At 61.6% G+C, this 51,195-nt stretch carries 48 protein-coding genes and 3 pseudogenes (1 of these 51 running past the window's edge); 23 read left to right on the top strand and 28 right to left on the bottom strand.

Going from position 1 to position 51,195, the window contains the following annotated elements:
- A protein-coding gene (locus tag CO666_RS04755; RefSeq protein WP_097610967.1) for a tetratricopeptide repeat protein crosses the window boundary here: on the bottom strand, nucleotides 1-297 show its 5' end (the start). 387 nt of this gene lie to the left of the window's left edge; only the first 297 of its 684 coding nucleotides appear in the window; its start codon is at nucleotides 295-297; its stop codon lies beyond the left edge, outside the window.
- Between the two features lie 193 nt (nucleotides 298-490).
- Complete coding sequence (locus tag CO666_RS04760; RefSeq protein WP_097610968.1) at nucleotides 491-1,084, bottom strand: NnrU family protein; 594 nt, start codon at nucleotides 1,082-1,084, stop codon at nucleotides 491-493.
- Between the two features lie 121 nt (nucleotides 1,085-1,205).
- On the opposite strand from CO666_RS04760, the gene CO666_RS04765 reads away from it, so the two are divergent.
- Entirely contained in the window at nucleotides 1,206-2,195 is a 990-nt protein-coding gene (locus CO666_RS04765) for a polysaccharide deacetylase family protein (RefSeq protein WP_097610969.1), read from the top strand.
- Between the two features lie 195 nt (nucleotides 2,196-2,390).
- On the opposite strand, the gene sbmA is transcribed toward CO666_RS04765, so the two are convergent.
- Nucleotides 2,391-3,656 (bottom strand): peptide antibiotic transporter SbmA, encoded by a 1,266-nt coding sequence (sbmA, locus tag CO666_RS04770; protein ID WP_097610970.1) that lies wholly within the window; start codon nucleotides 3,654-3,656, stop codon nucleotides 2,391-2,393.
- A 123-nt stretch (nucleotides 3,657-3,779) separates the two neighbouring features.
- Nucleotides 3,780-4,964 carry an MFS transporter gene (locus tag CO666_RS04775; protein ID WP_097611037.1) on the bottom strand — a complete coding sequence of 395 codons (1,185 nt, stop codon included), beginning with the start codon at nucleotides 4,962-4,964 and terminating at the stop codon, nucleotides 3,780-3,782.
- A gap of 75 nt (nucleotides 4,965-5,039) precedes the next feature.
- Between CO666_RS04775 and CO666_RS34455 the strand changes: the two are divergent.
- Nucleotides 5,040-5,183, top strand: a pseudogene (locus CO666_RS34455) (PadR family transcriptional regulator); the annotation flags it as partial.
- Between the two features lie 256 nt (nucleotides 5,184-5,439).
- Here CO666_RS34455 and map read toward each other — a convergent pair.
- The 6 genes from map to glpK form a co-directional block, all read right to left on the bottom strand.
- Nucleotides 5,440-6,198: a type I methionyl aminopeptidase gene (gene map, locus CO666_RS04785; RefSeq protein WP_097610971.1), complete on the bottom strand. Its 759-nt coding sequence runs from the start codon at nucleotides 6,196-6,198 to the stop codon at nucleotides 5,440-5,442.
- Between the two features lie 45 nt (nucleotides 6,199-6,243).
- Nucleotides 6,244-7,299 (bottom strand): LLM class flavin-dependent oxidoreductase, encoded by a 1,056-nt coding sequence (locus tag CO666_RS04790; protein WP_097611038.1) that lies wholly within the window; start codon nucleotides 7,297-7,299, stop codon nucleotides 6,244-6,246.
- A gap of 579 nt (nucleotides 7,300-7,878) precedes the next feature.
- Nucleotides 7,879-8,346 carry an SRPBCC family protein gene (locus CO666_RS04800; RefSeq protein ID WP_097610972.1) on the bottom strand — a complete coding sequence of 156 codons (468 nt, stop codon included), beginning with the start codon at nucleotides 8,344-8,346 and terminating at the stop codon, nucleotides 7,879-7,881.
- A 90-nt stretch (nucleotides 8,347-8,436) separates the two neighbouring features.
- A complete protein-coding gene (locus CO666_RS04805) occupies nucleotides 8,437-9,696 on the bottom strand; it encodes an RNA polymerase sigma factor (RefSeq protein ID WP_097610973.1) in 1,260 nt (419 codons plus the stop codon).
- Nucleotides 9,693-10,067, bottom strand: a complete 375-nt coding sequence (locus CO666_RS04810) for a YciI family protein (protein WP_097610974.1) — start codon at nucleotides 10,065-10,067, stop codon at nucleotides 9,693-9,695. The genes CO666_RS04805 and CO666_RS04810 overlap by 4 nt, the downstream gene beginning before the upstream one ends.
- Before the next feature lie 108 nt (nucleotides 10,068-10,175).
- Nucleotides 10,176-11,669 (bottom strand): glycerol kinase GlpK, encoded by a 1,494-nt coding sequence (glpK, locus tag CO666_RS04815; protein ID WP_097610975.1) that lies wholly within the window; start codon nucleotides 11,667-11,669, stop codon nucleotides 10,176-10,178.
- Between the two features lie 158 nt (nucleotides 11,670-11,827).
- On the opposite strand from glpK, the gene CO666_RS04820 reads away from it, so the two are divergent.
- The 4 genes from CO666_RS04820 to xdhC all read left to right on the top strand — a co-directional run bounded on the left by CO666_RS04820 (nucleotide 11,828) and on the right by xdhC (nucleotide 17,841).
- Nucleotides 11,828-12,604 (top strand): 3-hydroxybutyrate dehydrogenase, encoded by a 777-nt coding sequence (locus tag CO666_RS04820; protein ID WP_097610976.1) that lies wholly within the window; start codon nucleotides 11,828-11,830, stop codon nucleotides 12,602-12,604.
- Between the two features lie 28 nt (nucleotides 12,605-12,632).
- Nucleotides 12,633-14,099: a xanthine dehydrogenase small subunit gene (gene xdhA, locus CO666_RS04825; protein ID WP_097610977.1), complete on the top strand. Its 1,467-nt coding sequence runs from the start codon at nucleotides 12,633-12,635 to the stop codon at nucleotides 14,097-14,099.
- A 283-nt stretch (nucleotides 14,100-14,382) separates the two neighbouring features.
- On the top strand, nucleotides 14,383-16,722 hold the full coding sequence (xdhB, locus tag CO666_RS04835; protein ID WP_097610979.1) for a xanthine dehydrogenase molybdopterin binding subunit: 2,340 nt from the start codon (nucleotides 14,383-14,385) through the stop codon (nucleotides 16,720-16,722).
- A 300-nt stretch (nucleotides 16,723-17,022) separates the two neighbouring features.
- Nucleotides 17,023-17,841: a xanthine dehydrogenase accessory protein XdhC gene (xdhC, locus tag CO666_RS04845; RefSeq protein ID WP_097610981.1), complete on the top strand. Its 819-nt coding sequence runs from the start codon at nucleotides 17,023-17,025 to the stop codon at nucleotides 17,839-17,841.
- Here xdhC and CO666_RS04850 read toward each other — a convergent pair.
- Nucleotides 17,814-18,017, bottom strand: a complete 204-nt coding sequence (locus tag CO666_RS04850) for a hypothetical protein (protein WP_097610982.1) — start codon at nucleotides 18,015-18,017, stop codon at nucleotides 17,814-17,816. The two genes, xdhC and CO666_RS04850, sit on opposite strands and share 28 nt — an antisense overlap.
- Nucleotides 18,018-18,117: 100 nt before the next feature.
- Here CO666_RS04850 and CO666_RS04855 point away from each other — a divergent pair, with 100 nt between their 5' ends.
- Nucleotides 18,118-19,014 (top strand): LysR substrate-binding domain-containing protein, encoded by an 897-nt coding sequence (locus tag CO666_RS04855; protein ID WP_097610983.1) that lies wholly within the window; start codon nucleotides 18,118-18,120, stop codon nucleotides 19,012-19,014.
- Between the two features lie 52 nt (nucleotides 19,015-19,066).
- Here the strand turns inward: CO666_RS04855 and CO666_RS04860 are convergent, their stop codons facing one another.
- On the bottom strand, nucleotides 19,067-19,399 hold the full coding sequence (locus CO666_RS04860) for a hypothetical protein (protein WP_085738009.1): 333 nt from the start codon (nucleotides 19,397-19,399) through the stop codon (nucleotides 19,067-19,069).
- Nucleotides 19,400-19,687: 288 nt separating this feature from the next.
- Between CO666_RS04860 and CO666_RS04865 the strand changes: the two genes are divergently transcribed.
- From CO666_RS04865 to CO666_RS04885, 5 genes are all read left to right on the top strand, one after another.
- Nucleotides 19,688-20,926, top strand: coding sequence for a urate hydroxylase PuuD (locus CO666_RS04865; protein WP_097610984.1), 1,239 nt, complete (start codon nucleotides 19,688-19,690; stop codon nucleotides 20,924-20,926).
- Nucleotides 20,923-22,230 carry a guanine deaminase gene (guaD, locus tag CO666_RS04870; protein ID WP_097610985.1) on the top strand — a complete coding sequence of 436 codons (1,308 nt, stop codon included), beginning with the start codon at nucleotides 20,923-20,925 and terminating at the stop codon, nucleotides 22,228-22,230. Before CO666_RS04865 ends, guaD begins: the two co-directional genes overlap by 4 nt.
- Before the next feature lie 53 nt (nucleotides 22,231-22,283).
- Nucleotides 22,284-22,544 carry a type II toxin-antitoxin system ParD family antitoxin gene (locus tag CO666_RS04875; protein WP_097610986.1) on the top strand — a complete coding sequence of 87 codons (261 nt, stop codon included), beginning with the start codon at nucleotides 22,284-22,286 and terminating at the stop codon, nucleotides 22,542-22,544.
- Complete coding sequence (locus CO666_RS04880; protein ID WP_280951775.1) at nucleotides 22,541-22,846, top strand: type II toxin-antitoxin system RelE/ParE family toxin; 306 nt, start codon at nucleotides 22,541-22,543, stop codon at nucleotides 22,844-22,846. The genes CO666_RS04875 and CO666_RS04880 overlap by 4 nt, the downstream gene beginning before the upstream one ends.
- Before the next feature lie 105 nt (nucleotides 22,847-22,951).
- Nucleotides 22,952-24,115, top strand: a complete 1,164-nt coding sequence (locus CO666_RS04885) for an alpha-hydroxy acid oxidase (RefSeq protein WP_097610987.1) — start codon at nucleotides 22,952-22,954, stop codon at nucleotides 24,113-24,115.
- A gap of 28 nt (nucleotides 24,116-24,143) precedes the next feature.
- Here the strand turns inward: CO666_RS04885 and CO666_RS04890 are convergent, their stop codons facing one another.
- From CO666_RS04890 to CO666_RS04900, 3 genes are read right to left on the bottom strand one after another with little or no spacing between them, the layout of a single operon-like run.
- Nucleotides 24,144-24,572 carry a hypothetical protein gene (locus CO666_RS04890; protein ID WP_097610988.1) on the bottom strand — a complete coding sequence of 143 codons (429 nt, stop codon included), beginning with the start codon at nucleotides 24,570-24,572 and terminating at the stop codon, nucleotides 24,144-24,146.
- Nucleotides 24,569-25,897, bottom strand: coding sequence for a phosphatase PAP2/dual specificity phosphatase family protein (locus CO666_RS04895; RefSeq protein ID WP_097610989.1), 1,329 nt, complete (start codon nucleotides 25,895-25,897; stop codon nucleotides 24,569-24,571). Before CO666_RS04895 ends, CO666_RS04890 begins: the two co-directional genes overlap by 4 nt.
- 10 nt (nucleotides 25,898-25,907) lie before the next feature.
- Complete coding sequence (locus CO666_RS04900; protein ID WP_097610990.1) at nucleotides 25,908-27,692, bottom strand: bifunctional alpha/beta hydrolase/class I SAM-dependent methyltransferase; 1,785 nt, start codon at nucleotides 27,690-27,692, stop codon at nucleotides 25,908-25,910.
- A gap of 203 nt (nucleotides 27,693-27,895) precedes the next feature.
- Between CO666_RS04900 and CO666_RS04905 the strand changes: the two genes are divergently transcribed.
- The 4 genes from CO666_RS04905 (at nucleotide 27,896) to CO666_RS04920 (ending at nucleotide 32,257) form a co-directional block, all read left to right on the top strand.
- Nucleotides 27,896-28,507, top strand: coding sequence for a CDP-alcohol phosphatidyltransferase family protein (locus tag CO666_RS04905; RefSeq protein WP_097610991.1), 612 nt, complete (start codon nucleotides 27,896-27,898; stop codon nucleotides 28,505-28,507).
- Nucleotides 28,508-28,701: 194 nt separating this feature from the next.
- Nucleotides 28,702-29,841 (top strand): PspA/IM30 family protein, encoded by a 1,140-nt coding sequence (locus CO666_RS04910; RefSeq protein ID WP_097610992.1) that lies wholly within the window; start codon nucleotides 28,702-28,704, stop codon nucleotides 29,839-29,841.
- Nucleotides 29,842-29,846: 5 nt separating this feature from the next.
- Nucleotides 29,847-30,494 (top strand): OB-fold-containig protein, encoded by a 648-nt coding sequence (locus tag CO666_RS04915; protein WP_097610993.1) that lies wholly within the window; start codon nucleotides 29,847-29,849, stop codon nucleotides 30,492-30,494.
- Entirely contained in the window at nucleotides 30,491-32,257 is a 1,767-nt protein-coding gene (locus tag CO666_RS04920; RefSeq protein WP_097610994.1) for a flotillin family protein, read from the top strand. Before CO666_RS04915 ends, CO666_RS04920 begins: the two co-directional genes overlap by 4 nt.
- A gap of 33 nt (nucleotides 32,258-32,290) precedes the next feature.
- Here the strand turns inward: CO666_RS04920 and CO666_RS34995 are convergent, their stop codons facing one another.
- The 9 genes from CO666_RS34995 to CO666_RS04970 form a co-directional block, all read right to left on the bottom strand.
- A complete protein-coding gene (locus CO666_RS34995; protein WP_097610995.1) occupies nucleotides 32,291-32,518 on the bottom strand; it encodes a hypothetical protein in 228 nt (75 codons plus the stop codon).
- A 54-nt stretch (nucleotides 32,519-32,572) separates the two neighbouring features.
- Nucleotides 32,573-33,313: a metallophosphoesterase family protein gene (locus CO666_RS04935; RefSeq protein ID WP_097610996.1), complete on the bottom strand. Its 741-nt coding sequence runs from the start codon at nucleotides 33,311-33,313 to the stop codon at nucleotides 32,573-32,575.
- The gene (uraH, locus tag CO666_RS04940; protein WP_097610997.1) at nucleotides 33,313-33,669 is read right to left on the bottom strand and encodes a hydroxyisourate hydrolase; all 357 of its coding nucleotides are present in this window, start codon (nucleotides 33,667-33,669) and stop codon (nucleotides 33,313-33,315) included. Before uraH ends, CO666_RS04935 begins: the two co-directional genes overlap by 1 nt.
- A complete protein-coding gene (locus CO666_RS04945) occupies nucleotides 33,666-34,166 on the bottom strand; it encodes an ureidoglycolate lyase (protein ID WP_097610998.1) in 501 nt (166 codons plus the stop codon). Before CO666_RS04945 ends, uraH begins: the two co-directional genes overlap by 4 nt.
- A 4-nt stretch (nucleotides 34,167-34,170) precedes the next feature.
- Nucleotides 34,171-34,533 carry a HepT-like ribonuclease domain-containing protein gene (locus CO666_RS04950; protein WP_097610999.1) on the bottom strand — a complete coding sequence of 121 codons (363 nt, stop codon included), beginning with the start codon at nucleotides 34,531-34,533 and terminating at the stop codon, nucleotides 34,171-34,173.
- The gene (uraD, locus tag CO666_RS04955) at nucleotides 34,530-35,030 is read right to left on the bottom strand and encodes a 2-oxo-4-hydroxy-4-carboxy-5-ureidoimidazoline decarboxylase (RefSeq protein WP_097611000.1); all 501 of its coding nucleotides are present in this window, start codon (nucleotides 35,028-35,030) and stop codon (nucleotides 34,530-34,532) included. Before uraD ends, CO666_RS04950 begins: the two co-directional genes overlap by 4 nt.
- Complete coding sequence (puuE, locus tag CO666_RS04960) at nucleotides 35,030-35,953, bottom strand: allantoinase PuuE (RefSeq protein WP_097611001.1); 924 nt, start codon at nucleotides 35,951-35,953, stop codon at nucleotides 35,030-35,032. The genes uraD and puuE overlap by 1 nt, the downstream gene beginning before the upstream one ends.
- A 115-nt stretch (nucleotides 35,954-36,068) precedes the next feature.
- On the bottom strand, nucleotides 36,069-36,776 hold the full coding sequence (locus CO666_RS04965; protein WP_097611002.1) for a DUF1045 domain-containing protein: 708 nt from the start codon (nucleotides 36,774-36,776) through the stop codon (nucleotides 36,069-36,071).
- 115 nt (nucleotides 36,777-36,891) lie between these two features.
- Complete coding sequence (locus CO666_RS04970; protein ID WP_097611003.1) at nucleotides 36,892-38,070, bottom strand: NAD(P)/FAD-dependent oxidoreductase; 1,179 nt, start codon at nucleotides 38,068-38,070, stop codon at nucleotides 36,892-36,894.
- Here CO666_RS04970 and mnmC2 point away from each other — a divergent pair.
- Complete coding sequence (gene mnmC2, locus CO666_RS04975) at nucleotides 38,069-38,812, top strand: tRNA (5-methylaminomethyl-2-thiouridine)(34)-methyltransferase MnmC2 (RefSeq protein WP_097611004.1); 744 nt, start codon at nucleotides 38,069-38,071, stop codon at nucleotides 38,810-38,812. The two genes, CO666_RS04970 and mnmC2, sit on opposite strands and share 2 nt — an antisense overlap.
- Here the strand turns inward: mnmC2 and CO666_RS04980 are convergent.
- The gene (locus CO666_RS04980) at nucleotides 38,806-42,201 is read right to left on the bottom strand and encodes a response regulator (RefSeq protein ID WP_097611005.1); all 3,396 of its coding nucleotides are present in this window, start codon (nucleotides 42,199-42,201) and stop codon (nucleotides 38,806-38,808) included. The genes mnmC2 and CO666_RS04980 overlap by 7 nt on opposite strands.
- Before the next feature lie 334 nt (nucleotides 42,202-42,535).
- On the opposite strand from CO666_RS04980, the gene CO666_RS04985 reads away from it, so the two are divergent.
- From CO666_RS04985 to CO666_RS04995, 3 genes and pseudogenes are all read left to right on the top strand, one after another.
- Nucleotides 42,536-42,844, top strand: coding sequence for a hypothetical protein (locus CO666_RS04985; protein ID WP_097611006.1), 309 nt, complete (start codon nucleotides 42,536-42,538; stop codon nucleotides 42,842-42,844).
- A 259-nt stretch (nucleotides 42,845-43,103) separates the two neighbouring features.
- A complete protein-coding gene (locus CO666_RS04990) occupies nucleotides 43,104-44,027 on the top strand; it encodes a hypothetical protein (protein WP_097611007.1) in 924 nt (307 codons plus the stop codon).
- 14 nt (nucleotides 44,028-44,041) lie between these two features.
- A pseudogene (locus CO666_RS04995) lies at nucleotides 44,042-44,285 on the top strand (DNA alkylation repair protein); the annotation flags it as partial.
- A 36-nt stretch (nucleotides 44,286-44,321) separates the two neighbouring features.
- Here CO666_RS04995 and CO666_RS05000 read toward each other — a convergent pair.
- Both CO666_RS05000 and CO666_RS05005 read right to left on the bottom strand, forming a co-directional pair.
- Nucleotides 44,322-45,020: an aspartate/glutamate racemase family protein gene (locus tag CO666_RS05000; protein ID WP_097611008.1), complete on the bottom strand. Its 699-nt coding sequence runs from the start codon at nucleotides 45,018-45,020 to the stop codon at nucleotides 44,322-44,324.
- A 15-nt stretch (nucleotides 45,021-45,035) separates the two neighbouring features.
- Entirely contained in the window at nucleotides 45,036-45,755 is a 720-nt protein-coding gene (locus tag CO666_RS05005; protein ID WP_097611009.1) for a glutamine amidotransferase, read from the bottom strand.
- Between the two features lie 100 nt (nucleotides 45,756-45,855).
- On the opposite strand from CO666_RS05005, the gene CO666_RS05010 reads away from it, so the two are divergent.
- The 3 genes and pseudogenes from CO666_RS05010 to CO666_RS35125 all read left to right on the top strand — a co-directional run.
- On the top strand, nucleotides 45,856-46,725 hold the full coding sequence (locus CO666_RS05010) for a LysR family transcriptional regulator (RefSeq protein WP_097611010.1): 870 nt from the start codon (nucleotides 45,856-45,858) through the stop codon (nucleotides 46,723-46,725).
- A gap of 167 nt (nucleotides 46,726-46,892) precedes the next feature.
- Nucleotides 46,893-48,008, top strand: a complete 1,116-nt coding sequence (locus tag CO666_RS05015) for a DNA alkylation repair protein (RefSeq protein WP_097611011.1) — start codon at nucleotides 46,893-46,895, stop codon at nucleotides 48,006-48,008.
- A gap of 36 nt (nucleotides 48,009-48,044) precedes the next feature.
- Nucleotides 48,045-48,295, top strand: a pseudogene (locus CO666_RS35125) (transposase); the annotation flags it as partial.
- 26 nt (nucleotides 48,296-48,321) lie between these two features.
- On the opposite strand, the gene CO666_RS33530 reads toward CO666_RS35125, so the two are convergent.
- Nucleotides 48,322-51,159: a hypothetical protein gene (locus CO666_RS33530; RefSeq protein ID WP_143540243.1), complete on the bottom strand. Its 2,838-nt coding sequence runs from the start codon at nucleotides 51,157-51,159 to the stop codon at nucleotides 48,322-48,324.
- Nucleotides 51,160-51,195 lie beyond the last annotated feature (36 nt).

Raw genomic sequence — 51,195 nt, forward strand, 5'->3', positions numbered from 1 at the left:
ACGCGCCAGCACCGGATAGGCGCCATGGCCTTCCTTCTCCAGCTTGTCGAGCGCGGCCAGCGCCTCGTCGTTCTTGTTCTCGTCGGCAAGCTTCATCGCCGCCAGGAACTGGTCGCCGGCGCTGGAGGAGCGGTTGTCGTCCCAATATTCATAGAGAACCTTGGCGGCGGTGCCGACGACGATCAGGATGGCGACGACGATGATATAGCGGCCGAAACGGCGCCAGACGCCCTTCATCTGGTCGGACCGCAATTCCTCATTGACTTCACGGATGAAGCTGTCGTCGTTGAATGCCATTCTCGTCTCCGGCCGCGGAAATACTCACACTATGCATAATGCATATTGTCGGGCCTTCTACCCCATTTTGCCGCCGTTGTAAGGGGGATGTGAAAGATTAGAGCGCCGCGCGTCCGACAGGACGCGCTAAGGACGCTCTAACACTTTGAATCCGCGCATAATCCTTTCCGAAAATCGGAATCGATTTTCGGGCTTATGCGCTGGTCATGACGAGCGGCGAAACCCCGATCAACCATTCGTGCAGCTTCCAGATGATCAGCGCCCAGACCACGATGCCGATGAAGGCGGCATAGAGGTCGTATTTGGCCGAGACGAAGGGCCGGAGCGTGATTTCGCCGGCCCGCTCACGGCGCTTGAGCGAAATGCGCAGGATCACGCCCCAGGCGAGAAAGGCTGCAAACAGCAGGACCGACGACGTCTCGCCATTGGCGAGCAGATGCGCCAGCGCCCAGATCTTCACCGACAGCACCATCGGATGTTTGGTCTTCGTCGCGATATGCCCCGCCGGCAGCAGCGAGGCGACGAGACAGATCATCGCGATCAGCATCAGCGTAATGGCGATATGCGCCATCCAGACCGGCGGATTGTAAAGCATGCCGGTCACCTGCCCGGCCTGGCCGAAACCGTAGATCAGCAGGATCAGCGTGAGGATGCTGGCAACCGAATAGCCGGCCCGCCAGCCATTTTCGCCCAGCCTTGCGATCATCGAGCGACGAAAGCCCGGAGCCACCACCCGCACCAGATGCACGCCGAGAAAAAGTACGATGCCGACGATAAGCAATGTCATTGCGGATCCCTTCCGTGCCGTTTGTCATGGCTTAGCGGCTGGCGGGAAAAAATGCCAGCAAGACCGCAGCTTCGCCGCAATTCTATTGGAGGGAAACCGCGAACAAATTGTCGCGGTGCCCATGTCTCGTCTTCTTCTCGCCACCTATCTGGCTGCCTCGTTCGTTCTTCCTGCGGTGGCGGAGGCGGCCGACCGGCCGAAACAGCTCGTCATCATCTCTTTCGACGGCGCCCACGACAATGCGCTCTGGCTGAAGAGCCGCGAAATGGCGGCGAAGAACGGCGCCCACTTCACCTATTTCCTCTCCTGCACCTTCCTGATGAACGAGGCGGCGAAAAAGGCCTACCAGGCACCGCATCAGAAACGCGGAAAATCCAATGTCGGCTTTGCCCAGAGCGACGACGAGATCCGCGAGCGCCTCGGCAATATCTGGCATGCCCATCTCGAAGGCCACGACATATCGAGCCATGCCTGCGGCCATTTTGACGGCCGCCAGTGGAGCGAGGCCGACTGGTCGGCCGAATACGCGACCTTTCGCACGACCCTGAAAAATGCGTGGAAAAGCGTCGGCCTCGAGGAGCCGGCCGGCTGGCAGGACCTGGTCGATCACGGCATCAAGGGCTTTCGCGCCCCCTACCTCTCCGCGACGGCCGGCGCCGATATGATCACCGCCGAAAAGAAGGCGGGCTTCAGCTATGATGCGAGCCTCGTCACCAAAGGCCCGGCCATGCCTGTCGAGGAAGACGGCATGATCCGCTTCGGCCTGCCGTTGATCCCCGAAGGCCCGAACGAAAAACCGATCATCGGCATGGACTACAACCTCTTCGTCCGCCATTCCAAGGGCGAGGAAGATTCGGCAGACAGCGCTGCCTTCGAGCAGCGCGCCTATTCAGCCTTCAAAGAGGCTTTCGACAAGCAATATGCCGGCAGCAGAATTCCCCTGCAACTCGGCTTCCACTTCGTCGAAATGAACGGCGGCGCCTACTGGCGCGCTCTCGACCGCCTGGTCGGCGACGTCTGCCACCGCACCGACGTCGCCTGCGTCAGCTATTCGGAAGCGATCCCGATGATCGAAGCGCGCGGAAAACTGGAGCGGGCGTCGGGGCTCTGATAAGTTATCTTAGGATGAGGCGTGGTGCCGTGCAGCCCCCTCATCCGACCCTGCGGGCCACCTTCTCCCCGCTGGGGAGAAGGGGAAACGAGACGTCTCCGCAAGTCTCTTCTCCCCATCGGGGAGAAGGTGCCGGCAGGCGGATGAGGGGGCCGCAAACGCCAACCTTCCGATCGCTGCGAAATCCCCCACTCATCAACCGTCGGCGTGCACCACACCTGCCTCACGCTCCAGATAACGCTGGTCGATATCCGGCAGCGGCTCGTCGTCGATTGCCGCTTCGAAGGCCTTGAGACGTTTGTGGATCGAGAGCAGCTCAATGATCGTCGTCCAGGAATTGACAAGGTACTGGAACGAGTTGCTGACCTGGCCGAAGGCGGTCGAGATCTGCTGGAAGATACCGTAAGTGATCGTGCCCGCCACGATCGTCGGCACCAGCATGAAGACCACGAAGAGCGCGTCGGCCTGGATATAGAAATAGCGGGCGACGTTGAAATACATGTAGTGGAAATACATGCGGTAATAATTGCGGCGGACGTTGCCGAAGAGTTCCGTAACTGTCAGCGGATGAGCCCGTTCTGCATGGTCCTCGCCATAGACCAGTTCCTTGCGATAGGCCGCTTCCACGCGCTGATTGCGGAAGTTCAGCCCCGGCAGCTTGACGCCTGCAACCGCCAGCAGGAGCGTGCCGAACGCAGACCAGAACAGCGCCAGCCAGAAGAGCGAATTCGCCACCGGCCCGATGAACGGCAGTTCCGTTACATAATGCGACAGCGCCAGAAGGATCGGAAGGAATACCACGAGCGTCATCACCGAGTTGATGAGGCTGATGCCAAGGCCTTCGAGCGTGCTTGAAAAGCGCATCGTGTCTTCCTGAACGCGCTGTGAGGCGCCTTCGATGTGACGCAGCTTTTCCCACTTCGACATGTAGAAATTGTTCATCGCCGTGCGCCAGCGGAAGATGTAGTGACTGGTGAAGAAGTCGGTCATGATCGACACGAACATGCTGAGGAACGCGATCTGACAGAAGACCCACATCAGGCTGTAAAAATTGTCGACGGAAATGCCCGGCTGCTTCGACAATGCGTTCTGCAGGAGGTCACCGAACGGCCGGCGCCAGTTGTTGATCACGACACTGATCTGGACGCCGAAATAGGTCACGAAAATGATCAGCGCCGAACCCCAGATCGACCACAGCTTCCAGGGATGGTTCCGCGCTATCAGATGCCATGCGCCGCAGAAGACCAGCGCCGACAGAAAAAAATAGCTGTAGAACCAGACATTTTCCGGTAGCAGGAAGAATGAGAGATCGATCGGCTGCTGTTCCTCGGCAACCGGCGCATAACCGAGCGATGCACCGAGACCAGCGGCGACGAGATACCATCCGGCAATGGAAATCAGGGTCCAAACGACGAGCGAAGTAAAGAACGCCTTCGGCTGTGGAAAAAAAGAATGAAACACGGGGGGCTTTGCTTTCCTGAACTGTGAGTCTCGGGAGTGTCGTGACACTGATTTTGCCGGAAACTAAGGCAGTTCGAAGGAAGCAGCAATGGGTTCGGGTGATTGTTACGCAGATGTAACCGGTTAGGCGATTTTCCTGATGACCGGCATCACGAGCGCTGCGCAGACAAGAAGGGCGGCGGCGGCAATCACCGTCGGGCCGGTGAAGCTGCCGGTGTGCTCGGCGATCCAGCCGGCGACGATCGGCCCGACGATCTGGCCGACGCCGAAGGCGGCGGTCATCATGGCGAGAATCCGCCGCGGGCTCTGCGGGGAAAGCTTGCGGCCGATCTGCAGGCCGTAAGCGGTGATCGCCAGAAAAGTTGCCCCGAACAGCGCCCCGCCGATCAGCGGCGCGACGGAAGGCGGCAGTGCAACGGTCGCGAGTACGCCGGCGGCCTCGACCAAAAGGGCCGCGACATAGACGCCGCCGAGCCCGAGCGGCCTGACCAGCGGCTTCCAGGCAAACAGCGCCACCGCCGCCGTCAGGCCGGCGATGAACCAGCAGAGGAATTCGACGAAGGGGCCGGTTGCGGAAAGGCGCGCGATGGTGACGAGGAAGGTCGCGGTGATGACGTAGCCGAAGCCGAACAGGCCATAGGACAGCGTCAGCAGCATCATCGGCCGGTTCCAGACCAGCGCCGGCTCCTTGCCCGCCTGTGCCGATTGCGCCGGGGCCGACGGCAGCAGCAGGAAGACGACGACGAGGCTTATCGCGCAATAGAGTGCGCCGCCGATCCAGTCGGCTCGCCAACCGCCCTGCCCATCATGAAAGCCGAGGCCGATCAGAAACACCATGACCGAGGACAGCGCAATCCCCGCCCCCGGCCCGCCGAAATGCGCCGCCTGCACATGGTCGTTGCCGGCGGCTGCCCCATGGCTGAGCACGATCGACGAGGTGAAGACCATCGCAAAGGCGCTGGCGAGGCCAGCCAGGAAACGGATGATTGCAAAGATCGCGACGGAGTTGGTGGCCGCCATGGCGGCAAGCAGGATTGCGGTGGCAAACAGTGCCAGCAGCGCCACCAGCCGCTCGCGCCCCGCCGCCCATCCATATGCGGCAAGCACGGCGCCGACGAGGTAACCGAGGAAATTCGCCGAGGCGATGAAACCGGCGTCCGCAGCCGAAAGCGGCACGCCGCTCATCATGCCGGGCAGGATCGGCGTGTAGGAGAAACGCCCGAACCCCATGGCGGCGGCCATGGCGACGGCGCCGGCAGCAGCAGTGGCAACGAGGTTCGGCGGGGATCGAGGCAGACGGGAAAGCATGCAGCGCTTATCGCGCCGCAGCGCGAACACGACAAACGAGTATTTCTGATCGATCGATCAATTTCCTGAAACATCATCCGCGCCGCCCGCATGCTGCTGCGCTCGGCCCTGCACATGCCTTATCCCTGGTCGAAACCCGAAGCCGCCCGCATCGCCGGTATCCTCGAACGCGCCGCTACGGAAATACTGCAGGGCGGTAGGCTGGAAACACGAAGGTGAGGACGGCTCGTGCCGACCTACGGCGCGCTCGAGGATACGATGCCGGCCCCCAAGAGAGCCTCATCCTGAGGTGCCCCGCAGGGGCCTCGAAGGACGAGGCGGGCGCGCCGACATTGAATGATGCAAGAAGCGGCGTTGCGGCGTGCTTCGAGGCTCCGCCCTGTGGGCTGCGCACCTCTGCATGAGGTGCGTTGGAGAGTGCCGCACTCAGGAAGAAGCTCTCCGGCCGAGCCACGAGAACGCGGTGAGCTGAACCCTACCCTCGCCCATCCGGCAGCGTCAAAATTACCGGCCCATTCCGCGTCGCGACCACCGTGTGTTCATATTGAACGGTCGGCGCCTGCGGATCGGCATAGAGCGTCCAGGCATCGTCGCCGCCTTCGGCCCAGGTCGCGCCAAGCGACAGGAAGGGCTCGACCGTGAAGACGAGTCCGTCCGTCATGATGCGTTTTTCCGAAGGGTCCGGCCAGGTCGAAAGCTCGGCCGGCTCCTCGTGCAGTGAGCGGCCGACGCCATGGCTCGCCAGATTGGCGACGAGCGTATAGCGGTTCTTCTGCGCAAAGGCGCCGACGGCGGTGCCGATTTTTGCCAGCGGCTCGCCTGACTTCACCTGATTGAGCCCGACCCAGAGCGCCCGTTTGCCGTCGCGGCAGAGCCGGTCGATCTTCGGCTTGACCGGCGGCATCGCGAAGGAGGCGCCGGTATCGGCGAAGAAACCGTCCTTCTCGGCCGAGACGTCGATATTGATCAGATCACCCGCTCGGATGACGCGCGGGCCGGGAATGCCGTGGGCGATTTCCTCGTTGATGCTGATGCAGGTCGCGCCCGGAAATTGGTAGCAGAACTCCGGCGCCGAGCGTGCGCCTGAATCCTCCAGTACCTTGCGGCCGATCTGATCGAGCTCCAGCGTCGTCATGCCGGGCTCCATCGCCGCCGCCATCACCTGGATGGCGTTGGCGCAGATGCGGCCGATTTCCTTGAGCTTTACCAGTTCGTCGTCGTTTGCGATAACCATTCGTCTGTCCCGGCCGTGCGCAGGGCGGCCGCGGCCACCTCAGGCTCAGGCTTTCGCCCCTTCGCTCTTTTCAGTCAATGCCTTTCTGACGATCGGCGCGACTTTCGTCCCGTACAGCTCGATGCCGCGCATGATCTGATCATGCGGCATCAGGCCGATCGCCATCTGCAGCAGGAAACGGTCGTTCTTGAACAGCGCGTGATGGGCGATGATCTTTTCGGCGACCGCCTCGGGATCGCCGACAAAGAGCGCCCCGTTCGGCCCGCGCGACATGTCGAAATGCGCCCGGTTGGTCGGTCCCCAGCCGCGCTCGCGGCCGATGCGGTTCATCACCTCGGCCTGCGGCCCGTAGAATTGTTCAGCCGCCTTTTCCGTCGTGTCGGCGATGAAACCGTGAACGTTGATGCTGGTCTTCAGTTTCGCCTGGTCCTGCCCTGCCCGGCGCGCCGCCTCGCGGTAGAGATCAAAGAGCGGCGCGAAACGGCGCGGCTCGCCGCCGATGATCGCCAGCGCCACCGGCAGTCCGAGCGCGCCGGCGCGCGCCACCGACTGCGGCGTGCCGCCGACGGCGATCCAGAGCGGCAGTGGGTCCTGCAGCGGCCGCGGATAAACGCCGCGCCCGTTGATCGCCGCACGAAGCTCACCGCTCCAGTCGACCGTCTCGCTGTCACGCAGCGCCAGCAGCAGATCGAGCTTCTCCTCGAAAAGCTGGTCGTAATCTTCGAGATTGTAACCGAACAGCGGGAAGGACTCGATGAAGGAGCCGCGCCCCGCCATGATCTCGGCCCGGCCGTTGGAGATCAGATCGAGGGTCGAAAACTGCTGAAAGACGCGCACCGGATCGTCGGAGGAAAGCACGGTGACGGCACTCGTCAGCCGGATGCTCTTCGTTTTGACAGCCGCCGCTGCCAGCGCCACCGCCGGTGCGGAGGCCGCATAATCCGGCCGATGATGTTCGCCGAGCCCGAAGACGTCGAGTCCCACCTGATCGGCAAGCTCAATCTCCTCGATCAGATGCTTCAGCCGCTCTGCCCCTTCCGCTCCCTTGCTGCGGGAGGGATTGGGATTGACGTCCGCGAAGGTATAAAGCCCCAGTTCCATTGTCGGCATCCCGTTGAACTCGACCCGCAGATAAGGATCGCCAACAGCGAACGCAAATACAAACTCTGGAACGGAATGTTCGAGAATCTTGATGGCGGGATGTCTTTGAAGGTCGATCGGCACCTTCAGCCACAGCTGCCGAGCAAACACTACGATGGCAAAGAGTCCCCTGCGCCATGGACATGGCGCTGCTGGATTCCTGTGACGAGCACAGGAACCAGGCGGAGAGGGCATGCCGTGGCCACCCCCCTCTGCCCTGCCGGGCATCTCCCCCACAAGGGTGGAGATTGGCTGGGCGTGATGGCTTCCTCAAACAACTACCGCTCACGTATTTCGATACAGCAGAGACGGATGGATGATCCAACCACTTGCCGATCTCCACCCTTGTGGGGGAGATGCCCGGCAGGGCAGAGGGGGGTGTCACACGGCACACCAGAGCCGCGACCGAAGCACGAATCCCAGCCGCCAATTCGAATCCGAATCAACGACTTGGAAGCATTGGCGGAATCGTCTTCCAAGTCACCTCACATCGCACTTGAAGCATGAGGACGGCGCAGCCTTCACCACGCCGCCCGCCACTCACATCGTCGCCAGCAGGTCCGCCAGCTGGTCCGCAGCCTTGCCCCAGCCTTCATGGAAGCCCATCTTCTCGTGCGCTTCCTTGTCCTCGGTGCGCCAGTGCAGCGCCTTGGCGGTGTATCTCGTCCTGCCGTTGCCGAGTTCTTCGAACAGGATGACGCCCGTGAAGAAAGGTTTTTCGGCCGGCACCCAGGCGCTGGTATAGGCATCGGTGAAGACGATCTTCTCGTTCTCGATGATTTCGAGATAGACGCCGCGGTTCGGATACCGATTGCCCTCGAGATCCTGCATCACGATCACATTGGCGCCGCCAGGCCGGACGTCGAGCGTTGCTTCCGCCACACTCCAAGGGCGCGGCACGAACCACTGCTTCAGCAGTTCCGGATCGGTCCATGCCCTGTAGATCTTCTCGCGCGGGGCGTCGAATTCGCGAACGAGGACGAGTTCATGCTGCGTGCTGGCGGTCATTTCAACATCTCTCCGTTTGAATGGAACCTGTTTCGTATCAGGTTGTTACAAAGACGTATCGACATCCGCCGTTCCGACAGCAGGCTTGAATTATTTTGCGACCGGCTGCGCGGCCTCTTCCTGCATCTTGTCGATCTGGTGACGGATATGAGCAGCCTCCGCCGCAGACTGGGCAAGCGCGATGGCGCGGTCGAAGGCTTCGCGCGCCTGGCCGTTGCGGCCGAGCTGCTTCAACAGATTGCCGCGCAGACCATGATAGTAGAAATAACCGTCGAGCTTCTCGCCGAGCGGATCGACGATTTCGAGCGCGGCCTGCGGCCCCTGCAATTTGGAAGTCACCACCGCCCGATTGAGCGTGACGACGGGCGACGGCTGGATACGCTCCAGCGCGCGATAGAGCAGATCGATCTCGACCCAGTCGGTGTCTTCAGCGCGTTTTGCCCGGGAATGAATCGCGGCAATCGCCGCCTGAATCTGGAAGGGCCCGGGCCGGCGGTGACGCAGCGCCTTGTCAAGCAGCGCCAGCGCCTCGTTGATGAAGAGCTGGTTCCAGAGCGAACGGTCCTGATCCTCGAGCAGCACGATCTCGCCCTCGGCACTGAAGCGTGCCGGCCGGCGCGAAATCTGCAGGAGCATCAGCGCAAGCAGCCCCATCATCTCCGGCTCGGAGGGAAAGATGCGCAGCATGAGGCGCGCGAGCCGGATCGCCTCGTCGCTGAAGGCGGTCGCCTCATGTTTGGGATCGGCCTGGCTGTAGCCCTCGTTGAAGATGAGATAGATCATCGTGCTGACGATCGAAAGCCGCTCCGCCCTTTCCTCTGGGCTCGGCGTCTCGAACGGCACGCCCGCCTTGGCAACGCGCGCCTTGGCGCGGGTAATGCGCTGCTCCATGGCGCTTTCGGATACCAGGAAGGCACGGGCGATCTGCGTCACCGAAAGCCCGGAGACGATGCGCAGCGCCAGCGCGATCTGCTGGGTCGCCGGCAGATCGGGATGGCAGCAGATGAAGAGAAGCCGCAGGATATCGTCGCGATAGTGGGAATCATCCAGCCGCTCGGCAATATCGCTTTCGGCATCCTCGGCATCGGAGATCGTGTCCTCATCCGGCAGGGCCTGGAGCTTCGAGCGCTTGCGCACGGCATCGATACCGCTGTTGCGCCCGACGAAGATGAGCCAGGCCGTCGGATCGCGCGGCGGCCCTTTCTCCGGCCAGGTCCGGATCGCCCTAAGGCATGCCTCCTGGAACGCCTCTTCCGCAGTGTCGAGATCGCGGAAATAGCGCAGCAGCGCGCCGAGCGCCTTGGGGCGGGCAGAGGCAAGCGCGAGGTCGATCCAGGCAATGTCGGTCATGATGCAGCATCTCCCGGCCTGAACACGTAGAAAGGCCGAATTTCGTAAGAGGTGGAGCCGGGATTGACTGACGAAAGCTGCTTCGAGAAGGCGACCGCCTCCTCCAGTGTCTCGAAATCAACCACGTAGAAGCCGAGAAGCGCCTCTTTGGTTTCCGCGAAAGGCCCGTCGATAACAAGGGGTTCGTCCTTGCCCTTGCGCACGGTGGTCGCAGCCGTCGTCGGCATCAGCCGGCCGACAGGCCCAAGCTTGCCGGCCTTGGCGAGCGGCTCCTGCACGGCATAAAGCTTCTCCATGACGGCAGCCTCTTCCTCCTTGCTCCAGGCAAAGACGGTTTCTTCATGGGCGTAACAAAGGATTGCATAAAGCATCGGTCACTCCTCTTTCCGAATGACGAAGGAGTACCGCCTTAGCCGACAGGCCGCATCAAAAAATTATTGTGACGCCGGCGCTCGCAAGGGCGACAGGTTCAGACGGGGCTACCCCTCGCTCAGCGTCCGCCTAACCGCATTCTTCCAGCCCTTGAGCTTTGCCGCCCGCACCTTCTCGTCCATGTCGGGCGTAAAGCGCCGGTCGCGTTTCCACGTCGCCGAGAAACCATCTTTGTCCGGCCAAACTCCTGCCCGGCTGCCGGCGAGCCAGGCCGCGCCTAGCGCCGTCGTCTCCAGGATCACCGGGCGGTCAACCGGCGCGTCGAGCAGGTCGGCGAGGCGCTGCATCGTCCAGTCGGAGGCGACCATGCCGCCGTCGACGCGCAGCACGGTATCCTCCGAGCCGTTCTTCCAGTCTTTCTGCATGGCGTCGAGCAGGTCGCGGGTCTGGTAGCAGACGGCTTCGAGTGCGGCGCGGGAGAATTCCGCCGGGCCGCTGTTGCGCGTCAGCCCGAAGATCGCGCCGCGCGCCTTGGCATCCCAGTGCGGCGCGCCGAGTCCGGTGAAAGCAGGCACGAGATACACCTCCTGTGTCGGGTCGGCCTTTTCGGCGAGCGCATTGGTTTCGGCAGCGCTGCCGATGACGCCGAGCCCGTCCCGCAGCCATTGCACGGCAGCACCGGCGATGAAGATCGAGCCCTCGAGCGCATAGGTGGTCTCGCCGTTCAGGCGGTAGGCGATCGTCGTCAGCAGCCGGTTTTTCGAGCGCACCATATCGGCGCCGGTATTGAGCAACGCGAAACAGCCCGTGCCGTAGGTTGATTTCAGCATGCCGGGCGCGAAACACGCCTGACCGATGGTCGCCGCCTGCTGATCGCCGGCAACGCCGAGGATCGGGATGGCAGCGCCGAAAATCTCCGGATCGACCGTGCCGAAATCGGCGGCGCAATCCTTGACCTCGGGCAGCATGGCGACTGGCACCCTGAGAATGTCCAGCAGATCCTCGTCCCATGCGTTTTCAGCGATGTTGTACATCAGCGTACGCGAGGCGTTGGTGGCATCGGTAACAAAACTCTTGCCCCTTGTCAGCCGCCAGATCAGGAAAGTGTCGATCGTGCCGAAGCAAAGATCACCCCTCGCCGCACGCGCCCGCGCACCCTTCACATTGGCGAGCATCCAGGAGAGCTTTGTGCCGGAGAAATAGGGATCGAGGAGCAGACCTGTCTTCTTGGTGAACAGCCGCTCGAGATCCTGCCGTTTTAGATTGTCGCAATAGCTTGCCGTGCGTCGGTCCTGCCAGACGATGGCATTCTGGATCGGCCGACCGGTCTCGCGCTCCCAGACGACGACGGTTTCACGCTGATTGGTAATGCCAAGCGCAGCAATATCCCGAGCCGTGATTCGCGCCTCGCGCAGCGCCATATGAACGGTGGAGACGACCGAATCCCAAATCTCCTCAGGATCGTGCTCCACCCAGCCCGAGCGCGGATAGATCTGAGTGAATTCCTTCTGGCCCTTGCCGGCAACATGCATATCGCCGTCGAAGACGATCGCCCGCGTCGATGTCGTTCCCTGATCGATCGCCAGAACATAACCACCCATGAAAATCCTCCTCAAGCGTATCGATTATGGTGACAAATCAATAGGACACGCCGGCGAACGAGAAAAGCGAATAAAGCGGAATTGCCAGCCTGCCGGCTTTGGGCATAACCTCGCCCGAAACGTTGCAACGCAGCATCGCGATGTCAGGAGAGAGCAGCATGAGCAGATCAGTCGTCGTCACCGGTTCCACCAGCGGCATCGGGCTTGCGATTGCCACGGCCTTCGCCGAAACCGGCGACAACGTCGTCATCAACGGTTTCGGAAATGCCGATGAAATCAAGGCGATCGTCGCGCGGCTTGAATCAGGATCGAAGGGCCGGGCGATCTACCATCCGGCCGACATGACCAAGCCCGCCGAAATCGCCGACCTGATCGAAACCGCCACGAAAACCTTCGGCACCGTCGATGTGCTCGTCAACAATGCCGGCATCCAGCATGTCGAGAAGATCGAGGATTTCCCGATCGAGAAATGGGATCAGATCATCGCCATCAATCTGTCGAGCTCCTTTCACACCATGCGCGCCGCCATTCCGCTGATGAAGGCTAGGAAGCATGGCCGCATCATCAATATCGCCTCAGCGCACGGCCTCGTCGCCTCGCCCTTCAAATCCGCCTATGTCGCGGCAAAGCATGGTATATTAGGCCTGACGAAAACGGCAGCGCTGGAACTTGCCGAGTTCGGCGTGACGGTCAACGCCATCTGCCCCGGCTATGTGCTGACGCCGCTCGTCGAAAAGCAGATACCCGATACCGCCAAGGCGCGCGGCATGACCGAGGAACAGGTGAAGAGCGAGGTCATCCTCAAGGCGCAGCCGACCCGTGAATTCGTCAAGGCCGAGGAGATCGGCGCACTGTCGCTCTACCTCGCCAGCGACGCCGCCCGCCAAGTGACCGGAACCCATATCTCGATTGACGGTGGCTGGACGGCGGCTTAACCATTTGGAAAAAACAACCGGGAATATCATGAACGACAGCATCCGCTTCATCCTCAATGGCGAGGACATCGCCCTCACCGATGTCGGGCCGACCGAGACGCTTCTCGATTTTCTGCGGTTGAAGCGGCGGCTGACAGGCACCAAGGAAGGATGCGCGGAAGGCGATTGCGGCGCCTGCACCGTGCTCGTCGGTCGGCTCGCCGACGGCAAGCTCGCCTATGAATCCGTCAATGCCTGCATCCGTTTCATCGGTTCGCTGCATGCCACCCATGTGGTGACGGTCGAGCATCTGGCCGGCCGCGACGGCGCGCTGCATCCGGTGCAGCAGGCGCTTGTGGATTGTCATGGCTCGCAATGCGGCTTCTGCACGCCGGGCTTCGTCATGTCACTCTACGGCCTTTGGCTGACCACGGAGAAGCCGAGCCGCCGGCAGATCGAAAAAGCCTTGCAAGGCAATCTCTGTCGCTGCACCGGCTATGAGCCAATCGTCAAGGCCGCCGAGCAGGTGAGCCTGATGCGGCCGAGCGCCCTCTTTGACCCCTTGGAGCGGACACGCTCGGAAATCATCGCGCGGCTCTGGGCCATGCAGGCGAGCGGCACCATCCGGATTGGCAAGGACGAAGACCGGCTGATCGTGCCGGCATCGCTCCAGGCACTCGCCGAAATCCTCTCGCAGGAGCCCGACGCAGTCGTGGTCGCCGGCTCGACCGATGTCGGCCTCTGGGTGACCAAGCAGATGCGGCGGCTGAGCCCTGTCGTCTTCATCAACCACCTGAGCGAATTGCAGTCGGTCACCGAGAGCGAGGATGGCATCACCATCGGCGCCGGCGTCAGCTATACCGGCGCCTTTGCGGCGATCTCGAAAAAGATCCCGGCGCTCGGACGGCTGATCGACCGCATCGGCGGCGAACAGGTGCGCAACATGGGCACGATCAGCGGCAATATCGCCAACGGCTCGCCGATCGGCGACAGCCCGCCGCCGTTGATCGCCCTCGGCGCGACCCTGACGCTGCGTTCGGTGGAAGGCCGACGCCGCATGCCGCTCGAAGACTTTTTCATCGCCTATGGCAAGCAGGATCGCAGGCCCGGCGAATTCGTCGAAAGCGTCTTCGTGCCCTACCCCAAGGCAACCAGCCGCTTTGCCGCCTACAAGATCACCAAGCGCCGCGACGAGGACATCACCGCTGTGCTCGGCGCCTTCCTGCTGACGCTCGACGATGCCGAGACGGTCACCGACATCCGCATCGCCTTCGGCGGCATGGCGGCAACCCCGAAGCGCGCCCGCGCCGTGGAAGCCGAACTGATCGGCAAGCCCTGGACGGAAGCGACGCTCGACGCCGCCCGCCCTGCCTTCGACGCCGATTTCCAGCCGCTGACCGACTGGCGCGCCACGGCGGAATACCGCCAACTGACGGCGAAGAATTTGTTGACTCGGTTCTACTTGGAAACGGTGGGCGCACCGGCGGAGCTGAAGCGGTTCGAGGAGGTGGCGTGATGGAAAGAGCAATCTTCAGCCTGATCTCCACGACCCAGCCGCAAGCTTCGATGGGAACAGCCGCGATCTCCTCCCCTCCCTCATTCCTGTCCTCGGGCTTGACCCGAGGGATGTCACAGGAATCCAGTGCGCCCAAGTCCTTGGGCGCGGGAGACCCTACCTTACCGTCATATGAGTCATTCACCACGCCGACGCGCGGTGGCTGGATTCCTGTGACAAGCACAGGAATGAGGGAGTATGAGGCAACGATACTCCCCTTCGTCGCACTCGAAGGGATGCACTAATGGACAAGTCCACCTTCGAAGACCCCAAAGCCATCATCTCCGGCCCGATGCACGGCTCGCAGCGTCATGATTCCGCGCACAAACACGTCACCGGAACAGCCGATTATATCGACGACATCCCCGAACCCGCAGGTCTCCTGCACGGCGCCCTCGGCCTCTCCGATCGGGCGCATGCCGAAATCCTCAGCATCGACCTGTCCGAAGTCGCCGCCTCTCCAGGCGTCGTCTGGGTCTTCACCGGCAAGGACGTGCCCGGTGTCAACGATACAAGCTCCAACGGCAGCCACGACGAGCCGCTGCTCGCCGAATCTTTGGTTCAGTTCCACGGCCAACCGATCTTTGCCGTCATCGCCGAAACGCGCGATGCCGCCCGCCGCGCCGCACGGCTGGCGAAGGTCGACTATCGCGACCTGCCGCACTGGAGCGATATCGACGGCGCGCTTGCCAATGGCAGCCCGCTGGTCATCACCCCGATGACGCTCCATCGCGGCGAGCCGGAAACGGAAATGCCGAATGCTCCCAAGCGGTTGAAAGGCCAGATGCGCATTGGCGGACAGGAGCATTTCTATCTCGAAGGCCATATCGCCGTGGCCATCCCCGGCGAGGACGACGAGGTCACCGTCTGGTCCTCGACGCAGCATCCAAGCGAAATCCAGCATATCGTCGGCCATGTGCTCGATATCCCCTCCAACGCCGTCACCGTCAACGTGCGCCGCATGGGCGGCGGCTTCGGCGGCAAGGAAACCCAGGGCAACCAGTTCGCCGCGCTTGCAGCGATCGCCGCCAAGAAGCTCGGCCGCGCCATCAAATTCCGTCCCGACCGCGACGAGGATATGAGCGCCACCGGCAAGCGCCATGATTTCCTCGTCGATTACGAAGTGGGCTTCGATACCGAGGGCCGCATCCACGCGGTCGACGCGACTTACGCCGCGCGTTGCGGCTTCTCATCGGATCTCTCTGGGCCGGTGACAGACCGCGCCCTCTTTCATGCCGATTCCAGCTATTTCTACCCGCATGTGAACCTGGTTTCGAAACCATTGAAGACGCACACCGTCTCCAACACCGCCTTCCGCGGCTTCGGTGGGCCGCAGGGCATGCTCGGCGCCGAACGCGTCATCGAGGAGATCGCCTACGCCCTCGGCAAGGACCCGCTCGATATCCGCAAGCTGAATTTCTATGGCCAGCCGGGTTCCGGGCGCACGCTCACGCCTTACCATCAGGAGGTCGAGGACAATATCATCGCCCGTGTCGTCGACGAACTGGAAGAAACCGCGGAATACCGGGCGCGGCGCAATGCCATCATCGCCTTCAACCGCGACAACCGTTACATCAGAAAGGGCATTGCCCTGACGCCGGTCAAATTCGGCATCTCCTTCACGATGACCGCCTTCAACCAGGCCGGTGCCCTCGTCCATATCTATCAGGACGGCTCGATCCACCTGAACCATGGCGGCACCGAAATGGGCCAGGGCCTCTACATCAAGGTGGCGCAGGTGCTGGCCGACAGCTTCCAGGTCGACATCGACCGGGTGAAGATCACCGCAACGACGACCGCCAAGGTGCCGAACACCTCGGCCACCGCCGCCTCATCCGGCTCGGACCTGAACGGCATGGCAGCCTATGACGCCGCCCGCCAGATCAAGGAACGGCTGGTGGCCTTTGCCGCCGAGAAATGGGATGTGGCGCCTTCCGAGATCGTCTTCCTGCCGAACCGCGTGCGCGTCGGCGAAAGCGAGATCCCGTTCCCCGATTTCATCAAGCAGGCCTATTTCGCCCGCGTCCAGCTTTCCGCCGCCGGCTTCTACAAGACACCGAAGATCCACTGGGACCGTAAGGCCGGCCGCGGAACACCCTTCTACTATTTCGCCTATGGCGCCGCCTGCACCGAAGTCTCGATCGATACGCTGACCGGCGAATATCTGATCGACCGCACCGACATCCTCCACGATGTCGGCCGCTCGCTGAACCCGGCAATCGACCTTGGCCAGGTCGAGGGCGCTTTCGTCCAGGGCATGGGCTGGTTGACGACGGAAGAACTCTGGTGGGACGACAAGGGCCGACTGCGCACCCATGCCCCCTCGACCTACAAGATCCCGCTCGCCTCCGACCGCCCGAAGATCTTCAACGTCCGCCTGGCCGAATGGTCGGAGAACACCGAGGCCACCATCGGCCGCTCCAAGGCCGTCGGCGAACCGCCCTTCATGCTGGCAATCTCGGTGCTCGAAGCGCTGTCAATGGCGGTGGCGAGTGTGGCGGATTACAAGGCGTGCCCGAGGCTCGATGCGCCGGCGACGCCGGAACGAGTGTTGATGGCAGTGGAGCGGATGAAACGGGTGTAGGATGAAAAGGCGACCGGCTCGTTTGTCGCTTGAGCAGGACCGGCAGAGCGGGCGGCACCCCCCTCTGTCCTGCCGGACATCTCCCCCACAAGGGGGGAGATCGGCTGGGGGTGACGGCTTCCCCAAACAACTCAGCGACTGCTCCTCTTCCAACGAGACGGAAAGGGAACGATGGTCTGACTTCTTGCCAATCTCCCCCCTTGTGGGGGTCCGAAGGACGGGTCGAGACCCGCGGCTCGACCCCGGGTCCGGCAGGACAGAGGGGGGTATCCCGCGTACGGGCCTATCGGCCGCTCTCCCATGACCAACCTCCCCACCTTCCTCACCGCTCACCCCGACAGCATCCTCGTTGACATCACCGGCACCCAAGGCTCCACCCCACGCGAAGCTGGCGCCTTCATGCTCGTCTCGCCAACTGCCCTATGGGGTACCATCGGCGGCGGCCAGTTCGAGTTCATGGCGATCGCAAATGCGCGGGAAATGCTGGCGGGGACCGGCGGGGCGCTTACCATGGACATCCCGCTCGGCCCCGAAATCGGCCAGTGCTGCGGCGGGCGCACGCAGTTGCGGTTTCGGCGGTTGACGCAGACGCTGAAGGATGATCTCGAGGCAAGGCTTGCCGGCGAGATCGAGCGTCTGCCCGAAGTCTATCTCTTCGGAGCCGGCCATGTCGGCCGGGCGCTGGCGGCAGCTCTTGCGCCGCTACCCCTATCGGTGACGGTCGTCGAGACCCGGCAGGAGGAACTCGCCAATCTGCCTGATGAAACCAAGACCCGGCTGGTGCCAATGCCGGAAGCGCTGGTAAAGGATATTCCATCCGGCGGCGCAGTCGTCATCCTGACACACGACCATGCGCTTGATTTTCTTATCGCCCGCGAAGCGCTTGAGAGAACCGATATTGCCTATACCGGCATGATCGGCTCATCGACCAAGCGCGCCACCTTCGCAAGCTGGCTTTCCCGTGAAGGCGGTGGAGAGCGGGGCTGGATGGAGCGGCTGACGCTGCCGATCGGCGGCTCGATGGTCAGGGACAAGCGTCCCGAGGTCATCGCCGCCATGACCGCCGCCGAGATCCTGACGGCACTTGCGGCCTACCGCATGCGCTCGTCCTCGCAATAGGGATCGCGTCCGTCGAGAAAACCGAGGTCGCGTTTGACGCGATCCGGCATGGCATTGAGGTCAAGCCGGGGTAGACGGCAGAAGCGGTTGATAGTGCCGGCCAGCCGGGCGGCAAGACGCTGGAAAACGCCGCCACTCCGCGGCAATCGGTTCTCTTCGGCAACATGGCAATCCATGACATCACCTCATCCGTTTGTGGTATGAGTTGCAGTCTGCCGCCAAAAATGCTGCAATTCCAATCGAACGACCGTCTGCCTGCATCAAGAGAACTTATCCATGAAACTGTCGAAACAATTCCCGCTGAATGCGCTGCGCGTCTTCGAGACCGCCGCCCGGCTCGGCAGTTTCACCAAGGCGGGCGACGAGCTCGGCATGACGCAGACGGCCGTCAGCTACCAGATCAAGCTCTTGGAGGAGAATGTCGGCGAGCCGCTCTTCCTGCGCCGCCCCCGCCAGATCGTGCTGACGGAGACCGGCGAACGGCTGGCGCCGAAGGTGACCGAAGCCTTCGCCATGCTGCATGACGCGATGGCGACGGCGCGTGACAGTGTCGAAGGTACGCTCGCGATCAGTTCGACCCACACCTTCGCCTCGAAATGGCTGGCGCCGCGTCTCGGCTCCTTCCACCTGAAGCATCCGGCGATCGCGGTGCGCTTCCAAGCAACCGCGGACATCATCGACTTTACCCGCGAACAGATCGACGTCGGCATCCGTTGGGGCGACGGCAACTGGCCCGGGCTGGTGCTGCACCGGCTGATGGGCCTGGAATTCACGCCGATGCTGAGCCCGAAGCTGGCGGAATCGGCAGGCGGCATCAAGGAGCCGCGCGATCTCCTGAAGTTCGATCTCTTCGATGCCGGCGACATCTGGTGGAAACAATGGTTCGAGGCGGCCGGGGTCACGGAAACGGATCTCGACCGGCGCCCGCGTAACCAGCTCGGCTCCCAGGCCGTGGAAGCCGATGCGGCGATGGCCGGCCACGGCGTCGCCATCCTCAATCCGGCTTTCTATGCGGGCGAGATCGCGCTCGGCCGGCTCTATCAGCCCTTCGAGCTGACCCGCAGCGACGGCAAGGCCTATTGGCTCGTCTATCCTGAAAATCGCCGCAACGTGCCGAAGATCAAGGCCTTCCGCAACTGGATCCTCGAAGAGATGAAGGCGGCCGGGCATTAAAGCCGCGGACATCAGGCCCGGCTCGCATGCCGGGCCTTTCCGTGCTCAGACATCAATATCCCATCTCCGGCGCATAAAAACAGCGCGGCGTGTCCTCGTTCGGGAACAGACAGAGATGATAGTCGTTGTCGCCCGATTGCATCGCCTTCGTCATCGGCAGCAGGAAAACGTGAGCATGCGTGACCAGCCGGTGGTCGCCCGGCAGCAAGGTTACACGATATCCACCCGGCGTCACCGCCACGCTTTTCGAAGGGATCATCTGGCAATCGCCATTATGACTGTCGCCATTGCAACAATAGGGGTCGTAACTCCACCCCGTGGGTGCGTCGTGAGCCGTGGCCAGCGACGCATACGCAATCATCACACACGTCAGAATACTGCGCATGGCATCTTCTCCGTCGATGAATGCGCCGCCGACGATCTAATGGTTTTTATTTATTCCGGCGGCCTGCAACATAACTGTAATCGAGGCATCTCAGTTTCAAGATCCGCTGAATTAGCAGATCGAGCATAAGCCGGGGATAATGCACAGCCTTCTCGGCAGCTTTTAGGCACGCAACAACAGATCGGCGGTCCGGCCACGATCGACAGCTTTGACGAAACTCAATCTCCTCTTCCCTCCCCGCCAAAATTTCCGCAATGTCACGAGTCGGAGGAAGACAAGGGGAACTCGATGTATGAATATGCCATAGCATGGGAATGGCTCGCCTTCGCGGCGCGCTGGTTCCATGTCGTTACCGCGATCGCCTGGATCGGATCGTCCTTCTATTTCATCGCGCTCGATCTCGGATTGGTCAAACGCCCGCATCTGCCGCGCGGCGCCTATGGCGAGGAATGGCAGGTCCATGGCGGCGGCTTCTATCATATCCAGAAATACCTGGTGGCGCCCGCACAAATGCCGGAACACCTGACCTGGTTCAAATACGAGAGCTATTTCACCTGGATCTCCGGCTTTCTGATGCTCTGCATCGTCTATTACGGCGGCGCCGACCTCTTCCTCATCGACCGGCATGTGCTCGATATCAGTCCGCCGGTGGCGATCCTGATCTCGCTGGCATCGCTCGTTTTCGGCTGGATCGTCTACGACCTGCTCTGCAAATCCCCGCTTGGGCGCAACACCTGGGGGCTGATGGCGGTGCTCTATGTCGTGCTCGTCTTCATGGCCTGGGGTTATACGCAGCTTTTCACCGGCCGCGCCGCCTTCCTGCATCTCGGCGCCTTCACCGCGACGATCATGTCGGCCAACGTCTTCATGATCATCATCCCGAACCAGAAGATCGTCGTTGCCGATCTGATTGCCGGCCGCACGCCCGATCCGAAATACGGACAGATCGCCAAGCAGCGTTCGCTGCACAACAACTACCTGACCCTGCCCGTCATTTTCTTCATGCTGTCGAACCATTATCCGCTGGCCTTCGGCACCGCATTCAACTGGGTGATCGCCGCTCTGGTCTTCCTGATGGGCGTCACCATCCGCCACTGGTTCAACACCACCCATGCCAGGAAAGGCCGGCCGACCTGGACCTGGATCGTCACCGTCATCCTCTTCATCCTGATCATGTGGCTGTCGACCGTGCCGAAGCAGCTGACCGGCGAAACCGATGCGGCGGCGGTCGCGCCCGCCTTCCAGCAATTCGCCGGCGATCCGCATTTTCCCGCCGTCAAGCAACTGGTCTCGACGCGCTGCTCCATGTGCCATGCGGCCGAGCCCGCCTATGAGGGCATCGTGCGGCCGCCGAAGGGCGTGATGCTGGAAAACGACGCTGATATCGCCGCCCATGCCCGAGAAATCTATATACAGGCAGGCCGCAGCCATGCCATGCCGCCCGGCAATATCACCGATATCACCCCCGACGAACGCAAACTGCTCGTCGCATGGTTCGAAAGCGCAGCCGAAGGCAGGAAACAATGACGACGACACTTCTCCGCGGCCGCCTGCTGTCTTTCCATCGCGCGCCGCTGAGTCTGACCGACAGCCAGAGCTATCTCTACGAGGAGGACGGCGGCCTGCTGATCGAGGACGGGCTGATCGCGGCGGTCGGCGCCTATGCCGACGTCAAGGCGAAGGCAGCCGCTGACGTGGCCGAGATCGACCACCGCCCGCATCTGATCCTGCCCGGCTTCATCGACATGCATCTGCATTTTCCGCAGATGCAGGTGATCGCCTCCTATGCCGCAAACCTGCTCGAGTGGCTGAACACCTATACTTTTCCCGAGGAATGCCGCTTCGTCGAAAGCGCCCATGCTGAAAGGATCGCCACGCATTTCTACGACGAACTGATTCGCCACGGCACGACGACGGCGGTCGCCTATTGCTCTGTGCACAAGACCTCGGCCGACGCCTTCTTCGCCGAGGCGATGAAGCGCAACATGCGCATGGTCGGCGGCAAGGTGATGATGGACCGCAACGCCCCGCAGGGTCTGCTCGACACGCCGGAGATGGGTTATGACGAGACCCGCCAGGTGATCGCGGACTGGCACGGCAAGGGCCGCAACCATGTCGCCATCACCCCACGCTTCGCCATCACCTCGACGCCGGCGCAGATGGAAGCGACAGCAGCGCTCGCCCGCGAATTTCCCGACCTGCACATTCAGACGCATCTTTCGGAAAATCACGACGAGATCAAATTCACCTGCGAGCTCTATCCCGACGCGATCGACTATACCGACATCTACGCCCGCTACGGCCTGCTCGGGCCGAAAAGCCTCTTCGGCCATGCGATCCATCTCTCCGAGCGCGAAGCCGATGTCATGAGCGAGACGGGCTCCGTCGCCGTCCACTGCCCGACATCGAACCTCTTCCTCGGCTCCGGCCTGTTTCCGCTGAAGGCGCTCTCGCGCCGCGAAAATCCGGTGCGCATCGGCGTCGCAACCGACATCGGCGGCGGCTCCAGCTATTCGATGCTGAGGACGATGGACGAGGCCTACAAGATCCAGCAGTTGCTCGGCGAACGGCTGAACCCGCTGGAAAGCTATTACCTGATGACGCGCGGCAATGCCGAGGCCCTGTCGCTGGCCGACCGGATCGGCACGCTGGACCCCGGCACCGAAGCCGATCTCGTCGTCCTCGACGCCGCCGCGACCCCGGCCATGGCGCTGAAGATGGAGGTGGTGAAGACGCTGCCCGAGGAACTCTTCCTCCTGCAGACGATGGGCGACGATCGGGCGATCGCCGAGACCTATGTGGCGGGCGTCGCTTTGAAAAAGACCCTTTAGGCAAACTTGCAAAAATCCACCGATCTTCCCATAGTTCCACAAGGAGAAAAACTATGGACCTGACCGTTTCCTTACCGGATGAATTGGCGAGTTACATCAAGAGAAAGGTCGCTTCCGGCGGTTACAGCTCTTCGAGCGACGTCGTGAGCGAAGCCCTGCGGCTGCTTGAAGAGCGCGATAGCGCCAAAGCCCGCGAGGTCGAACGGCTGCGGGATGCATGGCACGAAGGAATACAGAGCGGAGATTTCGCTCCTTTGGATATCGATGCTGTAAAGGCCGAAGGACGCCGGCGGTTTGCCGCCTCCAAAGCTTGATCGATGGCCGCAGTTTTTATTCGAGCCGAGCCCGCTCGGACATGCTGGATATCTGGTTGTGGATCGCCGGCAGCAGCGGCCAGACAATGGCCGATACCATCATCGCCCGTATCGAAAAGCGCATTTCCTCTTTGAGCCGGCACCCGCAAATGGGTCCGAAACGACCGGAGATTGCTGAGGACGCCCGGGTGTTGGTGGTCGAAAGGTGGCTCGTGCTCTATTCTTTTGATAGCGAAGACGTTCGCATTGTGCGCGTCATGGATGGAGCGAGCGACCTGCGCGATATTCCGTGGGAAGAATAACCATTCGCGACATCGCTATCGGCAAGCTCCCCCGCAATTTCTCATAACGTCCTTCCTCATTCCATGTTACGGCGATAGCCGCATTCCGATGTGAAGGTTCCATTCATGGCCACTCCGCTCACCATCGCCGATCTGAAAGAGCTCGCGCACCGCCGCGTGCCGAAGATGTTTTTCGACTATGCGGATTCAGGCGCCTGGACGGAATCCACCTATCGGGCAAATGAGAGCGATTTCAGCCGGATCAAGCTGCGCCAGCGGGTGCTGGTCGACATGACCGACCGCACGCTGGAAACGACGATGATCGGCCAGAACGTGTCGATGCCGGTGGCTCTCGCCCCGACCGGCCTGACCGGCATGCAGCATGCCGATGGCGAGATGCTGGCGGCGCGTGCGGCGGAAGAATTCGGCGTCCCGTTTACGCTGTCGACGATGAGCATCTGCTCGATCGAGGATGTCGCTTCGGTGACGACGCGCCCCTTCTGGTTCCAGCTCTATGTGATGCGAGACAAGGATTTCGTCCTCGGACTGATCAACCGCGCCAAGGCGGCGAAATGCTCGGCACTGGTGCTGACGGCCGATCTGCAGATCCTCGGCCAGCGCCACAAGGACCTGCGCAACGGCCTGTCGGCGCCGCCGAAGTTCACGCCGAAACATGTCTGGCAGATGGCGACCCGGCCCTTCTGGTGCCTGGATATGCTGCAGACCAAACGCCGCAGCTTCGGCAATATCGTCGGTCATGCGAAAAATGTCTCCAGTATCGCCTCGCTCGCCGCATGGACCCACGAGCAGTTCGACCCGCGGCTCTCCTGGGCCGATGTCGCCTGGATCAAGGAGCAATGGGGCGGCCCGCTGATCATCAAGGGCATCCTCGATCCGGAGGATGCGAGGGCCGCCGCCGACACCGGCGCCGATGCGATCGTCGTCTCGAACCATGGCGGCCGCCAGCTTGACGGCGCCCCCTCCTCGATCAGCATGTTGCCTGCGATCGTCGACGCCGTCGGCGACCGCATCGAAGTCCATCTCGACGGCGGCATCCGCTCCGGCCAGGATGTGCTGAAGGCCGTGGCGCTCGGCGCCAAGGGCACCTATATCGGCCGCCCCTTCCTCTACGGCCTCGGCGCCATGGGCGAGCAAGGCGTCACTCTGGCGCTCGACATTATCCGCAAGGAGATGGACATCACCATGGCGCTTTGCGGCAAGCGCGACATCAAGGACGTGAACGCGTCGATCATATCCGGGGTGAGACCGGCAGAAATCGGCGCTGGCTGAACGCCCGCTTGCATCAACGGCATGCGGCTCAGCACAGCGGCTGGCGGTCGCCCGCATAGATCAGAAGGACCGCGAAAATCACCAGACAGATGGCGAGCGCAAAACGCTGCCGCCAGACGATACGACGCGATCCGGCAATCCGCCGATCGAGCCCACGCGGCGCCCCGTCAGGCTTGCGAAGCTGCATCCGCAACAGCAAGTCGTCGATGGCGGCAAGACCGGCAGCCTCGGTCTGATGGCTCGACGCGAGGCGAAACAACAGCGCATCGAAGAGAAGATGGACCGTCAGCGCAAAGACGATCACGCAGAAAACGAGCATCAACAGCCAGCCGAGCGACGGAGCCAAACCTCGATATCCCCCCACAGTCAGCGGCAACAGCGCTGTCAGCCCGCAGAAGATCGCATTGCGGCCGAGATGTCGTGCCGCCGCCGAGGCCGCGCCGTTCCACTGCGTCATCGCAAGCCCTCCGTCACGGCATGGATAGTTTCCGCGGGCAGATGAACGCGCCGCCCCGCCCGTTCGATCAGCCGCAAGGCTTCGGCTGGATCTTGGCAACGTCGGCTGATGAGCAGCCAACGCACGATGACGCCGGCGCTGCGCTGGAAGCCCAACGCACAGCAGACGAGAACCGGTCCCTGCTGGCGCGCAGCCTCGATGAGGTTCGCCGCGGCAAGCGTCTGGATCTGGTCGAGGGCTATAAGGTCAAGGGTCGGGAAGCTGCACCAGCGGGTTGACGTTCCGCTTGGGCGCTGAAGCTCGCCGGTCATGTCGATCACCGCGGCAAAACGGTCGGCCTCCTGGCGGCGCGGAAAACGACCGAGATGGACGCCGTCGGCAATCGCCACCGATGCCGGCATTCTCCGGGTCCAGAGCCAGATGTTGATGTGAGCGCCGAGCCGGTAGGGTGCCAGCAGCCAGCGGCTGGCAAGCGTGGTCCGGCCATCGACGCGTTTCTGGAAGATTTGCGGGCCGGCGCCGAAATATCCGAGCGCAACGATCGCCAGCGCAACAGCCGGCCAGAGCAACAGCAGCGCTAAGGCCGACAGCGGAATGCAGAGCGCTGCAAGGCCGAGAAATGCGACGGCGCCGCAGAAATAATAGAGGCCGAGACGGCGCGACTTCGGATCGCCGCTCATCGCAAAATTCGCAAGAGGCGAACCCGCATCGCGCGGAAATAGCCAGGCGGCAAACAGGCCGAGCAGCATGCCGGTCGGTATGTCCATGATCTGATGCTGCCACGTGGTCAGCACCGAGGCACCGATCAGGAAGCACCAGACGTGCCAGAGAAGCCGTGCCCTCTTCGGCAGCCGGCCGCGCAGATGGTCCCAGATCACCACCAGCAGCGCGATATGCAGCGACGGCGCCTGGTTGAACGGCTTGTCGAAGCCGCCGAGCACGGCGAACATGAAACCGGGCAGGCCGCTCGTTGCCGGCCGCACGAAGGTCGCTTCTAGCGGAAACGCGATAAAGCAGGCGACCGCGATCAACTGGATCGTCAGATAGCGTCTCGCCAGCCTATCGACATCGGGCGGCGTCGTATTGACGAACAGACAGAGCCCGTAGAACAGATTGATCGACCAATAGGGAATGATCGTCCATCCTAAGAACGGAATGGCGCTTTCCCAAGCGAAGGCGATGTTCGGCACATGAGCGCGTTGCGACGCCAGCCAGTTGGCGCCGCCATAGGTCAGATAGAAGAACGGCGCCAGAAAGGCGAGCCAGAGCGCCGCCCGCTTCAGGACCGGCGCTGCCTGCGAAAAAGTGAAACGTGCCTGCCCCAAGGCTTTGCCCTCAAACTCGCTCCGCCAGCGAGACGGTGAAAATACCCCACTGGTCGATGCGCTGTTCGATCTTGCGGAAACCGGCAGCGGCGACCAGCTGATCCATTTCTTCTTGCGTGCGCCGCCGCATCACCCACGCCTGGCCGCCGCGGTGGGAGGTGAGCGCGCGGGCGATCATCTCCAATTGCGGATGCCATGGCTGGTTGGTGTAGACGAGCAGCCCGCCGGGCTGCATCGCCCGAGCGATCCCATCGAGCGAAGCGGCGATCATCGCATTGTCGGAAAACAGCTCGTAAAGGCCGGAGACGATCGCGAGATCCGGAGCCGGCGTGATGGCCGCCAGCCCCTCGCCGTCAAAGGCATCCTGCTGGCGGAAACTGACGAAATCACCCAGTCCACGCGCGGCGATGCTCTTGCTGCCGGCGTCGACATTGATCGCGGAATAATCCTGCAGCCGAGCGCTATCAGGACGCACAGCAGCCGTTTCGATCGCATCGAGGACATAACGGCCGTGCCCGGCGGCGATGTCGAGCATACGCGTACTGCGCCCAGCAGCTCTCAGGCGCTGCAGCGCGTGATCGATGAGCTCCTGCAGATGAAGTTTACGCTGCCTGATGCCGCGCCAGCCGATCGCCTCGAGGAACACCTTGTCGATCAACCGCCCGCCGGGCCCGAGCCCGCGCGGCTTGTTCTCGTAGACGTAATCGAGCGTCGAGCCGGAATCGAAACCGGTCTTGACCCCGGTCCTTATACCTTCGGACGCCAGCGCGCCGAGCCTGATGTTAAGGCGGCTGAGCGCCCAGTAGATGCCGCGTGGGGATGTGGCATCTATTGGGCTGGCCAGCCGGTCGGCCTCGTCCTTGGTATAGCCCTGGATATGGGCGGTGCGCAGCTCGGCAGGCGCCCGGGGCTCGGCGAAACGGGCATCGATAAAACGGCGGATCTCGGCGAGAGCAATCGCGCGGTCCCTTTCGCCAAGCGTGTCATGGTAGAAGCCGGCAAGCACATGCCGTTCCTTGATGCGGCTGCCGAGGTTTTCGTAAAACCGGTGCTGCGGCGCGTGCCGCACCACCCAGTCGCTGCCGGAGATCAGCAGCTGCGTCGGCACGGTGATGGCGCGGGCGTCGTCGACGACGCGGGCGGCCGCCTCATAGAGCTGCACCAGAATGTTGGAGGCAATCGGCCTCGTGATTAATGGGTCGGTTTCGAACGAGGCGATGCGCTCGGGATCATGCGTCAAGAACCTCGCCTTGACATAGGAATTGACGAAGAACGTCCCCTTGAGCTTTTCCCACAGCGCAATGCCTTCTTTGGCAAAAGGCACGTAGAGCTTGACGCTGAAGGCCGGTGAGGCCAGCACGAGCGCGCGGATCGGCGGTGCATAGTCGTGCACCCAGGTGCTGGCCAGTACCGCGCCGACGCTCTGCGCAATGACGGCGATGTTTTCGACTGGAGTCCCGCTTGTCTCGCTGACATGGCGGACGAAGCAATCGAGATCACGCGCCGAGGCCGCGAAGGATGGCGAATAGCCGCGCTCTCCCGGTGAACGCCCGTGGCCGCGTGCGTCCCAGGCGTAGAAGGCAAAATCATCGAGGCCGAGTTCGGTGGCGAGATGGGCGACGCGTCCGCTATGCTCGTGGCCACGATGGAGAAGAATGATGGCGCCCTTCGGCGAAGCGCCCACCGCAGGCCACGTCCGATAAAACAGTCGAGTGCCGTCATGCGATGCGAATTCGGATTCATGCATGGGTCTGGTCGTCGAGGACGGTTGCCCGCTATCGGCAGTCTGCAGCACGGTCGTCTCCCATTCTGATCGGTGGATAGGTTGCATCCATTGGCGGCAACAGTGAGTTGCTTTCATTGCAAAAGTCTAGCGGCAAATGATAAGTCCTTTGGGGGAGCCGATATGAAGTGCGGGCTTTCCCACAGCTACGAAGATCCGCACTGCCCGAGCCGGGATAGACTGTTCAAATGCCGTAAAAATTCCACTGAGGTCGCATGTCTGTTTATCAATTGAAGTCCCGGTTTCAGAATATTCTTCGCCCTCTGGTGCGCTCGCTTGCGGCACGAGGCGTCACCGCCAATCAGGTGACGTCAGTTGCCGCCGTCGTCTCGGTCGCACTGGGGCTTTTTCTAAGCGTCGCGCCCCTCCCGCATTGGTTCCTGCTGGTGCCTGTGTGGTTTCTCCTGCGCATGGGCCTTAATGCCATTGACGGCATGCTCGCGCGCGAACACGGGCAGAAGAGCATTTTGGGCGCCTATCTGAACGAGATCGGTGATGTCGTCTCGGACGCCGCCCTGTATTTGCCGTTTGCGTTCATCGATCCGAACGATCTGATGCCGGTAATGGCTGTCATATTCCTCTCGGCACTGACGGAATTTGCCGGCGTCCTGGGTCAAACGGTCGGTGCAAGCCGGCGTTACGACGGGCCGCTCGGCAAGAGCGACCGTGCAGTGCTTTTCGGCGCGCTCGGCATCTTTGTCGCCGTTGGCGGTACGTTTGCCGCATGGACCTCATGGCTTTGGGCGGGGGTGGCCCTGCTTCTCGTATGGACCGCCATCAACCGTATCAGCGCCGGTATTCGCGAGTCGCAAACGGCCGCCCGATAGAAAGCGCAGAGCCGATCGGCCGTCGGTTCTTCCAGCGGCAATCTATTCCGGAAACCGTGTTGAACGCTGCTTCTTACGAGTTGCTTGGCAAGCGCTTCTTCCAAGCTACCTTCCTCCTCACGACATGTTAAACACTGGCTGTATTTTTTGCTGCTCTCCTTGAAAGCACAAAAGCGGTGCTTTATGTTTTACTCATGGCAAATATGAGCAAGACACAGCATCCATCGCAGTTGAGCTACGTGCTGGCGCCGGATGATCATGCCCGCCAGGCGCTTGATGACACCATCGCCGCCTATCGCAGAATGCTCGACATCCTGGGCGGGCTCATTCACGACAGGGCGGGCGCCAATCTCGTCGTCCTGCATGAGCTTGCCTATGAAACCGTGCGCGAACAAACGGGCCTGCCGGCACGGCTGGTCACACTCGGCCTTCGCGATTTCGCCGCCAATCGCGGCGTGATCGCCGATCCTCCGCTTCTGCCGCTCGACGATAAGCTCTTCGCCATCAAAGGCCCCTCGGATCTGACGATCGCCACCGTGCAAGGACGTGTTGCCGTGCCCTTCGATGTCGGGGGCTATTCCAAGGGATGGGAGAGTATTTTTCCGGCCTATCTTGTTGCCGGACACAATCATTACGAGATTCACATCGGCGTCACGCCGAATTCCGCTCGGATGGAGGAAAACATGACGAATGAAGGCATTCTTTCCCGGATGGGCCGCCTGATCGCGGGTATCGCCAATGCCGCGGTCGACAAGGCGGAAGGCGTCAACAAGATCGCCGTCATCGAACAGGCGATCCGCGAGATCGACGCGGCGGCTGATGAGGCCCGTACCGATCTCGGCAAGGCGCGCGCCGAGGAATATCGCATCCAGAGCCGCAGGGACGAGATCGTTGGAGATATGAACGCGCTCGACGGAAAGATTCGCCTCGCCGTCTCTTCCGGGCGCGATGATCTGGCAAAGGCCGGCGTCGCCCGCCAGATCGATCTCGAATCCCAGATCGCCGCGCTCGACAAGGCGCTGGCCGATGCCAGGCAACAGCTGGACGAAGGCCAGAAAGCCCTGCAGGCCGTGCTCGCCACGCGCCGCGAGGCCGACGCCCGCCTTGCCGATTTCAAGCGCAGCATCGCCAGGCATCCCGAGGACGCCGCACCCGGTCACAGCCGCCCCGCGCCGGGCGCCGATGCTGCCCGGGCGGCGGCGGCGGTGTCGCGGCTGACCGGTGTTCCATCTGGCGACCATACTAGTAGTTCCGAACTCGACGAACTCGACCGGCTGCACCGCGAACAGGCGATTGAAGCGCGCCTCGCGCGCTTCAAGGCGGATAACCGGTAACGCCGATGGCACTTCTCTTCGCCCCCGAATGTGCCCCCTTCGCCATCGCCGCCGCCGTGCTCGCAGGCCTGACCGCGATCGAAATGCTTGCGACCGTCATGGGTTTTTCGATCATGGAATTTCTGGGAAAACCGGATTTCCATGGCCATGACGGGTTTTCGGGCTATCTGTCCTGGCTCAATGTCGGCGGCGTTCCCCTGCTCATCCTCATCATGCTGGCGCTCGGCTTCTTCGCCATGACGGGCTTTGCCATACAGGCCGTCGCCAACGCCTTCTGGGCGCCGCTTCCCCCCGCCGTCGCCGCCATTCCCGCCATCCTGGTCGCCGTCCCCATGGTCAGGGCGTCGAGCAGAACCGTGGCGCGGCTCGTGCCGCACGACGAGACTTATGCCGTCGATCTCGACACGTTGATCGGCCGGACCGCCGAAGTATCGCTTGGCCCACTCGATCAGGGACTGCCTGGGCGCGTTCGCGTCAAGGACCAGCACGGAAACTGGCACGTGCTGAGAGCCAAGGCCGCCAGGGATCAGGAGCCTCTCAAGGTCGGCACCGAGGTTCTCCTCGTCGATCGCACGGCAGATGTATTTATCGCCATTCCCGCACTGGCGGACCCCGCCGCAGCGGACAATCAATCTTTCAGGGAGCAGCCATGATGTATGACATTATTCTACCGGCCGGCATTGGCATCGTCCTCATTTTCGGCATCGGTTTTGTTCTCGCCTCGCTCTATACGCGCTCCAGCCGCGACGAGGCCTATGTGCGCACCGGCCTCGGCGGGCAGAAGGTCGTGCTCGACGGCGGCTCCGTCGTCCTGCCGATCTTCCACTCGATCGCCAGGGTCAATCTGAAGACGCTGCGCCTCGAGGTGCGCCGCGGCGAAGGCGACGCGCTCATCACCAAGGACCGCATGCGCGTCGATATCGGCGCCGAGTTCTATGTGCGCGTCAAACCCGATGCCTCCTCGATTGCGCTGGCCGCCCAGACGCTCGGCAACCGGACCAATGATGCCGAGGCGCTTCGCATCCTGATCGAAGCGAAATTCGTCGACGGCCTTCGCTCGGTGGCCGCAACGATGAACCTCGACGCGCTGCAGGAGCAGCGCATGGATTTCGTCAAGGCCGTCCAGGAAGCTGTCGGCGCCGATCTTCAGTCGAACGGTCTCGAGCTCGAATCCGTATCGCTGACGCGTCTCGACCAGACCGATATCAAGCATTTCAACGCCAACAACTTCTTCGATGCGCAGGGTCTCGCCGCATTGACCCGCATCACCGAGGGCCGCAAGAAGGAGCGCAACGAGATCGTTCGCGATACCGAAGTCGCCATCGCCCAGAAGGATCTCGAGGCCCGCCAGCAATCGCTGACCATCGAGCGGACCAAGCGGGAAGCCGAACTCAGCCAGGAACGCGACATCGCCAACAAATCCGCAGCGACGCGCGCCGAAACCGCCCAGCAGGAGCAGGCGGCAAAGCGCGCCGAGGAAGAAGCCCGCATCGCTTCCGAACAGGCGATCGCCGAACGCGAGGCAGCCGCCAAACAGGCCCGCGAAAGCGCCAACATCGATTCCGCCCGCGCCGTACAGCAGCGTGACACCGAAGCCAAACGCGACCTGCAGATCGTGGCGCAGGAAAGCGCCATCGCCGTTGCCAATAAGAGCCGCGAGGAATCCGAAGCGAAGGCGACTGCGGAAGCGGCCCGCGCGCTGGCGATCGCGGCGGAGGAAAAGGTCGGCACAGCCAAGGCGATCGAGATCGCCGAACGCGAGAGGCAGATTGCGGTGATCGATGCGCGCAAGAAAGCCGAGACGGAAGCGACCGCCGTCACCGTCGGCGCCGAGGCTGAAAAACAGGCGGCAAGCGACCAGGCCGAGGCCATCAAGACGCTCGCCACCGCCGAGGCGGATGCGGCGATCATCAAGGCCAAGGGTATTCTCGAAACCGGCAAGGCCGCGGCCGAGAGCGAGGCATTGCTCAACGACGCCCGTAACAAATTGAGCGCTGCCATCATCGAGTTCGAGATCACCCGCGAGCGTATCCGCATCATTCCCGAAGCGCTCGCCGAGGCGGTCAAACCGATCGAGAAGATCTCCGATATCAGGATCTTCGATACCGGCGGCATGCTCGGCCGCGGAAACGGCGCGAACGGCGAAGGCGGCATCGGCATGGGCGAAGGCCTGGCCGGCCAATTGCTCGCCTACCAGGCCAATAAGCCGATCCTCGACAAGCTGTTGAAGGAAGCGGGCTTCGATGGCGACAACGCGATCTCGGCGCTCCTTGGAAATCTCGATAGCGCAAAACCGGCAAAGCCGGTTGCGGCTCCGGCAAAGCCTGCAATAACCGCTGCACCTGCGGTAAAGCCGGCAACACCGCCCGCAGGCCCGGCAACCACGATCGTCCCTCCGGCGCCGAAGAAGGATTGATCGCAGCGAAGGTGGGTCTAGAGCCTTTCCTGGTTAGATTGAAGCATTCTGCCGGCGCAGGTTTTCGTCAGGGCAGAGGCGATTGGCGACGGGCATACCCCTTGGTACGTCCGAGCCGATCGCCTCTGATCCTGGCGGAAAGATGCCCGGCCCTAGCTGGTTTGCAAGCAAACCAGCGGGGTTGGCTGAAACGGGCCGCCTGATCGACCGGCCGGCTTGGCCGTAGAGCTGGGCTACGACACGCGCCGGCCGGTCGACCATCCGACTCCGTTTGAGCCAACAGAATGCTTCAATCTAACCAGGAAAGGCTCTAGGCTATCTCACCCAACCCGCCGCCAGCGCGCTCGCCCAGTCGGCACGGCCCCTTTCGGCGGCCAGTGCCGACATCGCCATATGGTCATAGGCGACGTTCCTGAACTGCCACGTCCATCCCGCCGCCGTCTTCTCCAGAATGGCATAGCCGGCCAGCGGATGACCGGCTTCGACCTTGTGGTAATAAGGCAGGACGTCGTCATAGGCCGGGCAACCGACGCTGCCGGGGTTGACGATCAGCCGGCCGTCGGAAAGCCGGACGGCGCGCGGCACATGGCTGTGGCCGCAGAGGATCAGCGGCAGGTCGATGCCTTCGGCCAGCGCCTCGATCGCTTCTATCGGCTTTAGGGAGACGATGCCCTCCGGCGAGACGGATTCCAGCCAGTAGAGATTGTCGTCCTTCGGCGTCGCGTGGCAAAGATAGACCTCGCCGCGATAAACGGCATCGAATGGCAGGCCGCGGATCCAATCCAGATGGGACGGCGTCAATTGCCGATAGGCCGAGGCATCAGAGACATGCATCGCCGCCGGATCCTGCTCGATCAGATAGCGGTCGTGATTGCCGCGAACCGATGTCAGACCAAGCGGCATCAGAATATCGGCGGTCCGGCCGGCCTCCAGCGGCCCGCTGAAGAAATCGCCGAGATTGACGATCTCCTCGATGCCCTCAGCCCGGATATCCGCAAGCACCGCCTCGAGCGCCCGATGGTTGCCGTGAATGTCGGCGATCGCTGCAAACCTCATTAGCTGCCTCGATAGGTGGAGTAGCCGTAGGGCGATATCAGCAGCGGCACATGGTAATGCGCCGTGACATCGGCAATACCGAAGCGGATTGGCACGAGATCGAGAAAGGCCGGATGCGGCAGCGGCGTGCCGTTGCGGCGCAGATAATCGCCGGCGTGGAAGACGAGTTCGTAGATCCCGACGTGAAAATTTTCACCGACGAGAATAGGGCCGCCATCGACCCGGCCATCGGCATTGGTCTCGACCGTCTTCAGATGTCTGCGGATATCCCCCTCGAGCTGGTAGAGATCGATCCTGAGGCCGGCGGCCGGCTTGCCGAGAGCGGTATCGAGAACATGCGTGGTCAGTCCGGTCATGGGGCTGGCTCTTTGATGATGAAGGGGGTTTCGAAGAAGAATTCCTCCAGATTATTATCGGGCCCGTCGCGGTCGACGACCAGAAAATCGGAGGCCTGGCCAAGCGCCATCAGCGGATGATGCCAGACATTGCGGCGGTAGTTCACGCCCTGGTCCCCGCGTGCGAGAAACACCTGCGGCCTGGCAGGACGCCCGTTCACATCCTCGGAGACGACGACGAGGAAAGGGCGGCCCGAAACCGGCGAGAAACTCTGGCTGCCGAAGGGATGGCGCTCCATCATGTCGACCGCATAGGGAAAACTGCGCGGCTGGCCGCGAAAGAGATTGATGATGACGCGCGCGCCCTCGCCCGTCGCTTCCGCCACAGCGAGGGCATGGAAGCGCTCCGTCGTGCCGCCGTTGATGAGCCGCATCGAGGCCGGATCGGCCTCGATCACCTCGCCGAAGGGAGCGAAGGCGGACCGGGTGAGCGGGCGGATGTCGAGACATTCGGACATGGGTTCACTCGCCCTGGGCATGCCAGTTACGGATGGCATCGATCGACGACAGAAGCTCGGGCAGCGTGCGATAGGTCGCTTCCCAGATGTCGACGGGATCGAGGTCGAAGACGTCTTCGAAAATACGATTTCCCGTGCCGCAGATTTTCGTCCACGGCAGGTCCGGGTGCTCGCTCGCAAATTCCGGATGCGCCACCAAAAGGCGGGAGGCTGCCGCACCGATGGTGAAGTGGCAAAAGGCTACCGCCTTGAAGGTGAACTTGTCGCCGGCGAAGGCCGCCCCATCCATTCCGCCGACGAAGGACAGTGCTTCGGATGCCGCCTCGTACATCTCGTTGAGATAGTCGATTGTGCGCCGCTCTTTCATTCGGCCTCCGGCAGCATCGACGTTAGGCGCAGCAATGCGATCCGTTCGACCTGCGCCGTCGCGGTCGCGAGTTCTTCGTCTCGACTGTTGGAGATCCGTGTTTCGAAGGCGGCCAGGATGTCGTCCTTGCTGAGCCCCTTGACCGCGATGATGAAGGGAAAGCCGAATTTCTCGACATAGGCCGAATTGAGTTCGGTGAAGCGGGCATGCTCGGCCGGGCTCAGGCGGTCGAGACCGGCGCCGGCCTGCTCCTTGCGGCTGTCCTCGGTGAGGTCGCCTGATATGGCGAGGCGTCCGGCAAGATCGGGATGGGCACAGAGCACGCCGAGCCGCTCCTCGCGGCTTGCCGCGCGAAAGACGGCGGCAAGCGCCGCATGCACAGCCGATGCCGTCAGCGGCTCGGTCACGCCGCCGGCGTCATAGGCCCGCTCGGCGATGAAAGGCGAATGTTCGAAGACGCCGCCGAAACGGGAAACGAAATCCTGGCGCGACACCATCAGAGCGCGTCCGGCTGATGGTGTTTGTGCCAATGCTCGGCGATCTCGATGCGGCGCGGGATCCACACCTTGTCGTGCTTCAGCACATATTCGATGAAGCGCTTCAGCGCCGCCGCCCGGCCGGGACGTCCGACGAGACGGCAGTGCAGGCCGATCGACATCATCTTCGGGCTGCCATCCTTGCCTTCCTCATAGAGTGTGTCGAAAGCATCCTTCAGATAGGTGAAGAACTGGTCGCCTGAATTGAAGCCCTGCGGCGTGGCAAAACGCATATCGTTGGTTTCGAGCGTGTAGGGGATGATCAGGAAGGGTTTCCCGTCGACGCCCTTCACCCAGTAAGGCAGGTCATCGGCATAGGAATCGGAGGAATAGAGGAAACCGCCCTCCTCCTGCACCAGCCGCAGCGTGTTGTCGGAGGGCTTGCCCTGATACATGCCGTAAGGCCGCTCGCCGGTGAGTTCGGTATGCAGGCGCACGGCTTCGAGAATATGCTTGCGCTCCAGATCCTCAGGAAAATCCTTGTATTCAAGCCAGCGGTAACCGTGGCTGGCAATCTCCCAGCCGGCCTCTTTCATCGCGGCAACGGCTTCCGGGTTGCGGGCCATCGCCAGCGTTACGCCGTAGACGGTCGCCTGCACCTTGAGATCGGTAAACATCCGCCAGAGCCGCCAGAAACCGGCGCGCGAACCATATTCATAGATCGATTCCATGTTGAGATTGCGCTGCCCGGGCCAGGCGGCCGCGCCGACGATCTCCGACAGCAGGTTTTCGGATGCCGGATCGCCGTCGAGGATCGAGCTTTCGCCGCCTTCCTCGTAATTGATGACGAACTGCACGGCGATGCGTGCCTCGTCCGGCCATTTCGGATCGGGCGTCTGGCGCCCATAGCCGACGAGATTGCGCGGATAAGTCTCGGATACCATCAAATCACCTTCTGAAAAGACGGGGAACGGTATCATCCGCAGCCGGAATGTCGAGACGGAAACTGCGCAACGGCATTTTCCCGTTATGGAACAAATCCTTAGCGCGTCCGCATATTCAGGCGATCTTGCGCGCGCTGACCTTGCCCATCGGATGCAGCGAATGGACGCGGAAGGGGCCGCCGGTGCCCTCCTCGATCATCAGCGCCACATTCGAAACCATCACCGGCTCTCGCAATACGGGCTCGAAGATCGTCCGCAGCGCCGACTCGATGCGCGGCATGTCGATCGTGTTGATGGAGCCCGTCACCGGCATGTGGAAGCGGAACTCATCCATCACATAGGGATTGCCCCAGCGATGCAGATTGGCGAACTGCGCCGCGGACAACCCGTCGGGGTCGCTGCGTTCGATATCGGCTTCGCTGAGCGGCGCGCGAAAACGGTCGAATTCCTGCACGATCGCCGAGGCGAGATACTGAATCTGCTCGCAGGGTCTGTTTGGCAGCAGGCTGTAGAAATTGCCGAGCCTTGCGACTTCGAGACGCGGCATCCGGAAGGGAAGTACGGTTCCGGAGAAACGCATCAGATCGCGCAGGAGTTGAGATTCCGACATGTCGGCAGACAGATGGAACGGCGCCTTCAAAACACCGTGAAAACCATAGCGCCGCGGCACGGCCGTATGGAAGGCGATCTCGTGAATGCCGAGGCCACGAACGGCCGGAGGCTCCGTCACATCGCCAGAAAACACATTTCGGCCAAGCCAATTGGCAGCCACGAGCGACAGAGGATCGCTCGCCGGTGGCGTGAAGCAAATGGCATAGCGCATGCAATTTCCTCCATCAAGGAAAGGGGGCGCCGATGACTTTAGGCGCGGTCGATGCGCAAGCAGATAGGTGATTTGCATGACAAAATAACGAAACGAGGCACCGGAAAATTCACGTTTAACGTGAAGCGACGGCGATATGGCTTGAAATCGCGAAGCTTTCCGGCAGCAAAAATTCGCAAGGTGCATCGCCTGCGATACAAACCGCCACCTCTGCCAACCGGTGCGCAAGGCCGAAGCTGACCTTGAAGCCGCCGGTCAGTGCGATCAGCCGCGGGTGTTCGGGGTGGCGGCCGATCATCGGATCGCGGTCGATCGCCTTCGGGCGAAGCCCCGCCCAGCGTTCGACGACAGGCGCATCGCGAAGCGCCGGCGCGATCGCGCGCGCCGCCGCGATCAGCGCGTCGAGCTGGGCATCGGTCGAAGTGGGATCGTCGAAACGGTTCTCGCTGGTACTGCCGATCGCCACATGTCCGCCCTCATGCGCGACGACATAGAGCCCGTCGAGAAAGATCGTCGGCAGCGCCGGGTCGATAGCGGCTTTCAACAGCGCCGCCTGCCCCTTGACCGGCTGGCCGAGCGGCTGCGGCAAGCCGGGCGTCAGTCCCTGCAGCAGCGGAAAGGACTGATGGCCGGCGGCCAGGATGCAGCGGCCGAAAGCAACGGTTTCGCCGCCGATTCCGGCCGTGCCCCGATCCGGGTCGAGATCGGTGACGACAGCATTTTCCCTGATGCGCACATGTTTTGACCGCCCCAAGAACGCGATCAGCACTGAAATCAGCGAGCGGGGCGCGACGCGGGCGGCAAGCGTGTCATGCACGAAGCCGCTCCCGCCGGCCGACGCCTCGACCCAGCCATCCACATCAGGTCTGTCGAGCACGTGCCAGTGGAAGCGGCGCTCACCTGCCCGCCAATGGCGCTCGGCATCCTCGGAATGACCACGCGCGATGCGATTGAGATGCGGTTTCGGCAGTGGGATCAGCCGCCCGGACCTGTTGTAACCGGCCGAAAGCCCGGTCGCCGCTTCGAGCGCTGCGATCTCGGTTTCGAGCGAGACCAGCGCGTCGAACTGGAACTGCTTCTTCTCCGACCACCGGTCCGGCATATGCGGCATCAGCGCGCCGAGCAGGCCGCCGCTTGCCCCTTCGCCCAATCTGCCGGCATCGGCGAGGATGGTGCTTAAGCCGCAACGCTCGGCATGAACAGCAGCCCAAAGACCCATGATGCCGCCGCCGACGATCAGCAAGTCGCAAGAAGATTGACCGGACCCCGGCGCAGGACTATCGGCTTGTTCCATGACAGAGGTTAACCCAGATCAGATTGGCGCGGGCGCGCCGCAGCCGCTCGAATGGCGCGACGGCGATATGCCCTATTCCACCGCCTTTGGCGATCACTTTTATTGCCAGACCGATGGCCGGCTGGAATGCGGCCATGTGTTCCTCGCCGGCAACGGCCTGCCGGAGCGATGGAACGGCCGGCAGGCATTCGTCATCGGCGAGCTCGGCTTCGGCACCGGCCTGAACTTCGCCGAGACCTGGCGGCAATGGAAGCTCCGCCGCACTGACGGCCAGCACCTGCATTTCATCTCCTTCGAACTCCACCCGATGCGCGGCGCAGAGATCGACCGGGCGCTGTCGCATTGGCCGGAGATCGATGCGGAGCGGAAGGCTCTCACGGCGGCCTGGCCGCAGGTGCCCGCCGGTACCGTCTCGCTCGATCTCGACGACCAGACGCAGCTCAGCGTCGTCTGCGGTCGCGCCCTCGACGGCGTCGCCGCGGCGAAGCCCGGCTTCGACGCCTGGTATCTCGACGGTTTCGCCCCCTCGCGCAACAGCGACATGTGGTCGGAGGAACTCATGCGGCAGGTCAACGAAAAGACCGCCGCCGACGGCACCTTCGCAACTTACGCCGCGGCTGGCTTCGTGCGCCGCAACCTCATCGCCGCAGGTTTTGCCGTCGAGCGCCGCCAGGGGTTTGCCGGCAAACGTGAGATGCTCTGCGGCATAAAAGCATTTCCCGGCAATCGCAAAGATCAGTAGCTGGTGCGCCCCGGCTGCAGCTCGTCCTTGCCGAGCCATTGCCGAATTTTCTCTTCCAGCAATTCCGGGCTGATCGGCTTCGACATATAGTCGTCCATGCCGGCATCGAGGCAGGCCTCGCGATCGCTTTCGAGCGCATGAGCGGTGACGCCGATGATCGGCACGCGGTGCCCCTGCCCCTTTTCCCGTTCGCGGATCGTCTGGGTCGCCTGATGGCCGTTCATGACGGGCATCGACACGTCCATCATGATGATACGCGGCGTGTGCCGCCCCCAAGCGGCGACCGCTTCCGCGCCATTGTCGACGACGAGGAAGGAAAGGCCCGTTGCCTGCAGGATCTGCGTGAAGACGATCTGGTTGACCTCGTTGTCCTCGGCAACCAGCACGTCGACGAATTCGGCCGCCCGCTGCTGCGGCGCCGGCGCAGGCGCCGGCACCGGCATCGCCGCTTCGGCCTGCAACCGGGCGACCTCGGCTTCGGAGGCCTGCTTGACGCGGCTGGCGCGCACCACTTCGACGACGGTATTGCGCAGCACGTTGGCGCGCGCCGGCTTCATCAGATGCGCTTGACCGTTCAGCGCCGCGAATTCCTTTTCCGTCCCCGAAATATCCATCGAGGTCAGGAAGATGATCGGCAGCTCGGCAAAGCGACGATCGGCACGCAGCCGCCGCGCGACATCGGCGCCGTTCATATCTGGCATATGATAGTCGAGCACGACGGCATCGACGGTGACGCCGAGATCGGCCGCCGCCTCCAGGATGGCAAGACCGGTGCCGCCGCCCTCGGCGGCAACACCGTCGAAACCCCAGAGTGAAAGCTGCTCGGTGAGGATGCGCCGGTTCACGTCATTGTCGTCGACGACGAGGATGCGGGCACCCTGAACATTGATCGGCAGCGGCTTCGGCTCGAGGCGGGCAGCCGCCACCGCAAACGGCAGGTTGACGGTGAAGACCGAACCCTTGCCCCATTCGCTCTCGACATTGAGATAACCGCCGAAAAGGTCGACGAGCCCGGCGGTTATCGCAAGCCCGAGGCCTGTGCCCTCGTGCCGCCGGGTCGAGGAAGCATCGACCTGCGAGAACTTGTCGAAGACCGATTCGAGCTTTTCACTGGGGATACCGATACCCGTATCCTCGATGCGAATGCTCGCCATGATCTCGCCGCCGCCTGCCGCCTGAAAGCCGACATCGACGAAGACATGGCCGCGTTCGGTGAACTTGACCGCATTGCCGACGAGATTGGTGACGATCTGGCGAAAGCGCCCGGCATCGCCGATCACGGCGGCGGGCAGATCCGGTGCTGCGCGCACCAGCAGTTCGATATTCTTCTCGGCGGCGTGCGAGGAGAGCAGCGTCGCCACGTCCTCCACCGCTTCGGTGATATCGAAGGCGGCTTTGCGCAGTTTCATCTGCCCGGCATCGATCTTCGAGAAGTCGAGGATGTCGTTGATAATCGTCAGCAGCGCATTGCCCGATTTGACGATGATGTCGACGAAGGTCTTCTGCCGCGTATCGAGATTGGTTTTGGCAAGCAACTCCGCCATGCCGAGCACCCCGTTCATCGGGGTGCGGATCTCGTGGCTCATATTGGCGAGGAATTCGGATTTGGCGCGGTCGGCGGCTTCCGCACGCGACAAGAGATGCCGCAACTCCTCCTCGCGGCTCTTGAGCTCGGTGACGTCGGTAAAGAGCGCCACCCAATGCTGTCCCTCGCTGACCGCCGCATCCATGTTCACCCAGCGCTCGCCGCCGACATGGAAGACGGTCGAGATCGGCTGTCTCGACGCAATATTGGCGCGCCATTCCTGCAGGATCTCGTTCGCCGCATCGTGGAAATCGCCGCGCGCCGCACAGAATTCGAACATGCCGAGCCAGCCCTGCCCGGCTTCGATATAGTCGGGCGGGATCTGCAATATATCGGCCATTGCGTCGTTGGACATCTTGATGATGCCGTCCTGGACGATGGCAAGGCCTTGAGACATCGCATGCGTCGCATCGCGCATCATCTCGCCGACCCGCTCGAGTGCGGCGCGGGTCTCGTGAATTTCCTTTTCCCGCTCGCGCACCGCCGAGATGTCGGCATAGGTGAGCAGGATACGGTCGTTGGAGATGCGGCGGCTGTCGAAGATGACGGATTTGCCCCCCGCCCAGCCAAGCTCGATCGGCTCGGGTTCTTCGGCCTCGAACAGATGTTTGCGGAAGGCGTAGATCTCCTCCGGTGTCTGCCTGCCGTCGTAGCGTCCGAGCTCTAAATTGCGGCGGATGACGTCGATGAAGGGGCGGCCGTCGAAGCGATCGTCGAGCGGCAGCTCCCAGATGCTGTAGAATTCGTCGTTGACATAGAGAATCTGGTGGTCGTTATCGAGGATCAGCACGCCGACCGGCAGCGAACGCAGGATGCTCTCGATATCCCGATGCAGTATTTCTTCCTGCTTGCGTGATTCGATCAGCGCCTTCTCGCGTTCCTTGAGCGGCGAAATGTCGGAAAAGGAGCCGACGACATAGGTTCGCCCGTCCGCCGTCATGACGCGGTTGACGCGCGAGATGACCGGATAGATGTGGCCGCTCTTGCTCGGCATCTCGCTCTCGAGCTCCACCGAAATGCCGTCCCTGAGCGCCAGCAGGTTTTCCTGGTAGATCGCTGCAGCACCTTCCGGCCCGAACATTTCCTGTTCGGTCATTCCCAGATACTCGGCGCGGGCGCGGCCGCTGAAGGTCTCATAATATTTGTTGGCATAGACCAGGCGGTGCCTGTCGTCGCGCACGAAGACCGCCACCGGCAGGTCCTCCAGGACGGTGCGCAGAACGTCGAGTTCGTTGACGCTCTCACCCCAGGCCGATTCGCCGGCGGCCGCTGGTTTCGCACCATTGCGATAGGCGGCATTGGCGACCAGCGGCCGGCCGTCATCGGCAAAGATGCCGATCGGATGATCGAGCTTTTCCAGCGCCGCGCGCACACGGGCGAAATCGGCGGCAATTCCGAAATCGTTTACAGCCTGAGAGCTGTCCGCAGTCTCCTTAGGGGTAACGGCGCGGCGCTCGCGGGCCTCAAAGATGCCGAGCACATAGATCCGCTCCGGCGACGGCGAGAAGCTTTCGATCTGGATGCGCTCATGGCCGAGGCCTGCGGCATCGAAGCAGATGGCGTTTTCCTCGGTGCCGAACACCAGCGCGCGGCGCTCCTTGTCCTCGCGCTCCTCTTCCTCGGGACGGTCGACGAGCTCGCGGCTGCGCCGGCCGATGAAATCGGAAATCTCGCGGCCCAGGAAATCCGCATAGGCCTCGTTGACGGCGACGTAGCGCAACTCGCTGTTCTTGACATAGGCCGGGGTGTCCAGATCGGCGATCCGGCGGCAAGCCAATTCCAGAATGTCCCCGGCTGATTTCAAGAAATGGTCGCTCCCGCAATGAATGAAATATCAACGACAAAGACTATAAGGCCAAGGCTTTTAACAAGGTTTTAACCATAAATTTCGACAGCGGAATTTTACGAGCCGGCCCACCAATCTGACGATACCTCACATCGACAGCCCGGCTTGCACGAAAGGCCGTCCCCGGCAACGCTGCTGCAACCTCGATTCATTTCCTTGCCGCAGCAGGACTCCGTTGAAATCATGACGAAAATTTAATGCAGGAAGCGCTTGCGCGGCCATTGCGCCGCCGCGATCCGGGCGGAGTCTGGACACGGCTTTTTGGAAGCCAGTCTAAATAAGGAAATAGCATATGTCCGTTCTTCATAAGACCATGGCGACGGGCCTGATCGCGCTGACCCTTGCCGGCGCCTCGCTCGCCACCGCCACCACCGCCGATGCCCGTCCGCGCGATGCCTTCTGGGGCGGCCTTGCCGCCGGCGTCGTCGGCGGCGCCCTGCTGTCCGAGGCAGCCCGCCCCGCCTACCCTGTCTATCCCGCCTACCCCGTTTATCGCCCTTATCCCGTCTACCGAACCTACTACCGGCCATCCTATTGCCACCTCGAATGGCGGCACGACGATTGGGGCAACCCCTACCGCGTCAAAGTCTGCCCGGAATAGAACCAGCATCCGGCGCCGCTTGACCTCCCGGCGGCGCCGGTCCAACTGCAACGGCAGCTCGGCATTAGCGCCGATAGCGCAGTGCATCGGAGCACCAATTTCGCGCGAAACCCTCGAAAAGCAATCTGTTCGTCACTCTGTTAAATACCTCAATAGGCGGTTAGGAATCCGCTCGAAGCGTTCATGCATCTTGCTTTCGCTATCGATTGCATTTCAAGCATCCAGCCAGACTTTGAGCATCCAGAGAGGCGGCAACGGAATGACCACGAAGATCCCGACAACCGGTTGGGCAGCGGACGTAGTCGATTTCTTGTCCCGAAACATTCCCCGCGACGATCGGGAAGAGGGTTGGAACGATATGGCCCTGACGGCCTATCAGATCGGTTGCGAAGCTCTCGTGGCACTAGGTCAGGCGGATGAAACCAATTGGGGCGCAATCCCGCGTAAGAATGCGCGGCTACCTCTCGAGCTACCGCGTTGGGACGACCTGTGCGTCTCCGTGCTTCGATTGGCGGCACAACAAAGGCTGCTATTTTGTCGCCTGCCTGACGGTAGCGTGCCTTTAGCGACGGGGCACTGGGTGATCCGCCAGATAGGCGCACCTCCGCCACCTCCGCCGAACATCGCCGCTGCAAATGGTCTTGGTCCCGCCTTCGCAACAACCGAGGTCTTGTCCATCCTTCGGGCATTGGGGCTGCTGGTCGAAGGTCGCTGGACGGAGATTGCTGAAACGGTGTTTTGGCGAGACTGGCCAGGGGAATGGGAAATGGATTTCACCTCCGATCCCCGTTTCTCCGCTGCGGTTGAGCAAGCTCTCGCTACGATACCGGCCGACATCCGCACCGAAATGGACAAACTTCTTAACATCACCGATGCGCAGGTGACAGCCGCGGTACAGCGAAGTGCGGCAGCTTTAGAGGAGTCACGCGCCACATATGGGCCGAACGCCAACATAGCAAGCTCATCCGACACTCCGGAACGGGCGCGAAGTAGTTTAGAGTTCGTAAGTCGGCTCGAGCTTGACTGGTTGTTCTTCCGCCGCTGGCGCCTGACTGACGGGTGGCTCACACCGAAAGACGCAGGCAAAGCACTCGAAATCTTTCACGACGATCTCGCTGTCGCCATGCGGTGCGCCGTTATTAAACGGCTCTATCCGAATTTGCCATTTGCGGCCGCCAGATAGGTAGGAAGACGACCATGCCGGAACCCCTTAAGAACCTGCTGCATGAAGGGCTGGTCGGCGGTATAGCCGATCGCATTGCCGGCAACGCATCGTCCTTCGACAAGGAGCGTTTCATGGCACTCGCGACTGATGCTCGCAGCTCTGGAGCTGATGAAGCGCTCGGCCCTGATCCGCGACGCATTGTTTGCGACGCTTCCCGAGGGTTTTCCTGAAGCCGCCGCAATCCTGAAAGCGAGCCTGCCGGCTGCGGCAAAACCTCGATCAATCCTGTGAGCACCGTCCCATGTGTGCCAGTCATTCGCCCAACGCGAAGGCGACCGCGGCTTCTGTATGAATGGCCGTGGAGTCGAAGCCGGGTAGAGGCAGCTTGTCGGTCTCGAGGATCAGGCAGATCTCGGTGCAGCCGAAGATCACGGAATCCGCGCCCTCGGATTTGGCTTTCTCGACCAACGCGATGAGGGCCTTGCGCGAAGGATCCAGAACCTTCCCCGCACAAAGTTCATCAAAGATGATGTTGTGTGTCTGAGTTCGCCCGCCCGCATCGGGCACCATGACGTCAATCCCGTGTTTCGCCATCCGTTCCGGGTAGAAACCATTCTCCATCGTGTAGCGCGTGGCCAGAAGCAGGGGCTTACGGCATCCAGCCGCCTTCAGCCGGTCCGCCGTTGCATCGACGATATGCAGGAACGGCACGCCCAGCGCCGCCTCGATCGGCTCAGCGACCAGATGCATGGTAACCGCGCACATGAGAACGCCTTCCGCGCCGGCGCTCTCAAGTCGGCGCGCGACATCGGCAAGATATTTGCCCGCCTCATCCCATCGGCCAGCTTTCTGCATGTCCACGATATTCTGGAAATCGACCGAATACAGCAGCAGTTCCGCCGAATGCAGGTTGCCCAGTTTGCGCCGCACGGCCTCGTTGATCTGGCGGTAATACACGGCGGAGCCTTCGAAACTCATGCCGCCAATGAGGCCAATCCTGCGCATATCGATGATCCTTCGATTGATTCAGATGGTCCTGCTTGCGAGGAAATCGCGCAGCAGCTGACCGGGAAATGGCGCTTCCTGAACCGATGTCAAAAGCGCTTCGGGGTCCCGCCCTTCCTGATGCAAGGCGTCGATTCGCGAACGGATGACGCCCGCCATGATCTCTGGCGTGAATTCCGGATGAAACTGGGTCGAGATCGCGTTGGGCCCGTAGCGCAGGATCTGGTGGGCGTCATGCTCTGACCGTGCCAGCACCCTGGCGCCGGGCGGCGGAGCGATCACGGTCTGGAGATGCGTCAGCTGCGCCGTGAAACTGCGCGGACTCCCGGCGAGCAGTGGATCCTCCACGGCATCTGCCAGAAGCGAGATAGTCTGGCTGCCGATCTCTCGTCCACCCGGATGGAAATCGACCTGCCCGCCAAGCGCATCTGCCATGAGCTGATGACCATAGCAGACCCCGAACACCGGCGCGTCAAGCGCCATGGCCTCGCGGATCCAGTCGCCCAGGGCCTCGCTCCAGGGTTCGCGATCCGTCACCATCGACCAGGACCCGGTAATGATCGCCGCCGTCCCGGCATCCGGCGGTGGCAGGCGCTCCCCGTCAAAGACACGAATTATGCGAATTGTATCTGCCGGACGCCCGAGCGCGGAGGCGAACCATTCCGGCAAATCGCCATACGTTGTGCGAAGGCTTTGGGGCGGTGAGCCGGTCTGGAGAAGAAAAAGGGCTGAAAGGCTCATCGGCAGGGTATCCGGTCTTCGGCGATTCATCGATTGACTCGTCCTTTACCGGTAGAGCATCATCCTGAAAAATGATTAATCAAGAAAGAGAGTTCTCGAAATGAGAAACATCGATCTCGACTCCCTTGAGATTTTCCGATCGGTTGTGGAGACGGGAAGCATCACCGGGGCGGCGGGGCAGCTGGGGCGGGTACAGTCGAACGTCACCACGCGCATCCAGAACCTGGAAGACAGGCTGGGCGTCAAACTGTTCCAACGTCAGCGCAACCGGCTGATGCTTTCGGCCGATGGACAAATCCTGCTGACATATGCCGAGAGACTCCTGCGGTTGTCTGCCGAGGCGGAGGCCACGCTCAAGGCCAGGGGACCACGCGGGAAGCTCCGCATCGGCACGCTGGAAAGCACCGCCGCGGCGCGCCTTCCGCCGCTTTTGTCGGCGTTCCATGCACGGTATCCGGACGTGCAGATCGAGCTCGTCACCGGCGATTCGACCGCTCTGCTGCAACGCGTTCGGCGTTTCGATGTGGACGCGGCTTTCGTTTCCGAACCCTTCGATGCCGAAGGACTGGAAACCCAACCAAGCTTTACCGAAGAACTGGCGCTGATCGCCCCCTTGTCTATACCGCCGATCAGCGATGCGAGCGATATGCGCGGACGGACCATCATCGCATTTGCGACTGGTTGTTCCTACCGCCGTATTCTCGAAGACTGGCTGGCAATGTCGAAGATCGTGCCGGAGAGGGTGCTGGAACTTGCGTCCTATCATGCGATTGTTGCCTGCGTTGCAGCGGGCGCCGGCATCGCGATCATGCCGCACTCGGTATTGAGGGCAGTTCATGCCGAAGGACAGGTTCAGGCGTCGCCGCTGCCGCCGCAGGTCGCCGATGTACGCACGCATCTGATCTGGTGTCCGGGTCATCACTCCAGCGCGCTGGATGCACTCCGCGCCGAAATAAGCTCATGTCGGTGAGACCTCGTCCGGGGAGCCAAGTGACGAACTGCTCTCCATCCTCGAAGCGCTTTAACTATGCCGAACTGCCGCATGGCATAAAGCAGGGATGATGGCCGCCGAACTCAGCCATGCGGCATGATCCGACTCGCGGCATAATGTGTTCCTCGCACAGAGGGAGAATCAGCATGCCGGAACCGCTCAAGAACCTGCTGCACGAAGCGCTGGTCGGCGACATGGCCGATCGCATCGCCGCCAATGCGTCTTCCTTCGATCGCGAGCGTTTCGTAAGGCTGGCGACCGACGGCCTTGGGGCGCTAGAGCTGATGGAGCGCTCGGCGCTGATCCGCGATGCCCTGTTTGCCACGCTTCCCGATGATTTTCCGAAGGCCGCCGCCATCCTCAAGGCAAGCCTGCCCGCCGATGGCAAGGCCGGACTATCAGGCTGGATGCTGTTGCCGGTCAACCAGTTCATAGCAGCGCGCGGTCCCGATCATTTCGATCTCGGCCTCGACCTGCTGAAAGCGCTGACGCCGCATTTTACTGCCGAATACGGTATCCGCCCGTTCATCCACCGCGACCAGCAACGCGCCCTCGCCATCATTTCCGGCTGGGTCGACAATCCCGATCGGCATGTGCGCCGGCTGGCGAGCGAGGGAACGCGGCCGCGCTTGCCCTGGGCCATGCGTCTGCCGCAGCTCGTCAAGGACCCGGCACCGATCCTGCCCATCCTGACCGCGCTGATGGACGATCCGGAGGATTATGTGCGCCGCTCCGTCGCCAACAGCCTGAACGATATCGCCAAGGATCATCCGGATCTGGTCGCCGCCTTCATTGGCGGCCACATCGAGGGTGCCTCCGCCGAGCGCCGCTGGCTGCTGAAACATGCCTCGCGCACGCTGCTCAAGAAGGGCCATGCGCAGGCGCTTGCCAATTTCGGTTTCGGCGCGGCTGCCTCGCTCGCCTGCGAATTGCGGCTCGCAAACAGCGAAGTGCTTTTCGGCGAAGGGCTGGATTTCGAAATCCGCGTGGCGAATGCCGGCAAAGCCCCGCAATCGCTGATGATCGACTACGCCATCCACCATGTGAAGAGCGACGGCTCACTCTCGCCCAAGGTCTTCAAGTGCAAGACGATCATGCTCGCGCCCGGGCAAAGTCACGCGATGACGCGCCGCCACGCCATGCGGCCGATCACGACGCGACGCTATTATCCCGGCAAACACCGCATCGCCATCCTCGTCAACGGCGCGGAAAGCGCCTCGGAAAACTTCGTCCTGAGAATGCCCTCGCTCGACCAGAGCTAGCCCGGATATCTCACACTATGTTGATGCATCAGCGGGCGGCGCGTCATCGCCAAAGCCGAGGTGATCCGCGGCGACACCAATTCACGCGTCATTGTCACCTCGCTCAGCCGTGCCGCGCCATCTCTACGAAAGGGTCTACTGCGCCTGCGGCGAGATGGAGACCCTGATCAAGGAATGCCAGGCTGATCTGTTCGCCGACCGCACATCAGCCGCCACCCATGCAAGCCAACCACCTGCGTCTGCGGTTTGCCTCGATGGCCTATGTGCTGCTCGCGGCATCGAGCCGTAGGGCTGCACTTCACCGTTCTTTGCCTCAATTCGCGTCGTCTAACTCTGCAAAACGCACTTCCGGGAAAGCATCCGTTTTCTTGGCCTCCAGCCACTGGCCAATCGCAGGCTCTTGGCGCCCCGCCTTTTGGAAGGCCATAGCGAGACGAACGCATTCGGCCCGAAGTAAGGTAAGCGTCTTTGTGCGCGGATCCGATGTATTCCATTCCTTATAATCCAAGTCGATCAACATAAATTCAAGGGAATCAATAATTCGCAGTTGGTCGTCTTGATTGAGAAGACCTGCCATAAGAAGTCGCCGTGCTACCGCGATAGAATGCAGCAATCCCGGCTCCCTTCTCACAGCACACATACTTGCTATATCGGTGCTTAGAATGGAGGGTATCTCAATGCCTTCCTTCTTGTGCAAGTGAATGAATTGAACGGTCGCATTGAGAGCGGCTACTACGGTAGCCTCGTCTCGCGCTGCTAGCGCCTTCCGTAAGGTTTTTGTCACCCACTCCCGCTCGGACGGGAAGAGCCTGAGCAGATGCGCGGCTGTCAGCAGAAACGACGGCACATTGGCCCCAGTTACTGCGTCACGCCATCGGGTCAGTAGGACATCATCAAGCAGGCCGGACGTTAGCGCCGGAAGAACGGCCCAAGCGAGACATGGTCCAACTGCTTTGGATATTGCCTGACTTGTATCCCGTGTCGTTCCGAAGAAATCATGATTCTTTGGAGCAGGCGGTCTCCAGCCGATACATTTGTCCAAAATAGCGAGAGCATCTTGCGGTGACAGCGTAAAGCGATCTTTGCACCTTTCGCCTGATGAACCTTGCAACCCAACCAACCGCAATTCGTCTATTTCACCCGCTGCTAGCGGCTTGACAATAACCTCATTGAATGCAGAGGCGCTGAGACCTTCCGAAGGCTCGGGAAAAATCAGATAAACATGCGGATAAAGTTCAGCATTTGCCGGAAGACCGTTCCCACTTGCTCGTTTATCCCAAATGGCGACTGCCAAACGACTTTGCTCTTCAACGGATAGCATTGTCTCTTCCGCAAGCGACGACAACCGCAACAGTGCCCGGGTGCGGTTTAGCGTATCGCCTGTTCTTACGGCTTCGATCAATTCGGATATACGCGAGTTCCATTTAAAATCAGAAACTCGGTTTCTAAAGTCGCCGCTATCGAATTCATCGCAAAGCTCCGGCCACTCACGCGCTAGACCCGCGATGTTTCTCTCCTTGGGAAGAGGTAAGCTCAGAGCCTCATAAGATAATTCGCCCCGGTAGACCGGAGGCACGGCTTCTAAGGAGCGGCAAAGTAAGTGGCTCAAAGGATCCAACAACCACCAATGAGATAAACCCGGATGTTTGCTAAGCTCCATGCCCCACAGGAAGGTCTCTTTGGCTACATCTTCGCCTTGGCTTATCATTAGTCTGGAGAGAAGCTCCAGATACACCCGCGCCGTGTCCACCCATTTGCGATTGTCTTTCACGATCTGTTGCAAAGCAAAATCAATCGCCGGACGCAACGTCGTAACAAGTTCATTGGCTACGGCATGGGGAAGACGCGCAACATTTACCCGGCTGAATACATGGTCGATAAGCCCTTTCGAATGGCTCGCGATATGCGTTGCAGCCAAACTGACATGCTGCACCGACATCTGGGGAGTTACCTGAATGGCCCGCTGGACTTTTGTGGCCATCACCTCCATGGTACCGATGCGATCCGGTAGCCCCACATGCTCCGACATCCGGATAACCTCATCGATCACCAGTACTTCGGCACCGTTACGAAAACGAACCGTCTTTGAGTGATCTCGGTATGAACCTGCGTCGAAACTCGCCTCTATAACCACCGCTTCCTTAGCCCGCTCTTCCCATTGTTTCGAGATTTCGCTGTCAATGGCATGGATATGGTCCCATGGATCGCAGCCAGCCGCGTGATAGTTATTTGGCCACGTATCGTCGTCGACGCTGCGCTCGTGATCTTCGAGTTCATAACGGGCGCTTCTGAACAGCCATGATGCCCATGCTTCCCGGGAGAGCAGCCATATGGAGTTTTTTTCGCGGGATCGCCGAGTGTGAATCAGAGTTTTTGCTTCGCGAATGATCTCCGCAGCTTTCTGATATTCGCGGAGAAGGCAATACAAGGACGCCTGTCTTAAATACCAAACCGGATCATCACCCTTTAAGAGGAGAGCAAGCTCCGCTAGTTTTGGGAAATCAAAATCAGCTTTTGCTTTGAGAGCTTGCTGATACCGGCAAATCGCAGTGACTTCGGCGCCATCAAACCTTTGTAACAGACCCAGCCACTTGTTGAAGTCCTCCCAGTTGCGATCATGCCTCGCCTGAGTAAGCAAAACTGTATAGATCCGAATGCGATCCGACTTCGATAGGTTGTCCAGTTCAGCAGCACTTACGCTGGAACTGAAAAGATCGTACATAAAATCGTCCAGCGGCCAGAAAGCGATTTCATAACGCCACGATAATTCGGAGATGGCTTTTGCTCGGAATGGGGCGCTAGCGGTCGGCAAAGCCTTCCGCATTTCGCTAAACCAGCGGTCAGTTTCAAAGCGCAACTGCATACGATGATGCGAAGGCGCTACAAGCCATCCGGGATATCCTTTTCGATCGGCCTCCCAACTAGCTACAAGGCGACCGATAAGATCGTCAGGACCAATGTCTGCCGGTGCCTGATGTGAGACAGGGGTGCGTATCCATTCGTGTAACGGCTTGGGTTTGCCTCCCCAAAGCGCGTCAAGAAAAATCTGGGAAGCCTTTTCATGGGCCTCATTTGGTTCCAATCCTTGAACCAGAGGCGCCAGGTCAATGGTAAGCGACAAGCCGTGGCCGTTCAGGCGGCGTAGTTCCATGGCATGAGCGCGTCGATTTCACTGCTGGGCCATCCA

The organism is Rhizobium chutanense (genome assembly GCF_002531935.1).
Taxonomy (GTDB): domain Bacteria; phylum Pseudomonadota; class Alphaproteobacteria; order Rhizobiales; family Rhizobiaceae; genus Rhizobium; species Rhizobium chutanense.

Bases quoted from the DNA above. Each gene is read 5' to 3' on its own strand.
- xdhC (WP_097610981.1), top strand. From the start codon at position 17,023: ATGACCAACCTCCCCACCTTCCTCACCGCTCACCCCGACAGCATCCTC.
- CO666_RS04850 (WP_097610982.1), bottom strand. From the start codon at position 18,017: ATGGATTGCCATGTTGCCGAAGAGAACCGATTGCCGCGGAGTGGCGGC.
- uraD (WP_097611000.1), bottom strand. From the start codon at position 35,030: ATGGTGTCGCGCCAGGATTTCGTTTCCCGTTTCGGCGGCGTCTTCGAA.
- CO666_RS04910 (WP_097610992.1), top strand. From the start codon at position 28,702: ATGGCAAATATGAGCAAGACACAGCATCCATCGCAGTTGAGCTACGTG.
- CO666_RS05015 (WP_097611011.1), top strand. From the start codon at position 46,893: ATGCCGGAACCGCTCAAGAACCTGCTGCACGAAGCGCTGGTCGGCGAC.
- CO666_RS04985 (WP_097611006.1), top strand. From the start codon at position 42,536: ATGTCCGTTCTTCATAAGACCATGGCGACGGGCCTGATCGCGCTGACC.
- CO666_RS04760 (WP_097610968.1), bottom strand. From the start codon at position 1,084: ATGACATTGCTTATCGTCGGCATCGTACTTTTTCTCGGCGTGCATCTG.
- CO666_RS04920 (WP_097610994.1), top strand. From the start codon at position 30,491: ATGATGTATGACATTATTCTACCGGCCGGCATTGGCATCGTCCTCATT.
- CO666_RS04875 (WP_097610986.1), top strand. From the start codon at position 22,284: ATGGACCTGACCGTTTCCTTACCGGATGAATTGGCGAGTTACATCAAG.
- mnmC2 (WP_097611004.1), top strand. From the start codon at position 38,069: ATGACAGAGGTTAACCCAGATCAGATTGGCGCGGGCGCGCCGCAGCCG.
- CO666_RS04810 (WP_097610974.1), bottom strand. From the start codon at position 10,067: ATGCTTTATGCAATCCTTTGTTACGCCCATGAAGAAACCGTCTTTGCC.
- CO666_RS04820 (WP_097610976.1), top strand. From the start codon at position 11,828: ATGAGCAGATCAGTCGTCGTCACCGGTTCCACCAGCGGCATCGGGCTT.
- xdhA (WP_097610977.1), top strand. From the start codon at position 12,633: ATGAACGACAGCATCCGCTTCATCCTCAATGGCGAGGACATCGCCCTC.
- CO666_RS04765 (WP_097610969.1), top strand. From the start codon at position 1,206: ATGTCTCGTCTTCTTCTCGCCACCTATCTGGCTGCCTCGTTCGTTCTT.
- CO666_RS04805 (WP_097610973.1), bottom strand. From the start codon at position 9,696: ATGACCGACATTGCCTGGATCGACCTCGCGCTTGCCTCTGCCCGCCCC.
- CO666_RS33530 (WP_143540243.1), bottom strand. From the start codon at position 51,159: ATGGAACTACGCCGCCTGAACGGCCACGGCTTGTCGCTTACCATTGAC.
- CO666_RS04890 (WP_097610988.1), bottom strand. From the start codon at position 24,572: ATGACGCAGTGGAACGGCGCGGCCTCGGCGGCGGCACGACATCTCGGC.
- uraH (WP_097610997.1), bottom strand. From the start codon at position 33,669: ATGACCGGACTGACCACGCATGTTCTCGATACCGCTCTCGGCAAGCCG.
- CO666_RS04965 (WP_097611002.1), bottom strand. From the start codon at position 36,776: ATGCGCTATGCCATTTGCTTCACGCCACCGGCGAGCGATCCTCTGTCG.
- CO666_RS04860 (WP_085738009.1), bottom strand. From the start codon at position 19,399: ATGCGCAGTATTCTGACGTGTGTGATGATTGCGTATGCGTCGCTGGCC.
- CO666_RS04945 (WP_097610998.1), bottom strand. From the start codon at position 34,166: ATGTCCGAATGTCTCGACATCCGCCCGCTCACCCGGTCCGCCTTCGCT.
- CO666_RS04865 (WP_097610984.1), top strand. From the start codon at position 19,688: ATGTATGAATATGCCATAGCATGGGAATGGCTCGCCTTCGCGGCGCGC.
- CO666_RS05010 (WP_097611010.1), top strand. From the start codon at position 45,856: ATGAGAAACATCGATCTCGACTCCCTTGAGATTTTCCGATCGGTTGTG.
- CO666_RS04950 (WP_097610999.1), bottom strand. From the start codon at position 34,533: ATGAAAGAGCGGCGCACAATCGACTATCTCAACGAGATGTACGAGGCG.
- CO666_RS04790 (WP_097611038.1), bottom strand. From the start codon at position 7,299: ATGGAACTGGGGCTTTATACCTTCGCGGACGTCAATCCCAATCCCTCC.
- glpK (WP_097610975.1), bottom strand. From the start codon at position 11,669: ATGGGTGGTTATGTTCTGGCGATCGATCAGGGAACGACATCGACGCGG.
- xdhB (WP_097610979.1), top strand. From the start codon at position 14,383: ATGGACAAGTCCACCTTCGAAGACCCCAAAGCCATCATCTCCGGCCCG.
- CO666_RS04800 (WP_097610972.1), bottom strand. From the start codon at position 8,346: ATGACCGCCAGCACGCAGCATGAACTCGTCCTCGTTCGCGAATTCGAC.
- guaD (WP_097610985.1), top strand. From the start codon at position 20,923: ATGACGACGACACTTCTCCGCGGCCGCCTGCTGTCTTTCCATCGCGCG.
- CO666_RS04775 (WP_097611037.1), bottom strand. From the start codon at position 4,964: ATGCTTTCCCGTCTGCCTCGATCCCCGCCGAACCTCGTTGCCACTGCT.
- CO666_RS04970 (WP_097611003.1), bottom strand. From the start codon at position 38,070: ATGGAACAAGCCGATAGTCCTGCGCCGGGGTCCGGTCAATCTTCTTGC.
- CO666_RS34995 (WP_097610995.1), bottom strand. From the start codon at position 32,518: ATGGTCGACCGGCCGGCGCGTGTCGTAGCCCAGCTCTACGGCCAAGCC.
- CO666_RS04885 (WP_097610987.1), top strand. From the start codon at position 22,952: ATGGCCACTCCGCTCACCATCGCCGATCTGAAAGAGCTCGCGCACCGC.
- CO666_RS04855 (WP_097610983.1), top strand. From the start codon at position 18,118: ATGAAACTGTCGAAACAATTCCCGCTGAATGCGCTGCGCGTCTTCGAG.
- CO666_RS04935 (WP_097610996.1), bottom strand. From the start codon at position 33,313: ATGAGGTTTGCAGCGATCGCCGACATTCACGGCAACCATCGGGCGCTC.
- puuE (WP_097611001.1), bottom strand. From the start codon at position 35,953: ATGGTATCCGAGACTTATCCGCGCAATCTCGTCGGCTATGGGCGCCAG.
- CO666_RS04905 (WP_097610991.1), top strand. From the start codon at position 27,896: ATGTCTGTTTATCAATTGAAGTCCCGGTTTCAGAATATTCTTCGCCCT.
- CO666_RS04915 (WP_097610993.1), top strand. From the start codon at position 29,847: ATGGCACTTCTCTTCGCCCCCGAATGTGCCCCCTTCGCCATCGCCGCC.
- CO666_RS04990 (WP_097611007.1), top strand. From the start codon at position 43,104: ATGACCACGAAGATCCCGACAACCGGTTGGGCAGCGGACGTAGTCGAT.
- map (WP_097610971.1), bottom strand. From the start codon at position 6,198: ATGGTTATCGCAAACGACGACGAACTGGTAAAGCTCAAGGAAATCGGC.
- CO666_RS05005 (WP_097611009.1), bottom strand. From the start codon at position 45,755: ATGAGCCTTTCAGCCCTTTTTCTTCTCCAGACCGGCTCACCGCCCCAA.